The organism is Citrobacter freundii complex sp. 2024EL-00216 (assembly GCF_043945515.1).
In the GTDB taxonomy this organism is placed as follows: Bacteria; Pseudomonadota; Gammaproteobacteria; order Enterobacterales; family Enterobacteriaceae; genus Citrobacter; species Citrobacter portucalensis.
Genome location: NZ_JBIMRA010000008.1, coordinates 113,245 through 169,455, shown reverse-complemented (window position 1 = coordinate 169,455; position 56,211 = coordinate 113,245). Strand labels below are relative to the sequence as shown.

56 protein-coding genes and 1 other annotated feature (1 of these 57 only partly in view) are annotated in these 56,211 nt (G+C 53.0%); of the genes, 36 read left to right on the top strand and 20 right to left on the bottom strand.

The annotated features are described in order from the left end of the window. Positions 1–532 precede the first annotated feature (532 nt). The 8 genes from dnaA (at position 533) to ACHHZ7_RS13105 (ending at position 11,152) form a co-directional block, all read left to right on the top strand. Positions 533–1,936: a chromosomal replication initiator protein DnaA gene (gene dnaA / locus ACHHZ7_RS13140; protein ID WP_003827078.1), complete on the top strand. Its 1,404-nt coding sequence runs from the start codon at positions 533–535 to the stop codon at positions 1,934–1,936. A 4-nt stretch (positions 1,937–1,940) separates the two neighbouring features. Beyond that, positions 1,941–3,041, top strand: coding sequence for a DNA polymerase III subunit beta (gene dnaN, locus ACHHZ7_RS13135; RefSeq protein WP_003023863.1), 1,101 nt, complete (start codon positions 1,941–1,943; stop codon positions 3,039–3,041). Positions 3,042–3,179: 138 nt separating this feature from the next. After that, entirely contained in the window at positions 3,180–4,253 is a 1,074-nt protein-coding gene (recF, locus tag ACHHZ7_RS13130; RefSeq protein WP_008786543.1) for a DNA replication/repair protein RecF, read from the top strand. Positions 4,254–4,281: 28 nt separating this feature from the next. Beyond that, positions 4,282–6,696 (top strand): DNA topoisomerase (ATP-hydrolyzing) subunit B, encoded by a 2,415-nt coding sequence (gyrB, locus tag ACHHZ7_RS13125; protein ID WP_008786542.1) that lies wholly within the window; start codon positions 4,282–4,284, stop codon positions 6,694–6,696. A 210-nt stretch (positions 6,697–6,906) separates the two neighbouring features. Next, positions 6,907–7,719, top strand: coding sequence for a sugar-phosphatase (yidA, locus tag ACHHZ7_RS13120; RefSeq protein ID WP_008786541.1), 813 nt, complete (start codon positions 6,907–6,909; stop codon positions 7,717–7,719). A 171-nt stretch (positions 7,720–7,890) separates the two neighbouring features. Continuing rightward, a complete protein-coding gene (locus ACHHZ7_RS13115) occupies positions 7,891–8,901 on the top strand; it encodes a hypothetical protein (RefSeq protein WP_060682998.1) in 1,011 nt (336 codons plus the stop codon). Next, a complete protein-coding gene (locus ACHHZ7_RS13110) occupies positions 8,898–10,028 on the top strand; it encodes a BamA/TamA family outer membrane protein (RefSeq protein ID WP_008786539.1) in 1,131 nt (376 codons plus the stop codon). Before ACHHZ7_RS13115 ends, ACHHZ7_RS13110 begins: the two co-directional genes overlap by 4 nt. Further along, on the top strand, positions 10,025–11,152 hold the full coding sequence (locus ACHHZ7_RS13105) for a DUF4056 domain-containing protein (protein ID WP_192464106.1): 1,128 nt from the start codon (positions 10,025–10,027) through the stop codon (positions 11,150–11,152). The genes ACHHZ7_RS13110 and ACHHZ7_RS13105 overlap by 4 nt, the downstream gene beginning before the upstream one ends. Here the strand turns inward: ACHHZ7_RS13105 and cbrA are convergent. Continuing rightward, the gene (gene cbrA, locus ACHHZ7_RS13100; protein WP_060682997.1) at positions 11,141–12,286 is read right to left on the bottom strand and encodes a colicin M resistance lipid reductase CbrA; all 1,146 of its coding nucleotides are present in this window, start codon (positions 12,284–12,286) and stop codon (positions 11,141–11,143) included. The two genes, ACHHZ7_RS13105 and cbrA, sit on opposite strands and share 12 nt — an antisense overlap. 99 nt (positions 12,287–12,385) lie before the next feature. Here cbrA and ACHHZ7_RS13095 point away from each other — a divergent pair, with 99 nt between their 5' ends. Next, positions 12,386–13,612: a DUF3748 domain-containing protein gene (locus tag ACHHZ7_RS13095; protein WP_060682996.1), complete on the top strand. Its 1,227-nt coding sequence runs from the start codon at positions 12,386–12,388 to the stop codon at positions 13,610–13,612. Position 13,613: 1 nt separating this feature from the next. Here ACHHZ7_RS13095 and ACHHZ7_RS13090 read toward each other — a convergent pair whose 3' ends face one another. Continuing rightward, positions 13,614–13,946: a YceK/YidQ family lipoprotein gene (locus ACHHZ7_RS13090; RefSeq protein WP_003023879.1), complete on the bottom strand. Its 333-nt coding sequence runs from the start codon at positions 13,944–13,946 to the stop codon at positions 13,614–13,616. Positions 13,947–14,184: 238 nt separating this feature from the next. Continuing rightward, positions 14,185–14,257, top strand: a sequence feature (ROSE (Repression Of Heat Shock gene Expression) occurs in the 5'-region of heat shock genes and acts as an RNA thermometer to modulate expression.). Here ACHHZ7_RS13090 and ibpA point away from each other — a divergent pair. From ibpA to ACHHZ7_RS13060, 6 genes are all read left to right on the top strand, one after another. Then, positions 14,251–14,664: a small heat shock chaperone IbpA gene (ibpA, locus tag ACHHZ7_RS13085; protein WP_003023882.1), complete on the top strand. Its 414-nt coding sequence runs from the start codon at positions 14,251–14,253 to the stop codon at positions 14,662–14,664. It overlaps the preceding feature by 7 nt. Before the next feature lie 92 nt (positions 14,665–14,756). Beyond that, positions 14,757–15,185 (top strand): small heat shock chaperone IbpB, encoded by a 429-nt coding sequence (gene ibpB / locus ACHHZ7_RS13080; RefSeq protein WP_060682995.1) that lies wholly within the window; start codon positions 14,757–14,759, stop codon positions 15,183–15,185. 123 nt (positions 15,186–15,308) lie between these two features. After that, a complete protein-coding gene (locus ACHHZ7_RS13075; protein WP_060682994.1) occupies positions 15,309–16,970 on the top strand; it encodes a putative transporter in 1,662 nt (553 codons plus the stop codon). 185 nt (positions 16,971–17,155) lie between these two features. Next, a complete protein-coding gene (locus tag ACHHZ7_RS13070) occupies positions 17,156–17,503 on the top strand; it encodes a YidH family protein (RefSeq protein WP_003023888.1) in 348 nt (115 codons plus the stop codon). Beyond that, entirely contained in the window at positions 17,493–17,855 is a 363-nt protein-coding gene (locus ACHHZ7_RS13065) for a DUF202 domain-containing protein (RefSeq protein ID WP_032945444.1), read from the top strand. The genes ACHHZ7_RS13070 and ACHHZ7_RS13065 overlap by 11 nt, the downstream gene beginning before the upstream one ends. Before the next feature lie 14 nt (positions 17,856–17,869). Next, the gene (locus ACHHZ7_RS13060; RefSeq protein ID WP_003827104.1) at positions 17,870–18,382 is read left to right on the top strand and encodes a radical SAM protein; all 513 of its coding nucleotides are present in this window, start codon (positions 17,870–17,872) and stop codon (positions 18,380–18,382) included. 12 nt (positions 18,383–18,394) lie between these two features. Here ACHHZ7_RS13060 and dsdA read toward each other — a convergent pair whose 3' ends face one another. Then, positions 18,395–19,717 (bottom strand): D-serine ammonia-lyase, encoded by a 1,323-nt coding sequence (gene dsdA, locus ACHHZ7_RS13055; RefSeq protein WP_003827105.1) that lies wholly within the window; start codon positions 19,715–19,717, stop codon positions 18,395–18,397. A 17-nt stretch (positions 19,718–19,734) separates the two neighbouring features. Further along, positions 19,735–21,072, bottom strand: coding sequence for a D-serine transporter DsdX (dsdX, locus tag ACHHZ7_RS13050; RefSeq protein ID WP_003827107.1), 1,338 nt, complete (start codon positions 21,070–21,072; stop codon positions 19,735–19,737). A 229-nt stretch (positions 21,073–21,301) separates the two neighbouring features. Here dsdX and dsdC point away from each other — a divergent pair, with 229 nt between their 5' ends. Then, positions 21,302–22,228: a DNA-binding transcriptional regulator DsdC gene (gene dsdC, locus ACHHZ7_RS13045; RefSeq protein ID WP_003827110.1), complete on the top strand. Its 927-nt coding sequence runs from the start codon at positions 21,302–21,304 to the stop codon at positions 22,226–22,228. Between the two features lie 78 nt (positions 22,229–22,306). Continuing rightward, complete coding sequence (locus tag ACHHZ7_RS13040) at positions 22,307–23,389, top strand: cellulase family glycosylhydrolase (RefSeq protein ID WP_060682993.1); 1,083 nt, start codon at positions 22,307–22,309, stop codon at positions 23,387–23,389. Here the strand turns inward: ACHHZ7_RS13040 and emrD are convergent. The 3 genes from emrD to tisB form a co-directional block, all read right to left on the bottom strand. Then, a complete protein-coding gene (emrD, locus tag ACHHZ7_RS13035) occupies positions 23,316–24,500 on the bottom strand; it encodes a multidrug efflux MFS transporter EmrD (RefSeq protein ID WP_032934162.1) in 1,185 nt (394 codons plus the stop codon). The two genes, ACHHZ7_RS13040 and emrD, sit on opposite strands and share 74 nt — an antisense overlap. Positions 24,501–24,691: 191 nt before the next feature. After that, positions 24,692–25,525 carry a DMT family transporter gene (locus tag ACHHZ7_RS13030; protein ID WP_020996046.1) on the bottom strand — a complete coding sequence of 278 codons (834 nt, stop codon included), beginning with the start codon at positions 25,523–25,525 and terminating at the stop codon, positions 24,692–24,694. 123 nt (positions 25,526–25,648) lie between these two features. Beyond that, complete coding sequence (tisB, locus tag ACHHZ7_RS13025; RefSeq protein WP_003023909.1) at positions 25,649–25,738, bottom strand: type I toxin-antitoxin system toxin TisB; 90 nt, start codon at positions 25,736–25,738, stop codon at positions 25,649–25,651. A 522-nt stretch (positions 25,739–26,260) separates the two neighbouring features. Here tisB and ivbL point away from each other — a divergent pair. The 3 genes from ivbL (at position 26,261) to ilvN (ending at position 28,449) form a co-directional block, all read left to right on the top strand. Further along, the gene (ivbL, locus tag ACHHZ7_RS13020; protein ID WP_003827118.1) at positions 26,261–26,359 is read left to right on the top strand and encodes an ilvB operon leader peptide IvbL; all 99 of its coding nucleotides are present in this window, start codon (positions 26,261–26,263) and stop codon (positions 26,357–26,359) included. A 107-nt stretch (positions 26,360–26,466) separates the two neighbouring features. Then, the gene (ilvB, locus tag ACHHZ7_RS13015) at positions 26,467–28,155 is read left to right on the top strand and encodes an acetolactate synthase large subunit (protein ID WP_060682992.1); all 1,689 of its coding nucleotides are present in this window, start codon (positions 26,467–26,469) and stop codon (positions 28,153–28,155) included. 3 nt (positions 28,156–28,158) lie between these two features. Continuing rightward, positions 28,159–28,449: an acetolactate synthase small subunit gene (gene ilvN, locus ACHHZ7_RS13010; protein WP_003023914.1), complete on the top strand. Its 291-nt coding sequence runs from the start codon at positions 28,159–28,161 to the stop codon at positions 28,447–28,449. Position 28,450: 1 nt separating this feature from the next. Here the strand turns inward: ilvN and ACHHZ7_RS13005 are convergent, their stop codons facing one another. Then, positions 28,451–29,236 (bottom strand): DeoR family transcriptional regulator, encoded by a 786-nt coding sequence (locus ACHHZ7_RS13005; RefSeq protein ID WP_060682991.1) that lies wholly within the window; start codon positions 29,234–29,236, stop codon positions 28,451–28,453. Between the two features lie 324 nt (positions 29,237–29,560). On the opposite strand from ACHHZ7_RS13005, the gene rbsK reads away from it, so the two are divergent. The 7 genes from rbsK to uhpT all read left to right on the top strand — a co-directional run bounded on the left by rbsK (position 29,561) and on the right by uhpT (position 37,968). Continuing rightward, on the top strand, positions 29,561–30,481 hold the full coding sequence (gene rbsK, locus ACHHZ7_RS13000) for a ribokinase (RefSeq protein ID WP_003827124.1): 921 nt from the start codon (positions 29,561–29,563) through the stop codon (positions 30,479–30,481). Between the two features lie 27 nt (positions 30,482–30,508). Next, on the top strand, positions 30,509–31,825 hold the full coding sequence (fucP, locus tag ACHHZ7_RS12995; protein ID WP_003827126.1) for an L-fucose:H+ symporter permease: 1,317 nt from the start codon (positions 30,509–30,511) through the stop codon (positions 31,823–31,825). Between the two features lie 11 nt (positions 31,826–31,836). Then, complete coding sequence (locus ACHHZ7_RS12990; RefSeq protein WP_060682990.1) at positions 31,837–32,850, top strand: aldose 1-epimerase family protein; 1,014 nt, start codon at positions 31,837–31,839, stop codon at positions 32,848–32,850. Between the two features lie 153 nt (positions 32,851–33,003). After that, positions 33,004–33,597 (top strand): transcriptional regulator UhpA, encoded by a 594-nt coding sequence (gene uhpA, locus ACHHZ7_RS12985; protein ID WP_003023923.1) that lies wholly within the window; start codon positions 33,004–33,006, stop codon positions 33,595–33,597. Next, complete coding sequence (gene uhpB / locus ACHHZ7_RS12980; protein ID WP_057066455.1) at positions 33,594–35,096, top strand: signal transduction histidine-protein kinase/phosphatase UhpB; 1,503 nt, start codon at positions 33,594–33,596, stop codon at positions 35,094–35,096. Before uhpA ends, uhpB begins: the two co-directional genes overlap by 4 nt. A 9-nt stretch (positions 35,097–35,105) precedes the next feature. After that, positions 35,106–36,434, top strand: coding sequence for an MFS transporter (locus tag ACHHZ7_RS12975; protein ID WP_008786521.1), 1,329 nt, complete (start codon positions 35,106–35,108; stop codon positions 36,432–36,434). Positions 36,435–36,576: 142 nt separating this feature from the next. After that, entirely contained in the window at positions 36,577–37,968 is a 1,392-nt protein-coding gene (uhpT, locus tag ACHHZ7_RS12970; protein ID WP_008786520.1) for a hexose-6-phosphate:phosphate antiporter, read from the top strand. Between the two features lie 47 nt (positions 37,969–38,015). Here uhpT and ACHHZ7_RS12965 read toward each other — a convergent pair whose 3' ends face one another. Next, complete coding sequence (locus tag ACHHZ7_RS12965) at positions 38,016–38,921, bottom strand: LysR family transcriptional regulator (RefSeq protein ID WP_060682989.1); 906 nt, start codon at positions 38,919–38,921, stop codon at positions 38,016–38,018. Between the two features lie 105 nt (positions 38,922–39,026). On the opposite strand from ACHHZ7_RS12965, the gene ACHHZ7_RS12960 reads away from it, so the two are divergent. The 3 genes from ACHHZ7_RS12960 to nepI all read left to right on the top strand — a co-directional run bounded on the left by ACHHZ7_RS12960 (position 39,027) and on the right by nepI (position 41,438). Further along, positions 39,027–39,479, top strand: a complete 453-nt coding sequence (locus tag ACHHZ7_RS12960) for a DUF1198 family protein (protein WP_003827141.1) — start codon at positions 39,027–39,029, stop codon at positions 39,477–39,479. Positions 39,480–39,578: 99 nt separating this feature from the next. Continuing rightward, positions 39,579–40,103 carry an SRPBCC domain-containing protein gene (locus tag ACHHZ7_RS12955; protein WP_003827143.1) on the top strand — a complete coding sequence of 175 codons (525 nt, stop codon included), beginning with the start codon at positions 39,579–39,581 and terminating at the stop codon, positions 40,101–40,103. Positions 40,104–40,244: 141 nt separating this feature from the next. Further along, positions 40,245–41,438 carry a purine ribonucleoside efflux pump NepI gene (gene nepI / locus ACHHZ7_RS12950; protein ID WP_008786516.1) on the top strand — a complete coding sequence of 398 codons (1,194 nt, stop codon included), beginning with the start codon at positions 40,245–40,247 and terminating at the stop codon, positions 41,436–41,438. A gap of 61 nt (positions 41,439–41,499) precedes the next feature. Here the strand turns inward: nepI and ACHHZ7_RS12945 are convergent, their stop codons facing one another. The 5 genes from ACHHZ7_RS12945 to ACHHZ7_RS12925 all read right to left on the bottom strand — a co-directional run bounded on the left by ACHHZ7_RS12945 (position 41,500) and on the right by ACHHZ7_RS12925 (position 46,461). Continuing rightward, positions 41,500–42,879 (bottom strand): carbohydrate porin, encoded by a 1,380-nt coding sequence (locus ACHHZ7_RS12945; RefSeq protein WP_008786515.1) that lies wholly within the window; start codon positions 42,877–42,879, stop codon positions 41,500–41,502. Positions 42,880–43,084: 205 nt separating this feature from the next. Continuing rightward, a complete protein-coding gene (locus ACHHZ7_RS12940) occupies positions 43,085–43,387 on the bottom strand; it encodes a PTS lactose/cellobiose transporter subunit IIA (protein ID WP_008786514.1) in 303 nt (100 codons plus the stop codon). A 12-nt stretch (positions 43,388–43,399) separates the two neighbouring features. Further along, entirely contained in the window at positions 43,400–44,782 is a 1,383-nt protein-coding gene (locus tag ACHHZ7_RS12935; RefSeq protein ID WP_060682988.1) for a glycoside hydrolase family 1 protein, read from the bottom strand. Between the two features lie 20 nt (positions 44,783–44,802). Further along, the gene (locus ACHHZ7_RS12930; protein WP_008786512.1) at positions 44,803–46,134 is read right to left on the bottom strand and encodes a PTS cellobiose transporter subunit IIC; all 1,332 of its coding nucleotides are present in this window, start codon (positions 46,132–46,134) and stop codon (positions 44,803–44,805) included. Between the two features lie 12 nt (positions 46,135–46,146). Continuing rightward, entirely contained in the window at positions 46,147–46,461 is a 315-nt protein-coding gene (locus tag ACHHZ7_RS12925) for a PTS sugar transporter subunit IIB (RefSeq protein ID WP_008786511.1), read from the bottom strand. 292 nt (positions 46,462–46,753) lie between these two features. Here ACHHZ7_RS12925 and ACHHZ7_RS12920 point away from each other — a divergent pair, with 292 nt between their 5' ends. Next, positions 46,754–47,701: a LacI family DNA-binding transcriptional regulator gene (locus ACHHZ7_RS12920; RefSeq protein WP_032941556.1), complete on the top strand. Its 948-nt coding sequence runs from the start codon at positions 46,754–46,756 to the stop codon at positions 47,699–47,701. 37 nt (positions 47,702–47,738) lie between these two features. Here the strand turns inward: ACHHZ7_RS12920 and ACHHZ7_RS12915 are convergent, their stop codons facing one another. Then, the gene (locus ACHHZ7_RS12915) at positions 47,739–48,032 is read right to left on the bottom strand and encodes a YicS family protein (RefSeq protein ID WP_008786509.1); all 294 of its coding nucleotides are present in this window, start codon (positions 48,030–48,032) and stop codon (positions 47,739–47,741) included. A 129-nt stretch (positions 48,033–48,161) separates the two neighbouring features. Here ACHHZ7_RS12915 and ACHHZ7_RS12910 point away from each other — a divergent pair, with 129 nt between their 5' ends. From ACHHZ7_RS12910 to nlpA, 3 genes are all read left to right on the top strand, one after another. Continuing rightward, positions 48,162–48,578 (top strand): GNAT family N-acetyltransferase, encoded by a 417-nt coding sequence (locus tag ACHHZ7_RS12910; RefSeq protein WP_003827152.1) that lies wholly within the window; start codon positions 48,162–48,164, stop codon positions 48,576–48,578. A gap of 225 nt (positions 48,579–48,803) precedes the next feature. Continuing rightward, on the top strand, positions 48,804–49,730 hold the full coding sequence (locus ACHHZ7_RS12905) for an Rpn family recombination-promoting nuclease/putative transposase (protein WP_060682987.1): 927 nt from the start codon (positions 48,804–48,806) through the stop codon (positions 49,728–49,730). Positions 49,731–49,853: 123 nt separating this feature from the next. Beyond that, the gene (nlpA, locus tag ACHHZ7_RS12900) at positions 49,854–50,672 is read left to right on the top strand and encodes a lipoprotein NlpA (RefSeq protein ID WP_008786507.1); all 819 of its coding nucleotides are present in this window, start codon (positions 49,854–49,856) and stop codon (positions 50,670–50,672) included. Positions 50,673–50,700: 28 nt separating this feature from the next. Here nlpA and ACHHZ7_RS12895 read toward each other — a convergent pair whose 3' ends face one another. After that, positions 50,701–51,603, bottom strand: a complete 903-nt coding sequence (locus ACHHZ7_RS12895; protein WP_003827166.1) for a carboxylate/amino acid/amine transporter — start codon at positions 51,601–51,603, stop codon at positions 50,701–50,703. A gap of 25 nt (positions 51,604–51,628) precedes the next feature. Next, complete coding sequence (locus ACHHZ7_RS12890; protein WP_060683765.1) at positions 51,629–52,573, bottom strand: LysR substrate-binding domain-containing protein; 945 nt, start codon at positions 52,571–52,573, stop codon at positions 51,629–51,631. A 146-nt stretch (positions 52,574–52,719) separates the two neighbouring features. Here ACHHZ7_RS12890 and ACHHZ7_RS12885 point away from each other — a divergent pair, with 146 nt between their 5' ends. Beyond that, the gene (locus ACHHZ7_RS12885) at positions 52,720–53,496 is read left to right on the top strand and encodes an SDR family NAD(P)-dependent oxidoreductase (RefSeq protein WP_060682986.1); all 777 of its coding nucleotides are present in this window, start codon (positions 52,720–52,722) and stop codon (positions 53,494–53,496) included. 39 nt (positions 53,497–53,535) lie between these two features. On the opposite strand, the gene ACHHZ7_RS12880 is transcribed toward ACHHZ7_RS12885, so the two are convergent. Together ACHHZ7_RS12880 and ACHHZ7_RS12875 are read right to left on the bottom strand one after the other, a co-directional pair. Next, positions 53,536–53,826: a putative quinol monooxygenase gene (locus ACHHZ7_RS12880; RefSeq protein ID WP_162623446.1), complete on the bottom strand. Its 291-nt coding sequence runs from the start codon at positions 53,824–53,826 to the stop codon at positions 53,536–53,538. Between the two features lie 16 nt (positions 53,827–53,842). Beyond that, the gene (locus ACHHZ7_RS12875; RefSeq protein WP_060682985.1) at positions 53,843–54,850 is read right to left on the bottom strand and encodes a zinc-binding alcohol dehydrogenase family protein; all 1,008 of its coding nucleotides are present in this window, start codon (positions 54,848–54,850) and stop codon (positions 53,843–53,845) included. Between the two features lie 104 nt (positions 54,851–54,954). On the opposite strand from ACHHZ7_RS12875, the gene ACHHZ7_RS12870 reads away from it, so the two are divergent. Then, on the top strand, positions 54,955–55,857 hold the full coding sequence (locus ACHHZ7_RS12870) for a LysR family transcriptional regulator (protein WP_395149118.1): 903 nt from the start codon (positions 54,955–54,957) through the stop codon (positions 55,855–55,857). A 36-nt stretch (positions 55,858–55,893) separates the two neighbouring features. On the opposite strand, the gene ACHHZ7_RS12865 is transcribed toward ACHHZ7_RS12870, so the two are convergent. Further along, positions 55,894–56,211, bottom strand: the 3' portion of a protein-coding gene (locus ACHHZ7_RS12865; RefSeq protein WP_060682984.1) for a C69 family dipeptidase. It continues 1,179 nt past the right edge of the window; the window shows 318 of its 1,497 coding nt (coding positions 1,180–1,497); its start codon lies beyond the right edge, outside the window; its stop codon occupies positions 55,894–55,896.

Here is a 56,211-nt window from a genome sequence, read left to right as displayed (position 1 = left end):
CACAGTGTGGGTGATTAAAGAGGCCGGATTGTAATAATTGTACACTCCGGAGTCAATTCTCTTTCCTTATTTCCCGCTTTTTTCCGCATGGTTTCGCGTAAAAAACAGGCAGCGTTGACGCCGTAAGGCGACCGTTACTCGCTGGGGGTAAGAATTATACGGGCTGGTGGATAAAGCGCAAGGATCGCACGGGATCTTTATTAGATCGTTTAAGCAGTAAAGCATCTTTACTCATTAATTTTTTCAATATGCGCGCTAAAACCTGCAGCACTTCTCCAGGATCGTTTACACTTAGCCGATTCTGGATCATCCTGTGGATAAATCGGGAAGAATCTGTGAGAAACAGAAGATCTCTTTCTCAGTTTACGCTATGATCCGCGGTCCTGATCGTTTCAATGGATCCTGATCGGGTAAAAATTGCAGATAGCAATTCGCACGTCACCCTTTGCATAGGGTCTTGTCGATGTGCGTCAACAATCATGAATGTTTCAGCCTTTGTCATTTATCGACTTTTGTTCGAGTGGAGTCCGCCGTGTCACTTTCGCTTTGGCAGCAGTGTCTTGCCCGATTGCAGGATGAGTTACCAGCCACAGAGTTCAGTATGTGGATACGCCCGTTGCAGGCGGAACTGAGCGATAACACGCTGGCTTTGTATGCGCCAAACCGTTTCGTGCTCGATTGGGTAAGGGATAAATACCTTAATAATATTAATGGATTACTCAATAATTTCTGTGGAGCGGATGCCCCACAGCTGCGCTTTGAAGTCGGTACTAAACCCGTCACGCAAACGCTGAAAACGCCGGTCAACAATGTTGTTGCGCCCGCCCACGTGGCTCAGCAAGTGCAACCACAACGTGCTGCTCCGGCGGCGCGTCCAGGCTGGGATAACGTCCCGGCTCCGGCAGAACCTACCTATCGTTCTAACGTCAACGTCAAACACACGTTTGATAACTTCGTTGAAGGTAAATCTAACCAACTGGCGCGCGCGGCGGCACGTCAGGTGGCGGACAATCCTGGCGGCGCCTACAATCCGTTATTCCTTTATGGCGGTACGGGTCTGGGTAAAACCCACCTGTTGCACGCTGTCGGTAACGGCATTATGGCGCGTAAGCCAAACGCCAAAGTGGTGTATATGCACTCCGAGCGTTTTGTGCAGGACATGGTCAAAGCCCTGCAAAACAACGCGATCGAAGAGTTTAAACGCTACTACCGTTCCGTTGACGCGCTGCTGATTGACGATATCCAATTCTTCGCGAATAAAGAGCGATCGCAGGAAGAGTTTTTCCACACCTTTAACGCCCTGCTGGAAGGCAATCAGCAGATCATTCTGACCTCGGATCGCTATCCGAAGGAGATCAACGGCGTTGAAGATCGTCTGAAATCCCGCTTTGGCTGGGGACTGACTGTCGCGATCGAACCGCCTGAACTGGAAACGCGTGTTGCGATCCTGATGAAAAAAGCCGACGAAAACGACATTCGTCTGCCGGGTGAAGTAGCGTTCTTTATTGCCAAGCGTCTACGCTCTAACGTACGTGAGCTGGAAGGCGCACTGAATCGCGTGATCGCCAACGCCAATTTTACCGGCCGGGCGATTACTATCGATTTCGTGCGCGAAGCGCTGCGCGATCTGCTGGCTTTGCAGGAAAAGCTGGTCACCATCGACAATATCCAGAAGACGGTGGCGGAGTATTACAAAATCAAAATTGCGGATCTGCTTTCTAAGCGTCGATCTCGCTCGGTAGCTCGCCCGCGCCAGATGGCGATGGCGCTGGCAAAAGAGCTCACTAACCACAGTCTGCCGGAAATTGGCGACGCGTTTGGTGGGCGTGACCATACTACCGTGCTTCATGCCTGCCGCAAGATTGAGCAGTTGCGTGAAGAAAGCCATGATATTAAAGAAGATTTCTCCAATTTAATCAGAACATTATCTTCGTGACGCTATGAAATTTACCGTTGAACGTGAACATTTATTAAAACCGCTTCAGCAGGTCAGCGGCCCGCTGGGTGGACGTCCTACACTGCCTATTCTCGGAAACCTGCTGCTGCAGGTTGCTGACGGCACGCTTTCGCTGACCGGTACCGATCTCGAAATGGAGATGGTGGCGCGCGTGGCGCTGATCCAGCCTCATGAACCTGGCGCGACCACCGTTCCGGCGCGTAAATTCTTCGATATTTGCCGTGGATTGCCGGAAGGCGCGGAAATTGCCGTTCAACTGGAAGGCGACCGTATGCTGGTGCGTTCTGGCCGCAGCCGTTTCTCGCTGTCTACGCTGCCTGCCGCCGACTTCCCGAATCTGGACGACTGGCAGAGCGAAGTCGAATTCACCCTGCCGCAGGCGACGATGAAGCGCCTGATTGAAGCCACGCAGTTTTCGATGGCGCATCAGGACGTACGTTACTACTTAAACGGCATGCTGTTTGAAACCGAAGGGGAAGAGCTGCGTACCGTGGCGACCGACGGTCACCGCCTGGCGGTTTGTTCAATGCCTGTTGGTCAGCCGTTGCCAAGCCATTCGGTGATCGTACCGCGTAAAGGTGTGATTGAACTGATGCGTATGCTCGACGGCGGCGATAACCCGCTGCGCGTGCAGATTGGCAGCAACAACATTCGTGCGCACGTTGGTGACTTCATCTTCACCTCTAAGCTGGTTGATGGCCGTTTCCCGGATTATCGCCGCGTATTGCCGAAGAATCCGGACAAACATCTGGAAGCCGGTTGCGATATCCTCAAACAGGCGTTTGCGCGTGCGGCGATCCTCTCGAACGAGAAATTCCGCGGCGTGCGTCTGTATGTCAGCGAAAACCAGCTCAAAATCACCGCCAACAACCCGGAGCAGGAAGAAGCAGAAGAAATTCTGGATGTCTCCTATCCTGGTACAGAACTGGAAATCGGCTTTAACGTGAGCTACGTACTGGACGTTCTGAACGCGCTGAAGTGCGAGAACGTGCGTATTCTGCTGACCGATTCCGTATCGAGCGTACAGATTGAAGATGCAGCGTCACAATCTGCAGCCTATGTCGTCATGCCTATGCGCTTGTAAAGAATATCGGGCTATCTTACTTGTTATTCTGGCTCCGGGCAGTGCTCGCAATCCTCACGTACTTCAGTACGCTCCGGTTGCTGTGCGCTGGCCGTAACCAGACTAACTGCGACGATAACGCCCTGGTTATGAGTTGATATGTCGCTATCCCGACTCCTGATTAAAGATTTCCGCAATATTGAAAATGCGGATCTCGCTTTATCCCCTGGCTTTAACTTCCTGGTTGGCGCGAACGGCAGCGGCAAAACCAGTGTGCTGGAAGCCATCTATACGCTCGGCCATGGCCGGGCGTTTCGCAGTTTGCAGATTGGCCGCGTGATTCGCCACGAGCAGGAGTCGTTTGTTTTACACGGGCGTTTGCAGGGTGAAGAACGTGAGACGTCGATTGGCCTGACGAAAGACAAACTGGGCGACAGTAAAGTGCGCATTGACGGCACTGACGGGCACAAGGTCGCAGAACTGGCGCACCTGATGCCTATGCAACTGATCACGCCTGAGGGGTTTACTTTACTCAACGGCGGCCCCAAATACAGAAGAGCATTCCTTGACTGGGGATGTTTTCACAATGAAGTCGGATTTTTCACCGCCTGGAGCAACCTGAAGCGACTGCTCAAGCAGCGCAATGCAGCACTGCGCCAGGTGAGCCGTTATGAGCAACTGCGCCCGTGGGATAAAGAACTGATCCCACTGGCGGAACAAATCAGCACCTGGCGCGCGGAGTACAGCGCCGGTATCGCGCAGGATATGGCGGATACCTGCCAGCAGTTTCTTCCCGAGTTTTCGCTCTCCTTCTCATTCCAGCGCGGCTGGGAGAAAGAGACTGATTATGCCGAAGTGCTGGAACGCAGTTTTGAACGCGATCGCATGTTGACCTACACTGCGCACGGCCCGCATAAGGCGGATTTCCGCATTCGCGCCGACGGTGCGCCGGTGGAAGATACGTTGTCGCGTGGGCAGCTAAAGCTGCTGATGTGCGCCTTACGTCTGGCGCAAGGGGAGTTCCTGACCCGTGAAAGCGGGCGGCGCTGCCTGTACCTGATAGATGATTTTGCCTCTGAACTGGATGACGCGCGTCGCGGACTGCTGGCCAGCCGCTTAAAAGCCACGCAATCTCAGGTCTTTGTCAGCGCAATAAGCGCTGAACACGTTATAGACATGTCCGATGAAAATTCGAAGATGTTTACCGTGGAAAAGGGTAAAATAACGGATTAACCCAAGATAAAATGAGCGAGAAACGTTGATGTCGAATTCTTATGACTCCTCCAGTATCAAAGTCCTGAAAGGACTGGATGCGGTGCGTAAGCGCCCGGGTATGTATATCGGCGACACGGATGACGGCACCGGTCTGCACCACATGGTATTCGAGGTGGTAGATAACGCTATCGACGAAGCGCTCGCGGGTCACTGTAAAGATATCGTGGTAACGATTCACGCTGACAACTCCGTGTCCGTTACCGATGATGGCCGTGGTATCCCAACTGGTATTCACCCGGAAGAGGGCGTTTCGGCAGCGGAAGTTATCATGACCGTTTTGCACGCAGGCGGTAAATTCGATGATAACTCCTATAAAGTTTCCGGCGGTCTGCACGGCGTGGGTGTTTCCGTCGTTAACGCCCTGTCACAGAAGCTGGAACTGGTGATTCGTCGTGAAGGCAAAGTGCATCAGCAAACTTACGTGCACGGTGTGCCGCAGGCGCCGCTGGCAGTAACCGGCGAAACAGAATTGACCGGGACTCAGGTCCGTTTCTGGCCAAGCCACGAAACCTTTACCAATGTTGTTGAATTTGAATACGACATTCTGGCGAAACGTCTGCGTGAGCTGTCATTCCTGAACTCCGGCGTCTCTATTCGTCTGCGCGACAAGCGTGACGGCAAAGAAGACCATTTCCACTACGAAGGTGGCATCAAGGCGTTTGTTGAATACCTCAACAAAAACAAAACGCCGATCCACCCGAATATCTTCTACTTCTCCACCGAAAAAGACGGTATCGGCGTTGAAGTTGCGCTGCAGTGGAACGATGGTTTCCAGGAAAACATCTACTGCTTCACCAACAACATTCCACAGCGTGACGGCGGTACTCACCTTGCAGGCTTCCGTGCGGCGATGACCCGTACCCTGAACGCCTACATGGACAAAGAAGGCTACAGCAAAAAAGCGAAAGTCAGCGCTACTGGTGACGATGCCCGTGAAGGCCTGATTGCCGTTGTTTCCGTGAAAGTACCGGATCCGAAGTTCTCCTCACAGACCAAAGACAAGCTGGTCTCCTCTGAGGTGAAATCGGCGGTAGAACAGCAGATGAACGAACTGCTGAGCGAATATCTGCTGGAAAACCCGTCTGACGCGAAAATCGTTGTTGGCAAAATTATTGATGCTGCACGTGCTCGTGAAGCTGCACGTCGTGCGCGTGAAATGACCCGTCGTAAAGGCGCGCTCGACTTAGCCGGTCTGCCGGGCAAGCTGGCGGATTGTCAGGAACGTGACCCGGCGCTGTCCGAACTGTACCTTGTGGAAGGGGACTCCGCGGGCGGTTCTGCGAAGCAGGGCCGTAACCGTAAAAACCAGGCGATTCTGCCGCTGAAGGGTAAAATCCTCAACGTCGAGAAAGCGCGCTTTGACAAGATGCTATCCTCTCAGGAAGTCGCGACGCTGATCACTGCGCTCGGCTGTGGCATCGGTCGAGACGAGTACAACCCGGACAAACTGCGTTATCACAGCATCATCATCATGACCGATGCGGACGTCGACGGCTCGCACATTCGTACGCTGCTGTTGACCTTCTTCTATCGTCAGATGCCGGAAATCGTTGAACGCGGCCACGTTTACATTGCACAGCCACCGCTGTACAAAGTGAAAAAAGGCAAGCAGGAACAGTACATTAAAGATGACGAAGCGATGGATCAGTATCAGATCTCTATCGCTCTGGATGGCGCAACGCTGCACACCAACGCCAGCGCACCAGCCCTTTCAGGTGAGTCGTTAGAGAAACTGGTTTCAGAATACAACGCGACGCAGAAAATGATTGGCCGTATGGAACGTCGTTTCCCGAAAGCGCTGCTGAAAGAGCTGGTTTATCAACCGACGCTGCCAGAAGCTGATTTGGCTGATGAAGCGAAAGTTACGGCCTGGGTTTCCCAGTTGGTTAACGTGCTTAATGAAAACGAAATGCACGGCAGCACCTGGAATAGCTTCGTGCGTAAAGACGCTGAACTGAACCTGTTCGAACCGGTGATCCGGGTGCGTACCCACGGTGTCGATACTGACTATCCATTGGAACATGAATTTGTGACCGGTGGCGAGTACCATCGTATTTGTACGCTTGGCGAGAAGCTACGTGGGCTGATCGAAGACGATGCGTTTATCGAACGTGGCGAGCGTCGCCAGCCGGTTGCCAGCTTTGAGCAGGCGCTGGAATGGCTGCAGAAAGAGTCTCGTCGTGGCCTTGCTATCCAGCGTTATAAAGGTCTGGGCGAGATGAACCCGGAACAGCTGTGGGAAACCACCATGGATCCGGAAAGCCGTCGTATGCTTCGCGTTACCGTGAAGGATGCGATTGCTGCCGACCAGCTGTTCACCACGCTGATGGGCGATGCCGTTGAACCGCGCCGCGCATTTATCGAAGAAAACGCCCTGAAAGCGGCGAACATCGATATTTAAGCCAATCTGTAGGCCGGATAAGGCGGTTTACGCCGCCATCCGGCAAGACGTTATATTGTGCCTGTTGGCGCGTTGCTTATCAGGCCTACAAACGACAACCAATCTACAAAAAGGGGAATCTCGATTCCCCTTTCTATCCCCCTTTTCGTAGCTGTTTTTTGAGCGGAATCGCGTTAGCATGAGGACGGACTCATTTAATCCGGGGAACTCATGGCTATCAAACTTATTGCTATCGACATGGATGGCACACTTCTGCTACCCGATCACACCATTTCACCAGCGGTCAAAACGGCGATTGCCGCGGCACGCGCGCGTGGCGTGAATGTGGTGCTGACCACGGGACGCCCGTATGCCGGCGTTCACAGCTATTTGAAAGAACTACATATGGAACAACCCGGTGACTACTGCATTACCTACAACGGTGCGCTGGTGCAGAAAGCAGGGGATGGCAGTACCGTGGCGCAAACCGCGCTGAGCTATGATGATTATCGTTACCTGGAGCAGCTCTCCCGGGAAGTCGGCTCGCATTTCCACGCCCTCGATCGCAATACGCTGTATACCGCGAACCGTGATATCAGCTACTACACGGTGCACGAATCGTTTGTCGCGACCATCCCGCTAGTGTTCTGTGAAGCCGAGAAAATGGATCCCGCAACCCAGTTCCTGAAAGTGATGATGATTGACGAGCCGGAGATCCTCGATAAAGCTATCTCTCGTCTACCTGCGGAAGTAAAAGAGAAGTACACCGTGCTGAAAAGTGCGCCGTACTTCCTCGAAATCCTCGATAAACGCGTCAATAAAGGGACGGGCGTTAAATCGCTGGCCGATGCGTTAGGCATTAAAGCCGAAGAGGTGATGGCGATTGGCGATCAGGAAAACGACATCGCGATGATTGAATACGCAGGGGTGGGCGTTGCCATGGATAACGCTATTCCGTCAGTCAAAGAAATCGCCAACTTCGTGACGAAATCTAACCTTGAAGATGGCGTCGCCTGGGCGATAGAGAAATACGTCCTTTCCTGATGCGTGTTATGCCTGGCCTCGGCTGGGCATTAACATTAAGATGTTATAAAACATATATTTATATTATCAGATGTGAAACCGCACATTAATACCTCCACATAGTACGTAACTTCTATACTCTCCCTTCTTCTTTTATATCTGGGCAATTCCTGCCTGCTACTAAACTTTCTTATGACAAACACAAGCATCCGCGTGGTGTTGATAACGTCTTCCTGTCTGGTTTTTCATGCCAGTGCCGCGACGGATTCCAGCTCAACTATTACACCTCTCTTTGGCTATCAGGATGACGGTCTGTCTGCGCCTGTACCGGAAAAAACGACGGTTAAACCTGCTGAAAACCACACTATTTTGCCCTTTTTAGGCGATGAAGCGCGTAAGCGCGGATATGAACTACCGGCACCGTTTGGCGTGAATATTAACTACATGAATATCCGACAAAATATTAATGTGGATAGTATTAACTTCAACGGTCTTTCCCTCGGTGGCCGCTCACTGGATAACGCGTTTAAAATTAGCGTCGGCAATACGCGTGAACGCAGTAAAACCGAAACGCTGAAGCTGGATGCCTGGCTGCTGCCGTTTATGAATGTCTATGGCTTGATTGGCTATACCGATGGCCACTCCGTTTCGCAAATAGGCGTCGGGATAAAAGGCCCCCTTAAAGACCGCACACCAAGCAGTTTGCAGAATCTGGCGTTTCAGCTCGATTTTAAAGGCACCACCTACGGCGTAGGGACGACGTTGGTCGGCGGTGTAGGCAACTGGTTTACTGCTTTTGATGCCAACTACACCCAGACGCGGTTCGATATTCTGGATGGGAGTATTGACGCCTTAACTCTTTCTCCGCACATCGGATATCGCTTTACCACCCCCAGTGTGGATGCGCTGCACCTGCCATCCGGAAAGTTGAATCTATGGGTTGGCAGTATGTACCAGGACGTGCAGCAAGAATTTAGCGGTAGCCTTAACGACCTCACCATGCCGTCTGAAACGCTGCAAAGACTCGTTGATATTGCCAACAAAGACGGTAATGGTCGCTTTGACGTTAAACAGCATCTGCAATCCCCCTGGAACGTGCTGGTGGGCGCACAGTATGAAATTACCCGGAACTTCAACGTCACGACCGAAATCGGCTTTGCTGAACGTAACAGTTTCTTCATGGCGGGAGAGTATCGCTTTTGAGCCGTCTTACCCTCTTCCTGCTGTTCAACATGCTCTCCTGTACAGTGCGGGCAGCGTTGCCAAGCCGAGGCGAAGTTGACGGTTGGCTAAATAAGTTGGGTGCCAGTGATAGCTTTGACGCCAGCAAAGGCATTGACTGGGGAGTAATGCCGGGACCGTTTTATACCCCGGAGCTGGGGTTAGGGATCGGTACAGCGGTGGTGGGGATGTATCGCCCTGACCCGAATGATACGGTAAGCCAAAACTCGACGCTGACGCTCAGCGGCTATTTTAGCTCAACTGGCGCATTCGGTATCACGATGCAAAATTACGCATTTTTTGCCGACGATCGGTGGCGATTTTTTCTCAATGGCGCATTAACGGATACTCCAACCTACTACTGGGGGCAAGGTTTTAGCGCTGGGGATAAAGATAACCAAAAACAGCAATACACCGCTCAGGTTCTGGAGTTGCGTCCAACGTTGTATCGCCAGTTGGCACCCAATGTTTATCTGGGGCTTGGCTGGTCGCTGAACGCCCAGCACGCTACCCAAATGGACGATAACGATCCGCCCAACATTGAGCATACCGGGCAGGGGGCGTCGGTTCTCAGCTCCGGAAGTAGTGTCGAACTCAGCTGGGACGATCGTGATTTCGTTCCCAACCCGCGTAAAGGACAGTATGCCGATGTGCGCTATACCCGATTCACACCAGAGGTGGGAAGCGATACGCGATTTGATGAATATCAACTGCACTACAGCCGCTATCACTCGCTGGACGAGAACAATGTGCTTGCCTGGGAGATGGACGGCGCGTTTACCCAGGGCGATGTGCCGTGGAGCATGATGCCGCTGCTTGGCAGCAATCAGCGTATGCGCGGTTATTACGAAGGGCGCTACCGGGATAAAAACGCCGTCAGCGGGCAACTGGAGTATCGGCGGAAACTTGACTGGCGGCATGGTGTGGTTGGTTGGCTCGGTGCGGGCACGATGGGACCCTCTTTTCATGCGCTGGACGATGGACGCTGGTTACCGTCCGCCGGTGTGGGCTACCGCTTTGAATTTAAGCCCCGGGTGAATGTGCGTCTTGATTATGGGATTGGCAAAGGGAGCAGCGGTTTTTATTTTCAGGTTGGAGAGGCATTTTGATCAATAAGGTGGTGTTAATAGCGCTCTTATGGCTGGCAACGGCGATAGCCCGTGCGGCAATACCTGTAACTTTGCAGCTCGTTTCTACAGAGGATAAGGCCCAGGGTACTGCCTGGCCGGTAGTTTCGCCCCTCCCTGCACCTCAGGGATTACGTCCGTGCTGCGCGTTTGGCTACGACCTGCACGCACAGGTACTGCATATGCCGGTGCCATTTTATGAACTTGATAATGTTGTCACGATCGATAGCATCGGCGAGCACCGCTATAACGATAGCCTACTGTTAGGGCTAGCGAATCTGGCAGGGATCGGGCATGAGAATAACGGCATAGTGTATACCGCTCGCGGTGGCTTCATTGATACCGCACATGTCCGTGATACCGCAGACATGACGGCCTGGCTCTTTAGCCATCTTCTTCCACGGCTTGGTCAATCATTTACGCTGCGTCTGGATGATGAGCTTGCGCAACGGCATGTCGTATTTAACGCTTTCACCCCCCCCACAGAGCCTGCTGATCGTTACGCGCTGGCGGCATGGATGGCCGCGCATCTGGCGTTTCAGCTCGCTGCCTGGCATGAAATTGCGCAATGGTATGGTTTTGAGTCCGTCCCTGGATTTTCGGAGGAGGTTTCTGCATTTTCCCCGGAAGATCTCTACTCAAATTTGTTGGGTGCCAGAATTGCGGTATCGCTGATCCTCAATGGGCAACTGGCAACAACGGAAATGTACGATGCGGCGATGAACAACGCGCTGCGCCAGGCGTTGAAGCAATTGGGGGCTAAACCGGAAAAAATCACCCGCTTTCAGTTTGATATGCTGGATGGTAAATGGTGGAACAGCCAGCGTCGGGTACCAGAGAAATATTTGGTTCTGCACAGAAACTATGATGTGAGTGACTCGCGTTTACCGACGCCGGTACCGGGTGAACAAGCCTCGCCATTGAGACTGATGTTGCCACATCACTGGCGACAATATTCCCTTGATGCGTTGGCACAACTCGAACTTTGGCCTGGCCATACAATGGAGCGGCTGCCTACGCCAGGTTCCTGGTACACCGTCGCCAACTTTCCCGCGCTGGCTACGGTGGCACAAGGCCGTGACAGTGAGGTGAACTCAGTCCCTTAAAAAAACGCGCCATAATGTCATAGCCATACTACGCGATTTCTCACGCTTTGCTTTCGCTGGCGGGTGACTTTCAGATTTTGCCAAGGGAATATGCGCAACGCCGCTGCGCATAATCCATTTACGGGAAAATGCCGACGTCAGGGCCCGGCTTTTCAGGATTTTGCCATACAGTTTGAGACGTAACTTGTGGGTGGCTTTACGGTAAGCGTGATTCATATCTGGCGTATCCCGCAGCAGTACCGATTTGAGGATCTCCGCGCTGTCCAGCGCATAGCTAATCCCTTCCAGCGAGCTGGCGCTGATAAAACCGGCCGCTTCACCAATCAAAAATGCGTTGTCCTCGCCGCAGACGAAGTCTTTCCAGCGTGAGGGGAATAGCACCGTACATTTTTCACTTTTCACCGGTTTGCCGAACTGGAAATGGAACGCTTCCAGCTTCTCTTTCAGCGCGTCAAAGCGTGCCTGTCCGTCCTTCATGGGGTAGGCGCCACCAAAGATAAAATAGCCATCTTTGCTGATACTCCAGGAATAACAGTCAGTTGCATCGTTATCAAAAATACAGGAATAGAACGGTACGGGATGCTTTTCCGCAAACCATTGTTGAATAGCGACATATTTACGGATTTGGTGCTGTGGATAGAGATGACGGCGCACCAGTGAGTTCGCACCGTCTGCCCCCACCAGATAACGTGCAGTTATCTGCTGCTCCCAACCGTCGGCGCGGAAGATAACATGCCATTTATCGCCCTCGCGCCAGATTTTCCGGCACAGGCTGTCGTGATAAACCTGCACATCATCAGGGATGAGATATTTAAGCCATAAATCAAAAGCATGGCGGTTGATATTAATGTAGCTGCGCTGGTAGTTACGCGTCAAAGAAGCGGCAACATCAACCGTTTTAACGCTAAAAATCTGCGGGTTGGCGATGACATCAACGGGTAAGGTTATCCCGTCGCGGATAAACGAACGCTGGGCGTCCGGGGCCAGCAGACCGCCGCAGGGTTTAGTGAAACCTTCGTTGCCGCACTGGCGTTTTTTATCCAACGCAATCACGCGCATTTTTCCGCTCAACTGTCGCGCCAGCGCTGCGCCTGCCGGACCTAAACCGATAATCGCTACGTCAAAATGTTCCATCTTTCTGTCCGCAAAAATGAAGATGGCGATACGCTAAAGCCTGAAAGTGAAGTGCTTGTGAAGTATGATTGTTTTAATCGTCTTGTATCAGGGCATCTCATGAAGCAAATCACCTTTACGCCGCGTAATCATCAGCTTACCAATATCAACACCTGGACATCGGACAGCCAGTGGCTGGTCTTTGATGTGCGCCCTTCCGGCGCTTCCTTTACCGGTGAAACAATTGAGCGCGTCAATATCCATACTGGCGAGCTGGAGGTGATTTACCGGGCTACTCAGGGATCGCACGTTGGCGTGGTGACCGTTCATCCAAAGTTGGAAAAATATGTCTTCATTCACGGGCCTGAAAATCCTGATGAAACATGGCATTACGACTTCCATCATCGTCGTGGGGTGATTGTTACGCAGGCTGGGGTGGAGAATCTGGATGCAATGGATATTACTGCGCCCTATACGCCAGGTGCGCTGCGCGGCGGGAGTCATGTGCATGTCTTTAGCCCGAACGGTGAGTTTGTCAGTTTCACCTATAACGACCATGTACTGCATGAGCGCTCTCCGGCGCTCGATTTACGCAACGTCGGTGTGGCTGCACCGTATGGTCCGGTGAAGGTCTCCGCGCAGCATCCGCGTGAATACAGTGGCAGCCATTGGTGCGTGCTGGTGAGCCAGACGACACCAACGCCAAAACCGGGTTGCGATGAGATTAACCGCGCCTATGAAGAGGGCTGGGTTGGAGAAAACAGGCTGGCGTTTATCGGTGATACGCTATCAGCCACTGGCGAGAAAGTACCAGAGCTGTTTATTGTTGATTTGCCACAGGATGAAAGCGGCTGGAAACAGCCGGGGGACGCGCCTCTGGAGGGGACTGACATGACCATGCCTGCGCCACCATCTGGTATCCGCCAACGCCGTCTGACGTTTACCCATGAGCGCGCCTTCCCGGGGCTGGTGAATCAGCCTCGCCACTGGGTACGCAGTAATCCAAAGGCAACTGAGATTGCGTTTTTAATGCGTGATGACAACGGTATTGTGCAGCTATGGCTGATTTCCCCACAGGGTGGATCGCTGCGTCAGCTTACCCAGTGCGCTACGAATATTCAGTCAGCCTTTAACTGGCACCCATCGGGGAAATGGCTGGGATTTGTACTGGAGAACAGAATTGCCTGTTGTGATGTTCAAACGGGCGAGATTGATTTTTTAACGGAACGTCATGATAACCCGCCGTCGGCCGATGCGATCGTCTTCTCCCCTGATGGTCGACAGGTTGCGTGGATGGAAGACGTCGAGGGTTTCCGCCAGCTGTGGGTGACTGAAACCGGGCGTTAATTTATGGAGCAGACATTTCTGCCGGGGGAATAACGGCGTTCGTGGCCTGGGTTCTCTCCTCGCTCTTTTCTACGCGGGATCTCACCGAGTTATCTTTGCGAAAGAGATCCCAAGGTAGCAATACCGTATCGAGCACCGCGGTAAAAGGCATATCCAGAATCGCCAGCGACTTGGTTCCCCAGTTTGTATCACTTTCGCTAATCATTGTGGCACTGGCTCGCGTGCCAGGATACGTCCCTTCTTTACCACCTGTATGCGACATGATGCTGGAACAACCGCTTACAAACGCCATCCCACTACACATCGTCAGTGTTACCAACATTTTTTTAATCATCATTTATTCATCTGTATTTATCGTGTTTGCATGGTGAGTTAAAGCGATCCGTTGCGAAAATAACATCACCATTTCGTCGCACTGTGGCGGCCATCGCGATTTAACGAGAACAACTGCTCCCCCCAGTGTATGCAATAGACAACAAACTGCAAAAAAAGTCAGATGAATACGCTTGAAAAGTTTGTATTAAGACCCATTTTTAGAGTGTAGACAAATGAAGGGCATGCCTGATGGGTGTCCTGGCTACCTGACCTGTCCATGATGGAAGGTCAATTATTCTCGCTGATTTCAGGAGCTATTGATTATGCGTAACTTTGATTTATCCCCGCTGTACCGTTCTGCTATTGGTTTTGACCGTCTGTTTAACCTGCTGGAAAACAATCAGGGCCAGAGCAATGGCGGCTACCCTCCGTACAACGTTGAGCTGGTAGACGAAAACCATTACCGCATTGCAATTGCTGTTGCCGGTTTTGCTGAAAGCGAACTGGAAATTACTGCCCAGGACAATCTGCTGGTGGTAAAAGGCGCCCATGCGGACGATCAAAAAGAACGTACTTACCTGTATCAGGGTATTGCCGAGCGCAACTTTGAACGCAAGTTCCAGTTAGCGGAGAACATTCATGTTCGCGGCGCAAACCTGGTAAATGGTCTGCTGTATATCGATCTTGAGCGCGTGATTCCTGAAGCGAACAAACCGCGCCGCATCGAAATCAACTAATTCTGTAGGCCGCTTCAGGCGGCCTTGCTAAGTCATCGGCTTGCCGTCAGGGAGCCGAAAGGTACCTACTCGCTTCTTAGAAGGAGATTATTATGCGTAACTACGATTTATCCCCACTGCTGCGTCAATGGATCGGTTTTGACAAACTGGCCAATGCCTTGCAAAACAACGGTGAAAGCCAGAGCTTCCCGCCTTATAACATCGAAAAGAGCGATGATAACCACTACCGCATTACCCTTGCGTTAGCCGGTTTCCGCCAGGAAGATCTGGATATTCAACTGGAAGGCACGCGCCTGACCGTGAAAGGTACGCCGCAGCAGCCGGAAAAAGAGACCAAATGGTTGCATCAGGGGCTGGTCACTCAGCCGTTCAGCCTGAGCTTTACGCTGGCTGAAAATATGGAGGTCTCCGGCGCAAGCTTCACTAACGGCTTGCTGCATATTGATTTGACCCGGAATGAACCTGAAACCATTGCTCCACAACGTATCGCCATCAGCGAACGTCCTGCATTAGATAGTTAAATAGCTCCATGCCTTTGCCCCGCCAGAAATGACGGGGCTTTTTTGTGCTTTACCACCCATACATTGCGACTGTACTCTGCGAGAATCCATTTACTTAATGATGTTATTCACAGGGAACAGGATATGAGTGATATAGCATTGACGGTCAGCGTTCTGGCATTAGTGGCAGTTGTCGGGTTATGGATCGGCAACATAAAAATACGTGGCGTGGGTTTTGGCATTGGAGGTGTGCTGTTCGGCGGTATTATCGTCGGGCATTTTGTCGATCAGGCAGGGATGACCCTGAGCGGCGACATGCTGCATTTTATTCAGGAATTTGGCCTGATTCTTTTCGTCTACACCATTGGTATTCAGGTGGGGCCGGGCTTTTTTGCTTCTCTGCGCGTTTCGGGCCTGCGGCTGAATCTGTTTGCTGTGCTGATTGTCCTCATGGGTGGCCTGGTCACCGCGATCCTGCATAAGATTTTTGCCATTCCTCTCCCTGTGGTGCTGGGAATATTCTCTGGAGCGGTCACCAATACCCCGGCGTTAGGTGCGGGGCAGCAAATTCTGCGCGATTTAGGTACGCCTGGCGATGTGGTTGATCAGATGGGGATGAGCTATGCCATGGCTTATCCTTTCGGCATCTGCGGAATTTTACTGACCATGTGGCTGATGCGCCTTATTTTCCGCGTTAACGTCGATGCTGAAGCCCAGCAGCATGAATCCACGCTGACCAACGGGCACGCACTGATTCAGACGATGAACATCCGCGTGGAAAACCCAAACATCAACAATATGGCGATTCAGGATGTCCCGATTCTGAACAGCGACAAAATCATCTGCTCGCGTCTGAAACGTGACGAGACATTGATGGTGCCGTCGCCAGGGACGGTTATCCAGATGGGCGACCTGCTACACCTGGTCGGACAGCCTGCTGACCTGCATAACGCGCAGGTGGTGATTGGGCAGGAGGTAGACACATCGCTGTCTACGCGAGGTACCGATTTACGCGTCGAACGCGTGGTGGTGACTAACGAGCAGGTGCTGGGTAAACGTATCCGCGACCTGCACTTTAAAGAACGTTACGACGTGGTGATTTCCCGCCTGAACCGTGCGGGTGTTGAGCTGGTAGCCAGCAGTGACGCCAGCCTGCAATTCGGGGATATCCTCAATCTGGTGGGGCGTCCCGCGTCCATTGATGCCGTTGCCAATGTTGTGGGTAACGCGCAGCAAAAACTGCAGCAGGTGCAGATGCTGCCGGTATTTATCGGTATCGGGCTGGGTGTTCTACTGGGTTCAATCCCGCTGTTCATCCCAGGGTTCCCGGTGGCGTTGAAACTGGGGTTGGCCGGCGGGCCGCTGATTATGGCCCTGATCCTGGGGCGTATTGGTAGCATCGGTAAGCTGTACTGGTTTATGCCTCCCAGCGCTAACCTGGCGTTGCGAGAGTTGGGTATCGTGCTGTTTCTTGCGGTGGTGGGTCTGAAGTCAGGCGGTGATTTTGTCGATACCCTAACACAGGGCGATGGCCTGAGCTGGGTGGGTTACGGTATTTTCATTACCGCGATTCCGCTCATTACCGTGGGCTTGCTGGCGCGAATCTTTGCCAAAATGAACTATCTGACGCTGTGCGGCATGTTGGCTGGCTCAATGACCGATCCCCCGGCTCTGGCGTTTGCTAATAACCTGCATGCCACCAGCGGGGCAGCAGCGCTCTCCTACGCTACCGTTTATCCGCTGGTCATGTTCTTGAGGATTATCACCCCGCAACTGTTGGCGGTGCTCTTCTGGGGATTAGGTTAAAACTGACTTATCCGGCCTGCATCTCCTGTAGGCCGGATAAAACGCAACTCTCCATCCGGCATTACAAACACCCTCTCTCTTTCCCATTGTCTCATCACCCGACTCGCCCACTCGTTTGAGAATCAGGTTCATACTCCTTAACTGTTCCGGTATAACGACCAGACAACAATATTTAAGGAGCTGTCATGAAGATTTCTCGCCTTGGAGAAGCACCGGATTATCGCTTCTCGCTGGCAAATGAACGTACCTTTCTGGCGTGGATCCGCACCGCGCTCGGATTTCTGGCGGCGGGGGTTGGCCTTGATCAACTGGCCCCGGATTTTGCCACGCCGGTCATCCGTGAGGCGCTTGCCTTGTTGCTGTGTCTGTTTGCCGGCGGTCTGGCGATCTACGGCTACCTGCGCTGGCTACGTAACGAAAAGGCGATGCGACTGAAAGAGGACTTGCCCTACACCCACAGCCTGCTGATTATCAGCGTCATGCTGACTATTGTGGCGGTGATTGTCATGACGCTGGTGCTGTATGCCGGATAGCCGCAAATCGCGACGCATCGCTGACCCGGGGTTACAACCGGAGCGGACTTCACTGGCCTGGTTTCGCACGTTGTTGGGCTATGGCGCGTTAATGGCGCTGGCGATTAAGCACAACTGGCACCAGGCGGGAGCGTTGTTCTGGATATCGGTAGTTGTGCTGGCGATAGTGGCGATTATCCTCTGGCGCTACACCCGCAGCCGTAATCTGATGGATGTGAGTCATAGCGATTTTTCTGAATCTCGCGCGGTGCGTGACAAATTTATGATCTCCCTCGCGGTGTTATCCCTCGCAATGCTGTTTGCTGTAACGCATGTTCGCCAACTTATCGTATTTATCGGGAATTTTGCATGACAGGATGTGAGAACATGGATGTTAGTGATGATGTTTTAAACGTGGTGATTGACCATCAGAAGTGTTTACAACCGGTTGAAGTGTACCGTGGTTTGCAACAAGGAAATGTTCGCCTGGTACAGTTTATTCCGCTGGTTAAGCACGATGGTTCAGGTCATCTGACAGACGAATCGGTTACGTCTGAGGCGTGGGGCCGATTTTTAATTACGATATTTGATATCTGGGTACGTGAAGATATTAATCAGATATCTATACAGCTTTTCGATAAAACGCTTCGCCAGTGGTGTGGTCTGACGGCACAGATTGAACGACAGACCATGTCATCAATGAATACGCGTTGCCAGACATGCTCATTGTTTCAATATTACCACGGTGATTGTCCTGCGTACTGCGAGGAAAATGGAAAGGGCGTGCTGTGTGCAGGCTATCAGGCTTTCTTCAGCCACACCGCACCGCATATGCGCGTGATGCGTGACCTGCTTAAGCAGCATCGCTCACCGATGGAGCTGATGGCGATGCTGCGTTAAGCTCAGCTGTATTTAACGTCCTTTGGCCAGATACTGCGCCATTTCATCTTCCGGGACCATTCCACCGCCGGTCGCCCACACCAGATGAGTGGCGTTATTGAGCTGATCCGCGCTGAAGCCGTGCATGTGCTGATAGTCAGCAGAGGCGCAAACGTGTTGCGGACCGGCCATCCCTGCCAGCGCTGACGGTTCGAGGCGAATACCTTCTTCCTGCGCCAGCCAGCCCAGCATGTCGTACATCGTCTGATCGTCCAGGGTGTACAGACCGTCGAGCAGACGTTCCATTGCCCGGCCAACAAAGCCAGACGCACGGCCGACAGCCAGCCCATCAGCCGCCGTCAGGTTGTCGATGCCAATATCCTGCACGGAAATCGTATCGTGCAGCCCGGTATAAATCCCCAGCAGCATGCACGGTGAATGGGTTGGTTCTGCGAAGAAGCAGTGCACGTTATCGCCAAACGCCAGCTTCAGGCCAAACGCCACGCCGCCAGGGCCACCGCCGACGCCGCATGGCAGGTAAACAAACAGTGGATGGTCTGCATCCACCACGCGTCCCTGCTGGGCAAACTGCGCCTTTAAGCGCTGTCCGGCCACCGCATAGCCTAAAAACAGCGTGCGGGAATTTTCATCATCGATAAAGAAGCAGTTTGGATCGGACTCCGCCGCCTTACGGCCTTGTTCAACCGCCACGCCGTAATCTTCTTCATACTCCACGACCGTTACACCGTGGCTGCGCAGTTTGGCTTTTTTCCATGCGCGGGCGTCGGCCGACATATGCACCGTCACCTTAAAGCCGATACGGGCGCTCATTATACCAATCGACATGCCGAGATTACCGGTGGAGCCTACCGCGATGCTGTACTGGCTAAAGAACTGTTTGAATTCGGGCGAAAGCAGAACGCTGTAATCGTCTTGTGTGGTCAGCAGACCGGCTTCCAGCGCCAGTTTTTCCGCGTGGGTCAGTACTTCATAAATGCCACCACGGGCTTTAATCGAGCCAGAAATTGGCAGGTGACTGTCTTTCTTCAGCAGAATTTCGCCATTGATGCGCTGCCCGTACTCTTTCTCCAGCCGCTTTTGCATGGCCGGAATCGCGGCCAGCTCAGATTCAATAATGCCGCCGGTGGCCGCGGTTTCCGGGAATGCCTTTGCCAGGTACGGCGCAAAGCGCGTCAGACGGGCGTGAGCATCCTGAACATCGTGTTCAGTCAGGCCAACATACGGTAAACCTTCCGCAAGAGAGGTGGTGCCAGGGTTAAACCAGGTTGTCTCCTTGAGAGCAACCAGATCTTCCACTAAAGGATACTGGGCGATAAGTGTTTGAATGTTTTCCATAGTCAGTCTCTTTGCGCTTATATAATAAAGGAAAGCAGGAATGTGCAAGCCAATGCAATCACGGACGCGATAAATGTCGCGGTCGTATAGTATTTAAACGTTTCATTCAGGGTGGCACCGCAGTATTGCTTCACCAGCCAGAAGAGGGAATCGGTAACGATCGTGCAGCCAATAGCGCCGGAACCGATAGCAATGGCGATGATCTCCGGGCTGACGTTGGGATAGAGCGGCAGCATCGGTGCAACGATTGCCGTGGCGCCCATCATTGCCACCGTGGCGGAACCCACCGCGGCATGCAGGATTAACGCCACCAGCCACGCCAGCAGAATCGGGTGCATATGCATGTTCGAGAGGATCAGTGCAAGAGTATCCGCCAGCCCACTGCTCTTGAGGATAGCGTTGAATGCGCCGCCTGCGCCGATAATCAGCAGAATGTTAGCGATGGAGCCAAAACCGTTTTCAGTGTGAGTCAGCAACGTACCCATACCGATGTGCTGACGCAGGCCGAGAATGTAATAGGCAACGAAAACGGCAATAAACATCGCGGTGATCGGGTTACCAATAAACTCCAGCAGCGTATATACCGTGCTGCCTTTCGCCATGTTCAGCTCAGCGACGGTTTTTACCAGCATCAGGCCAATCGGTAGCAGAACGGTAAACAGGGTAGCACCCAGCGACGGTAGTGTACTTTCGTCACGCACTTTAAGGTCAGAAAACTCAGCCGGAACCGGTTTAAACGGCAGACGGTTACCCAGGAATTTCAGGTACAGAGGACCGCCTATCAGCGAGGCCATCAAGCCGACCAGTAAGCCGTAGACAATCACGGTGCCAATGTCTGCGCCCAGCTTGTTCGCCACGAACAGGGCAGCCGGATGCGGTGGTACCACGCAGTGCACCGCCATCAGCGCCGTACACAGCGGAATCGCCAGCTTCAGTAATGAAGTATTGGTTTTCTTGGCAATTGAAAAGGCCAGTGGAATCAACAGCACCACGCCGACTTCAACAAACAGCGTGATCCCGCAAATCAGCCCAACCAGAACCATAATGACGTCGGCGGATAACCAGCGGCAGCGCTGTAGCGTCAGGCCAATGCGTTCGGCTGCGCCGGACACTTCCATCATTTTGCCCAGAATGGTCCCTAGGCCGATAACCGCGGCGAGGAAGCCCAGCGTACCGCCGATGCCACTCTCAATGGCATTGACCATATCCAACGGTCCCATGCCCATCATCGTACCCACGAAGAAGCTGGCTAACAGCAGCGCCAGAAACGGGTGGAATTTGAACTTCACGATGGTCAAAACGATTAACACGATGCTTATCAGCAGCGTGCTCACAACCCAGATTTGAGAGTGCATAACTCACCTTGCCCTGTGATTAATATAGGGTTATTGGACAAAAATAAGGCATGGTCTGACAAACGATATAAATCCCCATTCACATGAGCCAGATTGCATCAAGTGCGTGATTTATGTCTAATTGCGCTTTGTTTATGCGATATGGTTCAATCTGATTCACCTTTGAGCTGATTTTTGCAGCGAACTTTTTTACACTCCAGCGCATGAATCAGAAGGAAAGGAGGTGAGAATGGATCCCCTACGCGAAGTCAGAAACCGGCTGCTCAACGGCTGGCAGTTGTCAAAGCTGTATACTTTTGAAGTGGCGGCCCGGCATCAGTCGTTTGCGCTGGCGGCAGACGAGCTGTCATTGAGCCCCAGTGCCGTCAGCCATCGCATAAATCAGCTTGAAGATGAGCTTGGTATCCAATTATTTGTTCGTTCTCATCGCAAAGTGGAACTCACTCATGAGGGTAAGCGGGTATTTTGGGCTCTGAAGTCGTCGCTGGACACGCTTAACCAGGAGATTCTTGATATTAAGAATCAGGAGCTCTCGGGGACGCTCACCGTCTACTCACGGCCTTCTATCGCCCAGTGCTGGCTGGTTCCGGCGCTCGGCGACTTTACCCGTCGCTACCCGTCAATTTCGCTAACCATGTTGACCGGGAACGACAACGTCAATCTACAGCGTGCGGGTATCGATCTCGCCATCTATTTTGACGATGCACCCTCCGCGCAACTCACGCATCACTTCCTGATGGATGAAGAGATCCTGCCGGTGTGCAGCCCGGACTACGCCCGCCGCCATGACCTTACCGGTTCGCTGGTGAATTTGCCGCACTGTACGTTGCTGCACGACAGACAGGCGTGGAGTAACGATTCCGGGACCGATGAATGGCACAGTTGGGCGCAGCATTTTGCGGCGAATTTGCCGACATCGTCGGGGATTGGTTTTGATCGTTCTGATTTAGCAGTAATTGCGGCAATGAACCATATCGGCGTGGCGATGGGACGAAAACGGCTGGTGCAAAAACGCCTCGACAGCGGAGAATTGATTGCGCCTTTTGGCGATATGGCACTGAAATGTCATCAGCATTACTACATCACCACGCTGCCCGGCAGGCAGTGGCCGAAAATCGAGGCGTTTATTGGCTGGCTGCAGGAGCAGGTTAAATAAGCGGGTCGCGAATATTTTTTACGCTTTCGCTCTACACGGAAAGGGAAAAAGCGTGCTAAATACGTGATATCACTCCTGATGATTTGCGTAAGGACGACCGTGTTAAAGCCGATTGTTTCCCTTTTACTGTTGGCCAGCGCCACCGTGTGTGCCGCGCAACCTGCGTTGACGGCGGCGCAGTATGTGCAGCAGCTTGGGGTTGGGATGGACGTAGATTGGGCGCGTACCGATCGGGGCATCCGTGAATTCGATCCGCTGGTGGTGAGGGATTATAAGGCGAAAGGGTTGACTCACGTGCGTATTCGCGTGGCGGGTGAGCCTACGGAGGCGCGGCTCATTCATCTGCGCAAGCTGGTGGAAGCCTGCGAGCAGTATGGCGTGATCCCGATAATCGCCTATCAGGCTGACGAGTATAAAAAAGACCCCAGTGCCAGTAACGAAAAAGAGGTGGTTAACTGGTGGGTGGCGGTGGCGCATTACTTTGGCCAAAGCTCGCCGTTGCTGGGTTTCGACCTGATTTATGAACCTGCCGATAAGCTCAACCATAATCAGGCGTCGCTCAATAGGGTGTATGACAAAACCATCCGTACCATCCATGCCATCGATCCACAGCGAATGATATTTATCGCGCCGAAACTGCATGCCGCTCCTGAAGATTTGCCCAACCTAAAGTTGCCGCCGCAAAGTCAGAATACCGTGCTGGCCCAATGGCATATTTTCCCGTGGGGGCCGCTGAAAAATAACGGTAAATACCCGTGGACCTCAGGGACAGCGGCAGAAAAGGCCGCCATTCGCGCCCGTATCAATACTGCCATTCACTGGCAGCAGAAAACCGGTCATGTTAGTTGGGTAGGAGGCTGGTCGCCGGGAGAAACCATCAGGAATGCGCCTTCTGCCTCGCAAATGGCGTTTGCCCGCTTTATGGCTTGCGAGCTGAAGAAAGCGAAAATTCCCTATGCTATCAATGCGGATACGCAGTTCTATGATGGTGAGGAAGGGGCATGGAGACCGGCGCTGGAGCCGTTGTTGAATACCATGATTGCCCCTGAGTGTGAAAAGCCCGGCGAGAAGCCGGGCCATCATACGCTTAAACCGCCTGTCCCTGATGCGACACGCGTGAAGCCAGCGGAAGCCAGCAAACAAAAATCAACAGCCCCATAAGGGTCATCAGCAGGCCCAGACTGGCTTGCCCGGTCTGCGGCAGCATGGCAGAGAACCACGCCAGCACGCCGGAACCAATGTTCTGTAATCCACCAACCAGCGCACCAGCAGTACCGGCCAGGAACGGGAAAGGCTCCATTGCGCCGCTGGTTGCCAGCGGAAACAGCATCCCGGCGCCGAAGAAAAACAGTGCGGCGGGAACCAGCAGCGTCCAGACGTTCATCACGTCGAACAGACCAGGGATCCACATCATCAAACCGGCGACCAGACAGCAGATAACTGACTGCCACATTAGCGTCGAGAAACGCTTATTCGGGCGACCGGCGAACCAGGCACCAAAAAACGCCGCCGGAATGGGCAGAATAAACAGGATACTGACCACCATGCTGCTTAAGCCGAGACGCGCGCCTAACAACACCCCGGAACAGGCTTCGAAGACCGCAACGCCCGCCAGGCCGCCGATCAGCATCAGCACGTAACAGGTGAAAGAGCTGTTGCCAAACAGCGTTTTGTAGCTGGCGATAAGCCGTGGACGCGGCGCACCTGCGGGGCGCGTTTCCGGCATCCAGCGCGCCATGCTAAACGTGACGCCTGCACACAGCACCAGCAGGAAGATGTAACAGGCGCGCCAGTTCCACAGGGTATCCAGCATACCGCCAATCAATGGTGCCAGCAGTGGGCTAACCAGAATCCCCATGTTTAACAGGCTGTTCGCATGGCGTAACTGCGTGCCTTCATACAAATCGCGCGGTAACGTTCTCGCCATCACGCCGCCGACGCCTGTTCCCATCCCCTGTATTGCGCTGGCGATAATCAATACCGTCAGGCTGTGGGTGGTTATGGCGACCAGCGTAGCCAGCATAAAAATGGACATCCCGGCGAGGATCACCGGGCGGCGGCCAACGCGATCGGAAAGTGGGCCGTAAATCAGTTGTGACAGGCCGTAGGTCAACAGATAGGCGGCCATCACGCTTTGCACCGCCCCTTCGCGAACGTTCAGTTCACGCGCCATATCAGCAATCGCGGGGATATAAATGGTTTGCGCCATCTGACCTACCGCCACAAGTAATACCAACATCAACAACAAATTGACGCTTCTATGCCTTTTCATTTCGCTGATTACTTTTCAAAAAGTGAAAAAATAAGAATAAGGTGCTGCACTTTCCCGTAAATGCGCGTGGAATCTACCACAACAGAAAAAGAAGGCCAGATAGTGGGCTGGAATGTTTAAATGATGAACGGCAGGAAATGTAAACAAAAAGCGGCAACAAATGTTGCCGGATTGCATCGGGTTTACAGAGGTCATGATAAGCGTAGCAAAACTGCGCCTATGGCAATGCCTCCAGCCGCAACAAGACGTATTCCGGCAACCTTCTCTTTCAGTAGCAGCCACGCGAGCAGCGCGCCAAACAGGATGGAAGTTTCACGCAGCGCAGCGACTACCGCCAACGGAGCCTGAGTCATGGCCCACAGCGCCAGACCGTAAGAACCCATTGTGCCAATCCCGCCAAGAATACCTTTCTTCCACTGCTGTACCAGATAGCGCGACGCTTCCCGGCGTCGGGCAATCATCGCCCAGCCCAGCAGGCAGGAGCCGTTCAGAAAGAAGGTCCACAGCGTATAACCCAGCGCAGTTTCTGATAAACGTACGCCGGTGCCATCAACCAGCGTATATCCGGCGATAAAGCAGGCGTTAATGAGCGCCAGCACGATCCCGCGTTGCGAGCTGCTGCGTCCGTTAAACGCCATGCCGAGGATCGCCAGACAGATCGTGGCAATCCCCACCCAGGCTAGCACAGAGAGGCTATCGCCAAGAAACAGGACGCTGATAATTGCGACCAGCAGCGGCGCTGTGCCGCGCATTAACGGATAGGTCTGGCTCATATCCGAAACCTGATAGGTTTTGGCGACCAGGACGGTATATACAATTTGCAACGCAGTTGAGACGGCTAAAAAAGGCAGGCTGGCGGCGGAAGGTTGCGGCGCAAAGGGTAAGCAAATCAATGCCATAATTGCGGCAGAACCGCTGACACCGATCGCTGAGTACAGTTTATCGTTTCCAGCTTTAACAATGGCATTCCAGCTGGCATGCAGCAGCGCGGCGAACAGCAAAATGCAGAAAACAGAAAGCGTCATGGTGGAATTCTTCCCTGAGAATGTCATAAAAACGTAACATATTGGCGCGACACAAGCACCAGGGAGAAGGTGAAAGGGGAGCGGAGTGTTACCCGCCCCCCTTAGGTGCGACTTGAATCCGAATTACTTAACGTATTTCAGAACGGCATCAAGTAGTTGCAGTGCTGCAACAATGAGTTTGAGGATAAGAATAGCGATATCCACGAGGCTCATACGCTCTCCTTTTGGTACAAGGAGCACGGTGCTGACGTACCTCGCCGCTGCCTGTTGCCAGCACCTTTGTTGACATAACACAGTGTGCTCACACGGGGGTTAAGGCGCTGACGGCACCACCCGTTTCAGCCAGGACTTTGATGCGCCGGTTTACGATGCGGCCCCCGCATAACACATTGCGTACCGAGACATTATAGATAAACACTGTATAAATTAACAGTATTTTATGGACGTTACGCTATTCATGTTCCATACTCAAAACCATCAAAATTCGTGCCGAAATTGCGTGTTCTTCGCAGAACGCGTATACTTTTTTCGTTGACATAACACAGTGTGTTCGGCGGCTACCAACCGCACAGCACTGAAAAAAACCTCGCTCCGGCGGGGTTTTTTGTTTTTCAGCAATGCACAACGAAATGTGATCGTTGACGCATTTTTATGCAGATGAAAATTTTTCCATTGTCACGCTGAAAAACCTGTGTTTGTATAAATCCAGTTAATCAACAAACAGACAGGTCCCTAATGAACCCTTCCATGCTGACTGCGACCCTACTAAAAACTGCGCCATCTCGCGCAGCGGTCGTCGTGCGTGTGGTGGTGGTCGTCGGCAATGCGCCGTAGGGTCCGAATCAACACACGATTCCAAAACCCCGCCGGCGCAAACCGGGCGGGGTTTTTCGTTTCAGAGACCTGCCCGGAGCAAAGGCCCAGAATAAAAGGACTGGAGCATGGCAAGTTCGGGCATAACATCCAAGCGTACGCGTTTTACGGGCGCAGAATTCATCGTTCATTTCCTGGAACGCCAGGGAATTCAGGTTGTTACTGGTATTCCCGGCGGATCGATTCTTCCCGTCTATGACGCCTTAAGTCAAAGCACGCAAATCCGTCATATCCTGGCGCGCCACGAGCAAGGAGCAGGGTTTATCGCGCAGGGAATGGCGAGAACCGATGGCAAACCCGCCGTCTGTATGGCCTGCAGCGGACCGGGCGCAACCAATCTGGTGACCGCCATTGCCGATGCGCGTCTGGATTCCATCCCACTGGTGTGTATCACCGGGCAGGTTCCGGCTTCAATGATCGGCACCGACGCCTTCCAGGAAGTCGACACCTACGGCATCTCTATCCCCATCACTAAGCACAACTATCTGGTCCGCCATATCAGTGAATTACCGCAGGTCATGAGCGATGCGTTCCGCATTGCGCAGTCCGGACGTCCAGGCCCGGTGTGGATAGACATTCCTAAGGATATTCAAACCGCCGTTTTTGATATTGAAGAGATGCCGGAGCCTGCGCAGAAAATGGCGGCACCAGCGTTCAGCCAGGACAGCATTCGCGATGCCGCAGCCATGATTAACGCCGCACAGCGTCCGGTGCTGTACCTCGGCGGCGGCGTGATTAACGCACCTGAGCGCGTACGTGAACTGGCGGAAAAAGCGATGCTGCCCACCACTATGACCTTAATGGCGCTCGGTATGTTGCCGAAAGCGCATCCGCTGTCGTTAGGCATGCTGGGCATGCACGGCGCGCGTAGCACTAACTTTATTCTGCAAGAAGCGGATTTATTGATTGTTCTGGGCGCACGTTTTGATGACCGGGCGATTGGTAAAACGGAGCAGTTCTGCCCGAACGCCAAAATCATTCACGTGGATATCGACCGCGCGGAGCTGGGTAAAATCAAACAACCGCACGTGGCGATTCAGGCGGATGTCAATGAGGTTCTGGCACAATTGATCCCATTAATTGACGCGCAGCCGCGAGAGTCGTGGCATCAGACGGTGGCCGATTTACAACGTGAATTCCCTTGCACTATTCCGCAGGAAAGCGACCCGCTCAGCCACTATGGATTGATCAACGCCGTGGCTGCCTGCGTAGACGATAGCGCCATTATCACCACCGACGTAGGCCAGCATCAGATGTGGGCGGCACAGGCTTATCCGCTGAACCGTCCGCGTCAGTGGCTGACCTCCGGCGGTCTGGGGACCATGGGCTTTGGCCTGCCAGCGGCGATTGGTGCAGCGCTGGCCAACCCAGACAAAAAAGTGCTGTGCTTCTCCGGCGACGGCAGCCTGATGATGAATATTCAGGAAATGGCGACAGCCAGCGAAAATCAGCTGGATATTAAAATCATCCTGATGAATAACGAAGCGTTGGGTCTTGTATATCAGCAGCAGAGTCTGTTCTATAAGCAGGGTGTTTTTGCCGCGACCTATCCGGGGATGATTAACTTTATGCAGATAGCCGCCGGGTTTGGTCTCGAAACCTGCGATCTGAATAACGAAGCGGACCCACAGGCAGCGTTGCAGGAGATTATTAATCGCCCTGGGCCTGCGCTGATCCACGTGCGCATCGATGCCGAACAAAAAGTGTACCCGATGGTGCCGCCGGGTGCGGCAAACACAGAAATGGTGGGGGAATAAGCCATGCAACAGCAGACACATGACAACGTAATCCTGGAACTCACCGTACGCAACCATCCGGGCGTAATGACTCACGTTTGCGGGCTGTTCGCCCGCCGCGCGTTCAACGTAGAAGGCATTCTCTGTCTACCGATTCAGGACAGCGATAAGAGCCGCATCTGGCTACTGGTCAACGACGATCAACGTCTTGAGCAGATGATAAGCCAGATCGACAAGCTGGAAGATGTGGTGAAAGTGGCCCGCAACCAGTCCGATCCGTCGATGTTTAACAAAATTACCGTGTTCTTTGAGTGAGTTAGTCGCCGTCTGAATCCGGGGTGATCACTTTTACAGAGCCGTTCCGGCAGTGGGTTGCGTAATCTGCCGGTAACGGACGGTCGCTTATCAGTACGTCAAAGGTGGAGAGTGGACCAATGCTGGCGGGGGCGACCTCATCGAACAGGGCGTGGCGCGTCAGCAGAATTTTGCGTAATCCACGTTCCATCGCTTTGCGTTTTGTGGCCAGATCGTCCGGATTGAACCAGCTAACGCCGAAATGCTCATGGACTCCGCTGGCGGAGATAAAGACTTTCCGTGGGTTGAGTGCATCCAGCGGGGAGGGATTGCTGGTGTCGTAAAAGGCGTCACTTTTCGCCCGGTAGGTCCCCCCGCAAAGAATCGCTGTGGCGTTGGGCTTTTCATTTAGCGCTACGAACACCCGGTGCGAGTAGCAAATCCCGGTAAAGGAAATATCGTCCGGGATCATGCTGACCACCAACGGCATTTCCGCACCATTATCAAAAAAGACCAGATCATTTTCACTCACCAGTCCCGCAGCCAGAATGGCAACCGGTAAATCGTCGCGGTGATACTGTTTTTGCGCGGGGAGTGGCGCGTTAACGATGGTGGCAGGTTTGTTCACCATCACAATGTAACCACCAAGCAGCGTGAGTGGTAACGGTTCGTCATCCTGACTGAGATCCCGACGAATAGTCATCACGGAAACTTCCAGCATTCGTGCCGCCTCTTTCAGATGGATTCGGTCGGTCTTCTTCAACAATTCCATCAGACGTCGAATACGTTCTTTTTGCTTAGTTTCCATGTGCTTCTCCACGAATCATGTTCCCATGTTCCTTCAGTAACATTTTTGTGTTTCTGAGAACATGACATTGCCGCATTACTATACGTCTGACTATCCGGAAATAAAAGCGTGTTTTTTCACGTTTTATTGATTATATCCAGTTAATTTTCAGTCAATTGTAAGCAACTTCATCATTTGTATTGTGATGTGGGTGTAACGTTTAGTGCAATAAATAAACAATAAAATGATCTTCCAATCGCGATCCTAGTCACAAATGATACGAAAGTAACATGATAATGTTATTTTAATATCATTGTTGTGTGATTGTTTCTGAGAGGTAGTAAAATGGATATCGCGGTTATTGGCTCCAACATGGTGGATCTCATCACCTACATCAACCAGATGCCCAAAGAAGGGGAAACGCTGGAAGCGCCGGCGTTCAAAATTGGCTGCGGGGGCAAAGGCGCAAATCAGGCCGTTGCGGCCGCTAAGCTCAATTCCAAAGTGCTGATGCTGACAAAAGTCGGTGATGATATTTTTGCGGATAACACTATTCGCAATCTCGAATCCTGGGGAATTAATACTACCTATGTCGAAAAGGTACCCTGCACCAGCAGCGGTGTCGCACCGATCTTTGTTAATGCGAACTCCAGCAACAGTATTCTGATTATTAAAGGAGCGAACAAATTTCTCTCCCCGGAAGATATCGATCGTGCGGCGGAAGATCTGAAAAAATGTCAGCTTATTGTCCTGCAACTGGAGGTGCAGCTGGAAACCGTTTATCACGCGATTGAATTTGGCAAAAAACACGGTATTGAAGTGTTACTAAATCCCGCCCCTGCATTACGGGAATTAGATATGTCTTATGCCTGTAAATGTGATTTTTTTGTGCCGAATGAAACCGAGCTGGAAATATTAACCGGTATGCCAGTAGATACTTATGACCATATTCGCGCAGCGGCACGTTCTCTGGTTGATAAAGGTCTGAACAATATTATCGTCACCATGGGTGAGAAAGGTGCGCTGTGGATGACGCGTGACCAGGAAGTCCATGTTCCAGCGTTTAAAGTGAACGCTGTCGATACCAGTGGCGCAGGCGACGCTTTCATCGGTTGTTTTGCTCACTATTACGTTCAAAGCGGTGATGTGGAAGCCGCCATGAAAAAAGCCGCTCTCTTCGCTGCTTTCAGCGTTACCGGGAAAGGCACTCAATCATCTTATCCAAGCATCGAACAATTTAATGAGTTTCTTACCTTAAACGAATAATACTCCTGCACTGTAAAAGGTAGCACTATGAACGATAAAAACATCATTCAGATGCCTGACGGCTATTTGAATAAGACCCCTCTGTTCCAGTTTATTTTGTTATCCTGTTTATTCCCGTTATGGGGATGCGCAGCCGCATTAAATGATATTCTGATTACGCAATTTAAAAGCGTATTTTCACTCAGCAACTTTGCCTCGGCATTAGTTCAGAGTGCCTTTTATGGCGGTTATTTTTTAATTGCGATTCCAGCATCTCTGGTGATTAAAAAGACCAGTTATAAAGTCGCCATCTTAATGGGGCTGACCCTTTATATCGTTGGGTGTACGCTCTTTTTCCCGGCATCGCACATGGCCACCTACACCATGTTCCTTGCGGCGATTTTCGCGATTGCGATTGGTCTGAGCTTCCTGGAAACAGCAGCCAACACCTACAGCTCAATGATCGGCCCAAAAGCGTATGCCACTTTACGCCTGAACATCAGTCAGACTTTTTATCCTATTGGTGCGGCTGCTGGCATTCTGCTAGGTAAATATCTGGTCTTCTCTGAAGGTGAAAGCCTGGAAAAACAGATGGCCGGGATGAACGCTGAGCAGATCCATAACTTTAAAGTGTTGATGCTGGAAAATACCCTTGAGCCATACAAGTACATGATTATGGTACTGGTTGTGGTGATGGTGTTATTCCTCCTGACTCGCTTCCCGACCTGTAAAGTCGCGCAAACCACGAGTCATAAACGCCCGTCAGCGATGGATACACTGCGTTATCTGGCCAGCAATGCCCGTTTCCGTCGTGGAATTGTGGCGCAATTTCTTTATGTGGGGATGCAGGTCGCGGTGTGGTCATTCACCATCCGTCTGGCACTGGAATTAGGTGATATCAACGAGCGCGACGCCTCAACCTTCATGGTCTATAGCTTCGCCTGCTTCTTTATCGGCAAGTTTATCGCCAACATTTTGATGACGCGCTTCAATCCGGAAAAAGTGCTGATTCTCTATTCCATTATTGGTGCGCTGTTCCTCGTCTATGTTGCACTGGCGCCAAGCTTCAGCGCTGTGTATGTCGCAGTGCTGGTGAGTGTCCTGTTTGGACCCTGCTGGGCGACAATCTATGCGGGTACGCTTGATACCGTGGATAACGAGCATACCGAAATGGCGGGTGCCGTCATTGTCATGGCGATTGTCGGCGCGGCGGTGGTTCCGGCGATTCAGGGCTATGTGGCCGATATGTTCCATTCATTGCAACTTTCGTTCCTGGTTTCCATGCTCTGTTTCGTGTACGTCGGTATCTACTTCTGGCGTGAAAGCAAAGTGCGCAACAACCTGGCTGAAGCGACAGTTTCCTGAGGAGAGCGATCATGACAACACGTATAACGCTGTGGCGAGAACTCTTTGCAGAGCATCCGCGAATCTTACTGAAGAATAACGACTTCACGGTTACCGCATTTCGTTACGCCAGCGGAGTGGAAGGGCTGAAGGTAGAAAACAGTCGTGGACATCTGGTTATTCTGCCCTGGATGGGGCAGATGATCTGGGATGCTCAGTTTGATGGCCATGACCTGACCATGCGTAACATGTTCAGTCAGCCGAAACCGGCGGCGGAAGTGGTGGCGACCTACGGCTGTTTTGCCTTCCACTCAGGTCTGTTGGCAAATGGCTGCCCATCACCAGAGGATTCACATCCTTTGCACGGTGAAATGGCTTGTGCCGCGATGGATGAAGCCTGGCTGGAGCTGGAGGGTGAGAATTTGCGCGTGGGTGGACGCTATGAGTATGTGATGGGGTTCGGTCATCATTATCAGGCGCATCCTGCGGTGGTAATGCACAAAGCGAGCGCGCTGTTTGATATTCAGATGGCGGTTACCAACCTCGCCTCAGTAGCAATGCCGTTGCAGTACATGTGCCATATGAACTATGCCTACGTACCGGAAGCCACCTTCAGCCAGAATATTCCGGATGAGGCCATGAAGCTGCGTGAGTCGATACCCGCGCATGTTAAGCCGACTGAGCAGTGGCTGGCGTTTAATCAGCGGATTGTACAGGGCGAGGCTTCTCTGGCGCGGCTCAATGAACCCCATTTTTACGATCCGGAAATTGTCTTCTTTGCTGACCAACTGGACAGGTACACTGATAAGCCAGAATTTAGCATGATCGCGCCTGATGGCACCACGTTCGTTACGCGTTTCTCCAGCACGGAGCTGAATTATGTGACGCGTTGGATCCTCTACAACGGCGATCAGCAGGTTGCGGCATTCGCCTTGCCTGCAACCTGTCGACCTGAAGGATTCCTGGCAGCACAACGCAATGGCACCTTGATTGGAATAGAACCGCAGCACACCCGGACATTTACAGTCACAACTGGCATAGCCTGATCGCTCAAGGCTTGAACACCAAAGCACTTATCGTTAAGGTAAGCGCTTTTGCTGGGTGGCGGCATTAATGCCTTATCCGGCCTACAACGGCACCCGCCCGTAGGCCTGATAAGCGTAGCGCCATCAGGCATGCCTTAGCGCCAGGATGAACCCATGATTACCGTTGCCCTTATTGACGACCACCTCATCGTCCGCTCCGGCTTTGCCCAACTGCTGGGGCTGGAACCTGATTTGCAGGTGGTCGCTGAGTTTGGCTCAGGCAGTGAGGCGCTGGCGGGATTACCGGGACGCGGCGTGCAGGTGTGTATCTGCGACATCTCGATGCCTGATATCTCCGGTCTTGAACTGTTAAGCCAGTTGCCAAAAGGAATGGCGATTATCATGCTCTCTGTCCACGACAGCCCGGCGCTGGTGGAGCAGGCGCTCAACGCGGGCGCGCGTGGTTTCCTTTCTAAACGTTGTAGCCCGGATGAGCTGATCGCGGCGGTGCATACCGTGGCGACTGGCGGCTGTTACCTGACGCCGGACATCGCCGTCAAACTGGCGGCCGGTCGTCAGGATCCTCTCACCAAACGTGAACGTCAGGTGGCGGAAAAACTGGCGCAAGGTATGGCGGTCAAAGAGATTGCCGCTGAACTGGGTCTGTCTCCGAAAACGGTGCACGTGCATCGCGCCAACCTGATGGAAAAGCTGGGGGTCAGCAACGACGTCGAACTGGCCCGCCGGATGTTTGACGGCTGGCAATGAACACGCTCTGTTCCCGGTTAATCACCGTTGTTGCCTGCTTCTTTATCTTCTCTGCCGCGTGGTTTTGCCTGTGGAGCATCAGCCTGCATCTGGTTGAGCGCCCGGAGCTGGCGGTACTGCTGTTTCCGTTTGGTCTGCGTCTGGGGTTGATGCTGCAATGTCCGCGCGGCTACTGGCCGGTGCTGCTGGGCGCGGAATGGCTGCTTCTTTTCTGGCTGGCGCAGGAAGTGGCGCTGGCCCATTTGCCACTTTTGATGATCGGTAGCTTCCTCACGTTACTCCCGGTGATGTTGATTTCGCGATACCGCCATCAGCGCGACTGGCGCACGCTGTTGTTGCAGGGCGCGGCGCTCACGGCGGCGGCATTGCTGCAATCGCTGCCCTGGCTTGGGCAAGGTGAAGAGGCGTGGAACGCGCTGCTGCTGACGCTCACCGGCGGATTAACGCTGGCGCCGATCTGCCTGGTGTTCTGGCACTATCTGACCAGCACGACCTGGCTGCCGCTGGGCCCGGCGGTGGTGTCGCAGCCGGTGAACTGGCGCGGGCGGCATCTGGTCTGGTACCTGCTGCTGTTTAGCGTCAGCCTGTGGTTACAGCTCGGTTTACCCGCCGAGCTTTCGCGCTTCACGCCGTTTTGCCTCGCGTTGCCGATCATTGCGCTGGCCTGGCACTACGGCTGGCAGGGGGCGCTGATTGCGACGCTGATGAACGCCATCGCGCTGATTGCCAGCCAGACCTGGCACGATCATCCCGTCGATCTGTTGCTCTCGCTGCTGGTGCAAAGCCTGACCGGGCTGCTGCTCGGTGCGGGTATTCAGCGTCTGCGCGAACTTAACCAGTCGCTGCAAAATGAATTAGCACGCAACCATCGTCTGGCGGAACGCCTGCTGGAGACCGAGGAGAGCGTGCGCCGGGATGTGGCGCGCGAACTGCACGATGATATCGGCCAGACCATCACCGCCATTCGCACCCAGGCGGGCATTGTCCAGCGGCTGGCGCCGGAAAACGCAGGGGTGAAGCGCAGCGGAGCGCACATCGAACAACTTTCTCTCGGCGTGTACGATTCGGTGCGTCGCCTGTTAGGCCGTCTGCGACCACGTCAACTGGACGATCTCACGCTGGAGCAGGCCATCCGCTCACTGATGCGCGAAATGGAGCTGGAAAGTCGCGGTATCGTCAGCCATCTCGACTGGCGAATTGATGAATCTGCACTTAGCGAAAGCCAGCGGGTGACGCTGTTTCGCGTCTGTCAGGAAGGGCTGAACAACATCGTTAAGCACGCCAACGCCAGCGCGGTGACGCTTCAGGGCTGGCAACAGGATGAACGGCTAATGCTGGTAATTGAGGATGACGGCAGCGGCCTGCCGCCAGGGTCGAATCAACAGGGATTTGGCCTCACTGGGATGCGTGAACGGATTAGCGCCCTCGGCGGATCGCTCTCGATTTCCTGTACGCACGGCACGCGGGTCAGCGTGTCGTTACCCCAGCGATATGTGTAAGGCGCGGTCATGTTTTCGTTTTTAAAAGCTCCGGCCAGTGCGCCGCTCATTACTGATAAGCGTGAAGTGGATGCCCTCTACCGCTACTGGCGGCGGCATATCCTGACCACCATCTGGCTCGGCTACGCGCTGTTCTATTTCACACGCAAAAGCTTCAATGCCGCCGTACCGGATATCCTCACCAGCGGCGTGCTGACTCGCAGCGACATTGGGCTGCTGGCGACGCTGTTTTACATCACCTACGGCCTGTCGAAGTTTGTTTCCGGTATCGTCAGCGACCGATCCAACGCTCGCTATTTTATGGGCATCGGACTGATTGCCACCGGCGTGGTAAACATTCTGTTTGGATTCTCCACCTCGCTATGGGCCTTTGCGGTGCTGTGGGCGCTGAACGCCTTTTTCCAGGGCTGGGGATCGCCGGTCTGCGCGCGTTTATTGACCGCGTGGTATTCGCGTACTGAACGCGGCGGCTGGTGGGCGCTGTGGAACACCGCGCACAACGTCGGCGGGGCGCTGATCCCTATCGTGATGGCGGCGACAGCGCTGCACTACGGCTGGCGCGCCGGGATGATGATCGCCGGGCTGCTGGCGATTGTGGTGGGGATTTTTCTCTGCTGGCGGCTGCGCGACAGGCCGCAGGCGATTGGTTTGCCGCCAATTGGCGACTGGCGGCATGATGAACTGGAAATTGCCCAACAGCAGGAAGGTGCTGGGCTGAGCCGCAAAGAGATCCTCACCCGTTATGTGCTACTGAATCCTTATATCTGGCTGCTGTCACTGTGTTATGTGCTGGTGTACGTGGTCCGTGCTGCGATTAACGACTGGGGCAATCTGTACATGTCGGAGACGCTCGGCGTGGATCTGGTGACCGCCAATACCGCCGTGACCATGTTCGAACTGGGCGGTTTCATCGGCGCGTTAGTCGCGGGCTGGGGCTCGGACAAGCTGTTTAACGGCAACCGCGGTCCAATGAACCTGATTTTCGCCGCCGGAATTTTGCTCTCCGTTGGCTCGCTGTGGCTAATGCCGTTCGCCAGCTATGTGATGCAGGCCGCGTGCTTCTTCACCACCGGATTCTTCGTCTTCGGCCCGCAGATGCTGATCGGCATGGCGGCGGCGGAGTGTTCGCACAAAGAGGCGGCGGGCGCGGCAACCGGATTTGTCGGGCTGTTTGCTTATCTGGGGGCATCGCTCTCCGGCTGGCCGCTGGCGAAGGTGATGGAGGTCTGGCACTGGACCGGATTCTTTGTGGTGATCGCTATTGCGGCGGGAATTTCCGCGCTGCTGCTGCTGCCGTTTTTAAACGCCCAGGCTCCGCGCGAACTCAACGAAGCGTGATGTACCTCACCTTTTTGCCCCGAGTGGAGCAAAACTAAGAAATTTTCCCGGTTTCACCTGGACGCTGTCTCAGGCGCGTCTTCCGGCTGATTTTTACAATGCCTGCTATTCGCAGGTATAAAAATTAGCTCGGGAGTGTCAAATGCTGGCCTTTCTAAACCAGGTGCGCAAGCCGACCCTGGATCTGCCGCTCGATGTGCGGCGCAAAATGTGGTTCAAACCATTCATGCAGTCCTATCTGGTGGTCTTTATCGGCTACCTGACCATGTACCTGATCCGCAAAAACTTCAACATCGCGCAGAACGACATGATCTCCACCTACGGGCTGAGCATGACGCAGCTGGGGATGATTGGCCTGGGCTTCTCCATCACCTACGGCGTGGGTAAAACGCTGGTTTCCTACTACGCGGATGGCAAAAACACCAAGCAGTTTCTGCCGTTTATGCTGATCCTCTCCGCCATCTGTATGCTCGGCTTCAGCGCCAGCATGGGCGCGGGTTCAACCAGCCTGTTTTTGATGATCGCTTTCTACGCGCTGAGCGGTTTCTTCCAGAGTACTGGCGGCTCATGTAGCTATTCCACCATTACTAAATGGACGCCGCGTCGCAAGCGGGGTTCTTACCTCGGTATGTGGAATATCTCCCACAACCTCGGCGGTGCGGGTGCAGCGGGCGTGGCGCTGTTTGGCGCTAACTATCTGTTCGACGGTCACGTCATCGGTATGTTTATCTTCCCGTCGATTATTGCTCTGATTGTTGGCTTTATCGGCCTGCGCTACGGCAGCGACTCCCCGGAATCTTATGGCCTCGGTAAAGCCGAAGAGCTGTTCGGTGAGGAGATCAGCGAAGAAGACAAAGAAACCGAAGAAAACGAGATGACCAAATGGCAGATCTTTGTTGAGTACGTGCTGAAAAACAAAGTGATCTGGCTGTTATGTTTCTCGAACATCTTCCTGTACGTAGTGCGTATCGGTATCGACCAGTGGTCCACCGTCTACGCTTTCCAGGAGCTGAAGCTCTCCAAAGAAGTGGCGATTCAGGGCTTTACCCTGTTTGAAGTGGGCGCGCTGGTTGGCACGCTGATGTGGGGTTGGCTCTCCGACCTGGCTAACGGTCGTCGTGCGCTGGTGGCCTGTGTAGCGCTGGCGTTGATTATCGCCACCCTGGGCGTTTATCAGCACGCCAGCAACCAGTACGTTTATCTGACTTCGCTGTTTGCGCTGGGCTTCCTGGTGTTTGGTCCACAGCTGTTAATTGGCGTTGCGGCAGTCGGATTTGTGCCGAAAAAAGCGATCGGCGCAGCCGATGGGATTAAAGGCACTTTCGCTTATCTGATTGGTGACAGCTTCGCCAAGCTCGGTTTGGGGATGATTGCCGACGGCACGCCGATTTTCGGGCTGACCGGCTGGGCGGGCACTTTCGCCGCGCTGGATGCTGCCGCTATCGGTTGTATCTGTCTGATGGCCATCGTGGCTGTGTTTGAAGAACGTAAAATTCGCCGCGAGAAAAAAATTCAACAATTGAAAGTAGCTTAAGTTAAGTGTGCATTGGTAACTTTTGCCCGCCTTAATGGCGGGCTTTTTTATGCTCTCAACTGGCTGGTTTCATGTACCAGATTGCGCAGCCACTGATGAGCGGCATCGCGATGCGTGCGTTCATGCCAGGCCATGCTTTTTGTAAAACCGGTTATGGGCAGCGGGGGCGGTAAAACGTGCATACGGGTGTCGTCATACGCCAGACGGGCTGGAACAACGGCAATCATATCACTGATGGCGAGGATGTCCGGCAATACCAGGAAGCTGCTAACCGACAAACCAATCTGCCGTTGGCGTCCGACGCTTGCCAGTGCCTCATCGGTGACGCCCCAGAAACTTTCACCCTCATAAGAAACCAGCACATGCTCCAGCGCGCAGAAGCGATCGAGCGTCAGCGGTTGCCCCGCATCAGGATGCGCATGACGCATGAGACAAACGTACTCTTCATCATATAACGCCCGGCTATGCAGGTTGTCGGGCGTGGAATCCGGCGTCAGCAATGCCAGGTCGATTTTCCCCTGCTCAAACTGTGTGGTGAGCAGCATTGGCTCAACCGGGATCACTCGTACACGAATGCCCGGTGCGCGCACGCGAAGCGCGGCAATAAATGGCACGATAACCGCTTTGAGCGCGTAATCCGTAGCGGCGACGGTAAAGGTGAGCGCTGCGGTGAGCGGGTCAAATTGTGTCGGTTTAAGCAGGATATCGATATCACTGAGGATCTGTTTGACCGGGGCGGCCAACTGTTGGGCACGCAGCGTCGGAACAATGCCATGCGGTGTGCGACTAAACAGCGGATCGTCAAAATAGTCGCGCAGGCGGTTGAGCATACCGCTTACCGCAGGCTGGGTGAGCGATAGCCGCTGCGCCGCCCGGGTTACGCTGCGTTCATCCAGCAGGGCATCCAGCGTTTTTAACAGATTGAGATCGAGCGTTCTGATATCAGATTTCATGATGTCTGCCTGCGAGTTCGATAAGTCACATTATGACACGTTCAGTCGTCGACAGAGGTGAATTTGCCGCTATGATGGGCGTCCTGTCTGGTAATGGATGTGCGCATGATTTGGATAATGCTGGCCACGCTGGTGGTTGTTTTTGTGGTGGGATTTCGGGTGCTAACGTCCGGGTCGCGGCGGGCAATTCGCCGTCTGAGCGAGCGGCTGAACATTGATGTCGTGCCGGTAGAATCGATGATCGATCAGATGGGAAAAGTACAGGGTGAGGCTTTTTTACAGTACCTCCACCGTCCTGATGAATCGCATCTACAAAATGCTGCCCAGGTGCTGTTGATCTGGCAAATCGTTATTGTCGACGGCAGTGAGCAGAACTTGTTGCAATGGCACCGCTGGCTGCAAAAAGCCCGGCTGGCTGCACCGATTACCGACGCGCAGGTGCGTCTGGCGCTCGGTTTTCTGCGCGAGATGGAGCCGGATATGCAGGAGCTTAATGCGTTCCAGATGCGCTATAACGCCTTTTTCCAGCCCGAGGATGGCGTGCACTGGCTGCACTGATATCAAAATTTATGATGACGACTATTTTGAATCGTCATTATCTTTATATCTTACGCGAAAGCATGATGTACCTCGTTAACTCACACGACGAGGTACATCATGAATCAAGCGACTCAACAACGTGCAATTATCTGGCCTGCAGCGTATCTGCCGGGGACGACTGATAACTTTGCTTCAAATGAAATTATCGTTGCCGGACTGAGCGCCCGTGCCGTCTGGGCACAGCTTAATGACACAACGCGCTGGCCGACGTATTACAGCAACGTAGCGGATATCCGTTTTCACGACGGTTCCGGTCCATTGTTAAGCATGGATGCCCGCTTTCGTTTTACGACTTTTGGTTTCCCCATCGAAGCGCAAATCACTGAGTATGTGCCGCCGGTTGACGGCCAGGCCGCGCGTGTTGCCTGGCATGGCTGGGCGGAAGGCGACGCCACTACACGTCTGGATGTGATCCACGCCTGGCTCTTTGAGGATTTACCCGGCGGGCGCGTACGTATTCTGACCCAGGAATCACAAATTGGCGTTCCGGCACAAGAACTGGCACGTACGCTGCCCAATCCGATGATAAACGGTCATCAGGAGTGGATAACCGGCCTGGCCCGGGCTGCGCGTGACGCTTAATTGAGCCAGAAAGGGCTCTCTGTCCTGGGCTGGATAAGGCGCAGCCGATCTCTGGTGAATAGTTGTCAAAACGTTAAATACGTCACAAATTTAATGTTACACTGCGTAACTTTTCTACAATAACCCCACGCAGGTAACAAAATGAGTGAAGCTGTTGAACAAAAATCCCGCGCTGAGGCAAATTCCCGACCTAACTGGTCGGCGGTATTTGCCGTGGCGTTCTGCGTTGCCTGCCTGATAACCGTTGAATTTCTCCCCGTTAGCCTGTTAACGCCGATGGCGCAGGATTTGGGGATTTCTGAAGGCGTGGCCGGGCAATCGGTGACCGTGACGGCATTTGTCGCCATGTTCGCCAGCCTGTTTGTGACGCAAATTATTCAGGCGACCGATCGTCGCTATGTGGTGATCCTGTTTTCGGTGCTACTGACGCTTTCCTGTCTGCTGGTTTCCTTTGCCAATTCTTTTTCGCTGCTGCTCGTTGGCCGCGCCTGCCTCGGTCTGGCGCTTGGCGGCTTCTGGGCGATGTCGGCGTCGCTGACCATGCGTCTGGTTCCTGCACGTACGGTGCCGAAAGCGCTGTCGGTTATTTTTGGCGCGGTCTCCATCGCGCTGGTAATTGCCGCGCCGCTGGGGAGCTTTTTGGGCGGCATTATCGGCTGGCGTAACGTGTTTAATGCGGCGGCGGTAATGGGCGTGCTGTGCACGATTTGGGTGGTGAGAGCGTTGCCTTCGCTGCCTGGTGAACCTTCGCATCAGAAACAAAACATGTTCAGCTTGTTGCAGCGTCCAGGGGTGATGGCCGGGATGATTGCCATCTTCATGTCCTTTGCTGGTCAGTTCGCCTTCTTTACCTATATTCGCCCGATCTATATGAATCTGGCGGGCTTTGACGTTGATGGCCTGACGCTGGTGCTGCTGAGCTTCGGTATTGCCAGTTTCGTTGGTACGTCGTTCTCGTCGATGATTTTGAAGCGTTCGGTCAAACTGGCGTTAGCCGGTGCGCCACTGGTGCTGGCGCTCAGTGCGCTGGTCCTGATCCTGTGGGGCAGCGACAAAGTGGTCGCGGCGGGTATTGCGATTATTTGGGGGCTGTTGTTTGCGCTGGTACCGGTCGGCTGGTCGACGTGGATCACCCGTTCGCTTGCCGATCAGGCAGAAAAAGCTGGATCCGTCCAGGTCGCCGTGATCCAGCTTGCCAATACCTGCGGGGCAGCGGTGGGAGGCTATGCGCTCGATACCCTCGGACTGCTGTCGCCCCTGATGCTTTCCGGCAGCCTGATGCTGCTGACGGCGCTTTTGGTGGCAGCGAAAGTTCGCATAAAAGGTATGCAATAATCTCGGTGTTGTTCGCCGGATAAGGCGTTCTCGCCGTATCCGGCACTTCACGACTCACTAATCAGAACCATGCTTCCCACATGGCACCAAGGTTAAAGTCGTCCAGCGTTTCATCCTGCGTGCCGTTGACCCGCGCGGTGCGATCGTTATCCACCTTGCCGCCGGTGACGTAGAAGCGCAGCATCGGGCGGAACTCCGGTCCCATGGCGATCGACATGTTCTGCGACAGCGTCAGTTTCCAGCCGTGGTTATCCCCGCCGTTGTCGTAATCTACGCGCTGATAGCCCGCTTCCAGCCAGGTGGAGTGAACGTCGTTCCAGAAGTACATTGGACGCACAATCGCGCCGTAGTTCTTACGGTTATCGCTCTTATCGGTGCTGTTATCGTAATCATGGAACGCTAACAGGTATTCCACCTGCGCCTGGCGGGTAAACTTATGACTTCCCTCGAAGCTGGCGTAAACCGTAGTCAGGTCGTCGGTTTTGTTATAGACGCTGTTGTCGGAGTTATCAGAATAACGGGCAATCACTTTATTCACGCCGCTGTCGTTGGTGTGGCTCAGCACGAATGCGCCCTGCCAGGCTTTCAGGCGGTCATCGCTCTCGACGGCTTTGGAGTCAAAACCGTAGTTGGCGTAGATCTCCAGATCCAGCGGGCCCACTTTCATATTGTGAATTTTTGACGTCACAGCGTAGTTGCCTTTATCGCCGGTACCGGAACCGCCGGTACAGGTAATACGCGATGGGTTGGCTTCGTCTTCCATCACTTCCGGGCTGCACGATTCAACTGCGGCAACGGTGGCGACATCAAACTGTACGCCGCCGATGTCGAAGTTCTTCACCCCGGCGCCCTGGCCGTCGTGGTTCATCCAGAAGTAGTCGTTGATACCCTGTTGCGGACGCTGGTGGAAGTCGCGGCCTGCCCAGATATAGGCGTTGGGATTGGATTCCAGTACGTTGGTGACGCCCGCGTAGGCTTTTTTCAGGTTAACTTCGTCGCCCCAGTGGTCGATCATCACGTTGATGTCCCAGATGGCGCCGTTATCGCTTTTGAACGCTTTTGAGAGCTGGAACTCGCCGCCGTTGCCTTCGTTACCCAGGCGACCGATAGCGGAAGCACCGTTGTAGGAGCCATCAACGCCAACGTATTTCTGATCGCCGCTCTGGAAATGCGCGCCGTAACGCGCATAGCCGCTGAATTTCACACCGAACGGAATAGCCATATCCGGCGATTGCGCCGCACTTTGCGGCTCGTTAATGACATCGGTTTTTTTCGCCACGGCGGCGTCCATTTTTGCCTGACGCTCAGCCAGCGCTTTATCGACGGCTTTGGCAACGATGGCATCGATTTGTTCTTGTGTGAATTCCTGTGCGAGGACAGAAATTGGGCACAGCGCGGCGACGACCGCCAGCGTGACTGGAAGTTTTTTTATCATGTTCATGGTTATCTCATCGACACTTTACCCTTCAGTTTGCGTAGAGCATTCTGAATAAGCGTGTGCATTAATTTATTTTAAGATAATAACCATCCCGTCTCGGTTTAATTTGCTATCACCAAAACAAGTTGATTTGTCTATTTAATAACGGGTACAGGGCTGCTTTATTTAATCGTAATGCTTTCTCCGTTGTTGAATGTTTAATTAACGATTAACGCTGATACAGATGAATAATTTCTTCTGACAGTTCGCGGGCTAATAACGACGTCATTAAGTGATCCTGCGCATGCACCATAATTAATGTCATTGGTTGCCGGGCTTCCCCGGCGTCCTGTTCGATCAATTTGGTTTGCATGTGATGAGCCTGACGGGCGTAACCGTCAGCCTCACGAAGCAGGCTTTTTGCCTCGTCAATATTGCCGGCGCGCGCGGCATGCAGCGCTTCAAAGCACAGACTGCGGGACTGCCCGGCATTGACGATGATTTCCATTACTGCTTCTTCTAATGCAATCATGTTGTTCTCTTCCTAATCGAATCCGTTATTTTCGGCGGTCTGGGCAAACCATTCGCCGCTTTTTTTCACCGTACGTTTTTGCGTTGCTAAATCTAACTGAACAAAACCGTAGCGGTTTTTATAACCGTTAAGCCATGACCAGTTATCAATAAAGGTCCACATATGGTAGCCAAGACAATTACAGCCTTCGCTAATTCCTTTATGTAGCCATTTAAGATGATCAGAGACAAATTCAATACGGTAGCTGTCGTTGATTTGCTCTTGCTGAATAAAACGCTGCTCATTCTCGACACCCATACCGTTTTCAGAAATAAAACAGCGCGGGTTGCCATAATTATCACGCAGATTGGTAATAATATCGTAAATACCAGGCTCATAAATTTCCCAGCCACGGTAGGGGTTCATTTTCCGCCCCGGCATTTCGTAATAATCAAACAGCCACTCCGGCATAAACGGTGCATCCGGGTTGACGGCGCTATCACGACATTTCACGCGACGCGGCTGATAGTAGTTGATGCCGAGCAGGTCGATTTTGCCCTCGGCGATTAACTGGCTGTCGCCTGGCTGGCATGTTGGTAACTGATCGTACTCCTTCAGCAGCTCAACCAGATCCGCCGGATATTCACCCTTCAGCACCGGGTCGAGGAAGCTGCGGTTAAACAGCAGATCCGCATAGTGTGCGGCTTTCACATCCGCCGGATTTTGTGAACGCGGGTAGGAAGGCGTTAAATTCAGCACCACGCCGATTTCACCATCATGATTTGCGGCACGATATGCCCGAACCGCCGTCGAATGCGCCAGTACGGTGTGATACGCCACGGTGGCTGCACGTTTGAAATCCACCACATTAGGGTAATGGAAGTCATACAGATAGCCGCCTTCAACCGGGACAATTGGCTCGTTAAAGGTAAACCAGTGCTTAACCCGGTTGCCGAACAATGTAAAACACGTTTGTGCATAGCGGCCAAACGCCTCGACCACTTCACGGTTTTCCCAGCCACCTTTCTCCTGCATCACCATCGGCATGTCGAAATGGAACAGGGTGATAAATGGCGTAATGCCTTGTGCCAACAGCTCGTCGATGACGTTGTTATAGAACTCGACGGCTTCAGGATTAACCTCGCCGGTACCGTCCGGAATCAGGCGCGACCAGCTCAGAGACGTACGGAAGCTGTTGTGCTTCAGCCGTTTGAGCAGTGCGATGTCCTGTTTCCAGTGCTGATAAAAGGTCGAGGTAGTTGCCGGGCCAACTCCCTGATGGAAACGACCTGGCTGACGGTCGAACCACACGTCCCACGTGGTCTGGCTTTTGCCGCCGTTCAGGCTATCCCCTTCGGTTTGCAGCGCTGAGCAGGCACTGCCCCACCAGAAGTTTTCAGGAAAACGGTATCTCATTGTTCTGACTCCTTGATTCATTATGAGTTGCTACGGGCAGCGTTCGCCACGGAGACGGCATCCTGTGCTTTTTGCTCTTCGGTTTTCAGCAAAGAACGTTCGTAAGCACGCAGGAATGGAAGGTACATCAGCGCTGACATCGCCATACAGATAAAGCACATCACCACCGGACTTAATGCCCAGTTTGCGGCCCAGGAAGCACCGATTGGCGCAGGCGTAGTCCACGGCGTCAGTGAAACAACCTGTGCCAGCCAGCCAAGTTTAGTGGCGCTATAGGCCAGCACGGCGTTAACCAGCGGGACGCAGACAAACGGGATGAACAACATCGGGTTCATGATGATTGGCGCACCAAACAGAATAGGCTCATTGATATTAAAGAAACTAGGCACAATTCCCATTTTGCCGATAGTACGCAGATGGGCGACGCGACTGCGCAGCAGCAGGAATGCCAGCGGTAAAGTTGAACCGACGCCGCCAATCAGCAGGTAGTGATCCCAGAAACCTTGCAGATAGACATGGGGCAGCGCAGCGCCCGCTGCCAGAGCGGCCTGGTTAGCGGACAGGTTCGCCATCCAGAATGGGTTCATGATGCCGGTTACGATCAATGAGCCGTGAATGCCGGCAAACCAGAAAATCTGGCACAACAGCACAGAAAGCAGAATAGCGGGCAGTGAGTCAGAAGCGGAAACCAGCGGCTCCAGCAGGTGCATAATCGCCTGCGGGATGATCATCCCGGTTTGTGCTTCGATAAACAGGTTCAGCGGATGCAGGGTCGCAATCACCACCAGTACCGGAATGAGGATCTCGAATGAACGCGCGACGCCGGTCGGGACTTCCTTCGGCAGGCGGATTGTCACGTTATTCTGCTTCAGCCATGCATATATACGGGTGGAGTAAATGGCGGTGATGAGGGCGGTAAAGATACCCTGACCGGAAAGATACTGCGTCGAGATTTTACCGTCGGCATAGGGCGCAGCAACCAGTAAAAACGCCATAAAGGCCAGCAGGCCAGACATCACCGGATCGAGGTTAAACTGACGGCCCAGGCTGGCACCAATGCCCACGGAGATAAAGAACGTCATAACACCCATGCTGAGGTTAAACGGCAGCATCAGCTGTTCACGATAAGTTGCCGAGAAATCGAGCCAGCCCCGGGCAAAGCTGTTGGTAGTATCGGCAGAGAACGGCGGAAAAATAAACACCAGCATGAAGGAGCCGATGATCATAAACGGCAGCGCCGCCGTAAAACCGTCACGAATTGCAATCACATACTTCTGCTGCCCTAACTTGCCAGCGAGCGGGGTGATGGATTGTTCAATGACGGCAACCATTGACTGATATAACGAACTCATAATGACACCTTTCTAGTGTGTCGCTTCAATCAGCGACAGAGCATAATCCAGCACTTTGTCACCGCGTTGCATACCGTAATCCATCATATCTATGGCTTTTACGGGTATACCCTGGGTGGCAGCCTTTTCGGAGAGCGTATTAAGCATGTACTTTACCTGGGGGCCGAGTAGCACCACCTGGTAATTTGGAAACTGAATGTCAAATTCGGAAACACCGTAGGCCTCAATCTTCACAGGCAATCCGCGAGACTCTGCCTCTTCAACCATTTTGCGAACCAGCAAGCTGGTGGACATCCCTGCCGAACAACACAACATAATCCTGAACATAGTGAACCATCCTTTAAATGTAAAAACTTATTGCGAGTCTGATTTGATATCATACGGAAACCGGTTTCCATTCATGGAAAACAGAACTGTGACGGCCATCAAGATCTTATTCTTATAAGGCTAATTATTTGGATTTAGCTCACGAAATTAGCTGTGAAGATCTCTTTTTGAGTCCAAATGGAAAATCGGTTTCCATGAAAAACGGAAACAGCTATACTGCGGATGGTGATTATTTGAGCCAATGTTACATTCAGGATGGAAAGGGCCAGGCGGGTCCTGTCAGGGGAGAATGATGTCTACTATCAACGATGTATCGCGTTTGGCTGGCGTGTCAAAAGCCACTGTGTCACGCGTGTTGAGCGGATCGCGTGGCGTAAAAGAGGCCAGCCGCCTCGCCGTGTTGAAAGCGGTGGATGAACTCAATTATCGTCCGAACGTGATTGCGCAGTCGCTACTCAGCCAGTCTACGGGCTGTATCGGCGTGATATGCGCGCAGGACAACATTAATCAGACCACGGGTTATCTCTATGCGCTGGAAAAGCATCTTAGCCAGCATCAAAAGCACCTGCTGCTGCGTTTTGCCAATACCAAAGCGGAAGTCATGAGCGCTCTTGATGAATTAAGCTGCGGCTTGTGCGATGACGTCCTGATTATTGGCGCGCGTTTTCCGCTGAACATCAATCAGGAGAATGTCATTCTGGTGGATTGTCTGGATTCCGGCGATGACGTCAACAGCATCCAGTTCGATCATGAGTTCGCTACCGAAACCGCCTGTAACTACCTGATAAGTCAGAACCGACGCCAGATTGCTTTAATTCATCCGGACGGGATGGGTTTCTCCGATCAGGTGCTGTTGGGCTATAAACACGCGCTGGAAAAAAACTTCCTGCCGTTTAACCGTAACCTGGTATTTATGGCTGCAACGTCATCGTCAGTGGCCTTGCAGGAGCTGCTGAACAACGCGTCGACGCTGAATTTTAACGCGCTGCTGGTGGCGGATGAACAGCAGGCACAGCGGGTGATCCCGCAGTTGCAGGCGTTTAATAAATCAGTACCGCAAGACATTATGGTCTTTAGCCTGGCCGGTTCGCTGCATCTGCCGGGAATCCCTACGATCCCGGCGATTGAATATTCCATGGACGCCATGGCGGCGCGGATCGTCAGTTGGCTCAACGAGAAAACCCAGAGCGTGCTGGGGTCGTACGTGCTGCGCGGCGACTTAATTATTCCTCAGCGTTAACGCTTTCCCTCTGGCGTGGGGCTATTTCGCTTCACGCCTATAAATCCGGGCATTCAACTTTGCCAAGCGCTTCCCAGTAGTTGTTTTGATTGTTTCTTTGAATTGCCAGAATGGCTTCGCGGATGTGCTGCTGATTACGCGTATCAGCCATAATCGTTTTTTCCCACACCTCATCAGATGGCGACCCTTGCGGGGTGCAAATCTTACGTAAATCCTTCATAACGGTATTCTTTTCGTGTACAGCCTGCAGACTGCCATAAGCCGAGTCGGCATGTGCCAGACCGGGTAGCGTGAAAAGGACGGCAATAATCGGAAAAATGACTCGTTTCATGATAATAATCCTTGTTGTCTATGCGCATCATCTCAAGAGTAAGTGTAGACGGCATACGACTCACTCATCACCCTGTGTTAATGTCAAAAATAAATCAGCCAGAAGTTGTAGTTATTTCAGGAGGATAGGATGCAAATACAGATTACAGATACGATTACCGAAGACGATCAAAATGCCCTGCTTGCCGGATTGCGCGCTTACAACCGGCAGTTTCTGAGAACCACCAATTTTGGCGACCTGGCGGTGTACTGGCGCGATGAGCGCAATGACATTCTGGGTGGGCTGATCGGCAAAATCAAAGGCGAATGGCTGTGCATTGATTTTCTGTGGATGCATGACTCGCTGCGTAAAGGTGGTTACGGCACAAAATTGATGCAGGCCGCAGAACAGACGGCGCGTGAGAGAGGATGCCTGCATGCGCTGGTGGATACCATGAGTTTCCAGGCGCTGCCGTTTTATCAGAAAAACGGTTATCAGCTGCAAATGACCCTCGATAACTTCCCGGAAACCGGTTCCGCGCGCCATTATTTGTCGAAAACGTTTTGATGACCGGAAGGTCTGGATGCTGCCGCCAAAGAGGATTTAGGTACTTGCCCGGAGGTGATCACGCTTACCGGGCATTTTTGCGAGCGTTATTCCCTGAAAATGAATACATTGCAAAAGCATGTATTTATCCGCCAAGCCGCCTCGCAACTAGAAAAGTTCACAGATGTTGTGTGTGCGACTGGCGAGTATGGTTCCGTCATCTTGTTCTTCTGGTGACGGACCGCCATGAAAAAACCAACAACTTCTACGCCGCATGATGCGGTATTTAAAAAGTTCTTAAGCCATCCAGAAACGGCACGGGATTTTCTTGATAGCTATCTTCCCGCACCATTACGTGAACTTTGCGATCTGAACACACTGAAGCTGGAGCCAGGGAGTTTTATTGAGGAAGACCTGCGTGCCAGTTATTCCGATGTTCTGTGGTCGCTAAAGACGAGAACTGGTAAAGGCTATATCTACGCGTTGATTGAACACCAGAGTTCACCGGATGCTCATATGGCATTCCGAATGATGCGTTACGCCATTGCCGCGATGCAGAATCACCTTGATGCTGGCCACAAAACGCTGCCGCTGGTGGTTCCGATACTTTTTTACCATGGCGTTGCCAGCCCGTACCCTTTTTCGCTGTGCTGGCTGGATGAGTTTGACGATCCAGAGACTGCGCGGCAGCTTTATAGCGCGACCTTCCCGCTGGTCGATATCACGGTGGTGTCTGATGATGAGATTATGCAGCACCGGCGAGTGGCACTACTGGAACTTGTCCAGAAGCATATACGCGAGCGCGATTTGATGGTGCTGGTCGATAAACTGGTTGCCCTGTTGATTAAGGGACACGCTAATGACAGTCAGGTAGAAACGCTATTTAATTACCTGGTGCAGTCTGGCAGCGCACCGCGTTTTGAGGCGTTTATTCGAGAGGTTGCCCTGCGCGTTCCCCAGCATAAGGAGAGATTAATGACGATTGCAGAATGCTTACGTGAGTCGGGGCGAAGGACAGGGTTGCTAGAGGGCAAACTCGAAGGCAAACGCGAGGGCAAAAAAGACGAAGCGTTGCGGATAGCCCATGCCATGCTTGAGAAGGGGATCGATCGTGAACTGGTGCTAATTATTACCGGGCTTGCAATTGATGAACTAACGGTATCTTCCGACTAATTTATCTTAGCCCCATTATGCTTTTTTCTTCTTGCTGATGCTTTTTCGTTTTTTAAACCGCAGCGGCCTTCCCGCTATAGTCATTTCATTACTCATCAGGCGGTTATTGCAAAAGGATAAAACGTGAAGCTGAAGATACCTTATTTCGGGGCCGGGGCGGCGGTATTACTGGCGGGATTATTGCTGGCAGGATGCGATCAACAGAGCAGCGATGCAAAGCATATAAAAGTGGGTGTAATTAACGGTGCTGAGCAGGATGTAGCGGAGGTCGCGAAGAAAGTCGCTAAAGAAAAATATGGTCTGGAGGTGGAACTGGTGGGTTTTAGCGGTTCTCTGTTGCCCAACGATGCCACCAATCATGGTGAGCTGGATGCCAACGTCTTCCAGCATCGTCCGTTCCTTGAACAAGATAATAAAGCACACGACTATAAGCTGGTTGCGGTGGGCAATACCTTTGTGTTCCCGATGGCTGGTTATTCGAAGAAAATCAAAACTGTCGCTGAACTAAAAGACGGTGCAACGATTGCAATACCTAACGATCCAACCAACCTGGGCCGGGCACTGTTGCTACTGCAAAAAGAGAAGTTAATTACGCTGAAAGCGGATACCGGCCTGCTGCCAACAGCGTTGGATATTACTGATAATCCTCGGCATCTGAAAATTATGGAACTGGAAGGTGCGCAGTTGCCGCGTGTGCTGGACGATCAGAAAGTGGATGTGGCGATTATCAGTACCACCTACATCCAGCAAACCGGGCTTTCCCCGGTACATGACAGCGTATTTATTGAAGACAAAAACTCACCGTATGTGAACATTCTGGTGGCGCGAGAAGACAATAAAGATGCCGAGAATGTGAAAGAATTCCTGCAATCTTATCAGTCACCTGAAGTGGCAAAGGCGGCAGAAACTATCTTTAACGGTGGCGCGGTTCCGGGCTGGTAATCATGACCTTTTGCCGCGCCGGTTGGTGTTAAACCGCTCTGGCGCGGCGACGTGAGTCCATTGAGATAAGTATTACCGAAGAGAGGATCAAAAGCGTGCCCAGCCAGTCTGGCAGGGTAAAGGTAATACCTAACAGCAGCAGGGACAGCAATGCGCTGCTCAACGGTTCCGCGCAGCTTAAAATGCTCGCTTTCGGTCCACCAATCATCTGCGCGCCTTTCAGGTACAGGCTAAACGTCAGCGACGTGCCGATGACCACCAGATAGAAAAACGCCAGAATCAAACTGCCATTCACCACGAAATTAGTGCCCTGTCCGGCATAAAACGGCAGCAGGATCATCCCGCCGATTAACATACTCCAGCCGACAACTGGCAGCGTGCCGTAGCGCGCGATAAGCGTTGAGGGGTAGGTGGTGTAGAACGCGGCGGCAAACGCCGAGGCAATTCCCCAGAACAGCGCGGCAGGTGAGATAGACAGCGACGTCGGGTTACCGTGGGTGACCAGCAAGAAGGTGCCGATAAGCGATGTGAAGATCGCAGTCAGCACTAAAATCCCCGGTCGTGCTTTGCGCACCACGGAAAACCACGCCACGATTATGGTCGGTGACAAAAATTGCAGCACCGTCGCGGTGGCGGCGTTGGATTTTTCAATAGTCAGCAGAAAGGTTAGCTGTACGGTGAGCGCCCCAACCACGGAAAAAATCAGCAGGCTGATGGCGTCTTTGCGGTTTTTGATAATGGAGAACACTTTGTCGCCGTGAACGAAAGAGAGCATCAGCAGAATGAGCCCGGCGAAAATCAGGCGCGTCATGGTCAGAAACTGCGACGACATCTGGCTTTGCTCCATGATGTATTGCGCGCAAACGCCTGAACTTCCCCACAATACGGCGGCAATCAGGACGTTCATCATCCCTCTTCTGGTGGAACTCATCTTTCCCTCGGCATGTTGTTTTGTTTTATTTGTGTGCAGGCATCATAGCAGAGATGGTTGCGATTTCTGCCAGCACATCCGCAATCAGCCAGTCATTAAAGACTTTTACCTCCGGACGCATTACCGCGTGCTGTGGCGTAACAATGTAGTAAGACCACGCCAGAGGCCAGCGGGTGTTGGGATGAAGCTGAACCAGTTGTCCGTCTGTCAGTAACTGCTGCACCAATGCCCTACGCACAATGGCGACACCTTGACCGCTGAGCGCCGCCAGAATCACTGCAGAGGTAGAGTTGATGTGCAATCCACTGTCGCGAACGGCAGGTGCCTGGGTGGCGGTCAGGACATCATTCCAGCCCGGGAAATTGGCACCGGGGTGGGGAGTGTCATCATGGATAAGCTTCTGTGCGGCCAACCATTCTCCACAGGATATTTTATCTACTGGCACAATACGTGGGCTACAAACCAGAACCGCTTCTTCATCCATCAGCCAGGTTTTATTTACCCCAGGCCAGTCGCCTTTACCGCAACGTACGCCCAGATCCGCTTCGCCATAAGCAACATCCATCAGCTTTTCCGTCACGTTCAAGCGTAATTCTATGTTTTCATGCGCTTGTGAGAAACGATTGAGGCGGCTCATCAGCCAGTTCATCACCAGTACCTGAGAGGCCGTGATAATCACCACCGAGCGCGCTCGCCGACCACGTAACTTGTTCAGCCCAGATTCCAGACTATCCAGTCCCTGGGTTATCTCGCGCAACGCGTCCTGTGCTTCGCTGACCAGCGTGAGACGCTCTTTACCTGAACGGGTTCGATGCAGCAGCGGGTGGCCAACCCAGTCTTCCAGCGCACGAACCAGTTGCCCAACGGCAGCCGGAGTTACCCCCAGTTCCTGCGCCGCACCAGTAAAACTGCCGTGGCGGGCTGTGGCCTCAAAAGCGTGTAACCATTTAAGCCGATTAAGCGAGCGCATCAGGTCATTTCCCGTTTTGTGAATATCTTCAGTATATGCCATCGAGATAGATTTTCTTTCTCGTTTCGCTATTTCTTCTCATTCGTCAGCGCCTCAGGGGAGTGGCATTGTTAGCGCATTAACGAATACTTGAAACGAGGCTAGCGATGAACACATTATTTGTCGGCAAAAAACTGTTAGTGGTGGGCGGTACCAGTGGTATCGGATTTGAAACCGCAAAACTGATCCTCCAGGGTGGTGGTCGAGTGGTGCTGGTTGGCAATCGTGCCGAGAAAGCGGAACGGGCCCGTCAGGCGTTGGCGAAACTGGGTGACGTCTCTGTCATTGTGGCGGATCTGATGTCAGAAGCGGGCGTTAAGCAGGTGATGGCAACGGTGAATGCTGAGCACAAAGACATCAACCTGTTAGTAAATGCAGCTGGGGTTTTCTTCCCAAAACCTTTCACTGATCATGAAGTTGAAGATTATGAACTGTACATGAGTCTCAACCGCGCGACGTTTTTTATCACCCGCGATGTCGTGCGTAATATGGTGGCGGCTAACATCCAGGGTGCCATTGTGAATATTGGTTCGATGTGGGCGCAACAAGCAATTGGCGCAACACCTTCTTCAGCGTACTCAATGGCAAAAGCGGGCCTGCATGCATTAACTAAAAATCTGGCCATCGAGCTGGGGGCGAATGGGATCCGCGTCAATGCCGTTTCGCCAGCAGTCGTGCATACACCTATCTATGAAGGATTTATCCCGAAAGAAGACGTACAAGGTGTGATGAGTAGCTTTGACAGCTTCCATCCGATTGGTCGGGTTGGTACGCCGCGTGATGTGGCTGAATCCGTCGCGTTCCTGTTGTCAGACAAAACGCAATGGGTAACTGGCGCCATCTGGGATGTGGATGGCGGTGTTATGGCCGGACGCAATGGCTGATGTAAATCCCCCGCATAGCTGCGGGGGCGCGTCGAGACATTAAGGCTCAATCGGCGTCAGATAATCCAGCCGTAGCGGTTCGGCTAGCAGATCGTTCATTTGTAGAATGAACGCCTGGAAATGTGGCAGAGCGATATGCTCATCCAGACCGGCCTGACCGCGCCAGGATTCGCGCACGTAGAACACATCCGGCGTGTCGCGTAACTGGAACAGGGCATATTCAATATTGCCCGGCTCCCGACGCGTGGGCAGCAGCAGAGCTTGTAGCGCCTGTTTCAGTGCGTCGATTTTCCCCGGTTTGGCTTTCAGTACCGCAATAATTGAAATCACGTCAGAATCAGACATGTTAAAACCCCTCCAGCACAATCTTGCCGACCGAGCGACCGGTTTCAATTTGCGTGTGGGCTTTTTGCAGATTTGCCGCGGTAATCGCGCCAAAATGTTCGCCCAGCGTGGTACGGAGGGTGCTGTCGTCGATCAGCTGCGCCACGCGGGTCAGTAACTGATGCTGCGCAATGATGTCGTGGGTGGTAAACATCGAACGGGTAAACATAAACTCCCAGTGCAGCGAAATGCTTTTGGCCTTCAGCGGGCGCGCATCGAGAGATTGAGGATCGTCAATCAGCGCCAGTTTGCCCTGCGGCGCCAGTGCGGCAATAATTTGCGAATAGTGCTGCTCGGTATTGTTCAGGCTGGCAACGTGCGTCACCTCTTTAATGCCTATCCGTGCCAGCTCTTCCGTCAACGGCTTGCTGTGGTCAATCACATGATGAGCGCCCGCTTCACGTACCCATTTCTGGCTCTGCGGACGTGATGCGGTACCGATGACGGTCATTTTGGTCAGCTTACTGGCCAGTTGTGTCAGAATAGAACCGACGCCGCCAGCCGCGCCAACAATCAATAACACATCATCTTCATTGCCATTTTCCTCAACGCCCAGACGGTCGAACAGCATTTCCCAGGCGGTGATAGCTGTCAGTGGCAGCGCCGCAGCAGAAGCATTATCCAGTGTTTTTGGCTTCAGCGCGGTAATACGTTCATCAACCAGCTGAAATTCACTGTTACTGCCAGCGCGGCCGAGCGCTCCGGCGTACCAGACTTCATCGCCGGGTGCGAACAGGGTGACGGCTTCGCCCACGGACTTCACCACGCCAACGGCGTCCCAGCCCAGCACACGCGGCACATCAGCGTTAAAACCTTCGCGGACCTTGGTATCAACGGGGTTGACGGAAATGGCTTTCACTTCAACCAGCAGATCGTGCCCGGTAGCAACTGGCATGGGCAGGTCAATCTCTTGTAAAAATTCAATGTTATTGCCGTCGGTCGCGGCGCGGGTAATGGCGATGGCTTTCATGGTCTCTCCGGTCACAGGAATCAGTTGAATAATTTGATGGTAAACCGGTAACAGAACGGGAAAAATAGCCCTACGGCGACAGGACTTATACTCGGGGAGTGAAAATGTTCCGGCTTGAAGATCTCACGTTGTTTGTCCGCGCCGCGGCGCTGAATAGTTTTAGCGATGCCGCGCGCGAAGTCGGCGTTCAGCCTGCTCAGGTCAGTTCTGCTATCAAGCGTCTGGAGTCTACGTTGGCTATCCGCTTGTTCGCCCGCTCTACGCGCAGCCTGCGCCTGACGCCGGAGGGCGAGGTCTGGCTACCCTATGCTCGCCAGATGCTGGACGTAATGCATGCCGGGCTGCAAAAAATTCAGACCCCGGAAGATGAAGTGTCAGGCACGCTGCAAATCGCCGTGCCTTCCGATCTCGGTCGTAACCTGCTGCTACCGGTCTTTCAGTCGTTTCGACGCCGCTATCCCGCGCTGCGCCTGCGGATTTTTTTCTCCGACCAGGTAACGGATGTCTTTAAAGACCCCGTCGATGTTGCGTTTCGCTATGGCAACACCGAAGACGCGTCCTACATTGCGCTGCCGGTTGCACCGGGTAACCGACGCGTGCTGGTGGCATCACCGGAATGGGTTGAGCAAAACGGCGCGCCGCAAAAACTGGATGATTTAACACAGCTCAACGCCATGACTTTCGTATTACGCGGCCGCCTGCACGATCGCTGGACGTTTACGCGCAACGGCGAGGTCAGCAGTGTGCAGGTTAACGGCACCATTATGAGTGACGATGCGGAAGTGATCCGGCGCCTGGCGATTGCCGGAGAAGGTGTGGCGTACAAGTCGTGGCTGGATATCAGCGAGGATGTGCGTGACGGTCGATTACAACTGCTGATGCCGGATTATCAGGGAGAGAAAGTCCCGCTGAATATGATTTGCCCGCATCGGAAGCAGCTTTCAACCGCGGTACGCCTTCTGCACGAGGCGGTGAAGGCGCGGTGTGAAATGCTGGCGCAAAGCTAATAAGCGCTTTACGCCAGAATACTATCGCGTCGTTACTCAGTCTTTTTTCGTTGCATTCGCAAAGAAAATATCAGACTGAATGTCTTTAGTGCGGATGGTAAAGAGCTGATTAGTCAGATCTTCCGTCAGCTTCTCGGCGTCGGCCATGATGCGCAGGTTGAAGTCATTCAGCATCTTATCCGCGGCGGGTTTATCGGTTTTCGCCATCTTCAGATACTCTGCTTCGACCTCTTTTTGCTCCTTCGCCACTTTGTCTTCCCACGCTTTGTAGGCTTTTTTGACGATTGGCGCGAGCTTCGGATAATCGGTCATCGTCAGCGTTTGTAATTTACGATATTTCCAGTAGATAGACTG

Coding starts and splice junctions, on each gene's coding strand:
- ACHHZ7_RS12875 (WP_060682985.1), bottom strand. CDS start 54,850: ATGAAAGCCATCGCCATTACCCGCGCCGCGACCGACGGCAATAACATT.
- ACHHZ7_RS12975 (WP_008786521.1), top strand. CDS start 35,106: ATGTTTTCGTTTTTAAAAGCTCCGGCCAGTGCGCCGCTCATTACTGAT.
- ACHHZ7_RS12935 (WP_060682988.1), bottom strand. CDS start 44,782: ATGAGATACCGTTTTCCTGAAAACTTCTGGTGGGGCAGTGCCTGCTCA.
- ACHHZ7_RS12940 (WP_008786514.1), bottom strand. CDS start 43,387: ATGATTGCATTAGAAGAAGCAGTAATGGAAATCATCGTCAATGCCGGG.
- emrD (WP_032934162.1), bottom strand. CDS start 24,500: ATGAAAAGGCATAGAAGCGTCAATTTGTTGTTGATGTTGGTATTACTT.
- ACHHZ7_RS12965 (WP_060682989.1), bottom strand. CDS start 38,921: ATGAAATCTGATATCAGAACGCTCGATCTCAATCTGTTAAAAACGCTG.
- yidA (WP_008786541.1), top strand. CDS start 6,907: ATGGCTATCAAACTTATTGCTATCGACATGGATGGCACACTTCTGCTA.
- uhpB (WP_057066455.1), top strand. CDS start 33,594: ATGAACACGCTCTGTTCCCGGTTAATCACCGTTGTTGCCTGCTTCTTT.
- tisB (WP_003023909.1), bottom strand. CDS start 25,738: ATGAGCCTCGTGGATATCGCTATTCTTATCCTCAAACTCATTGTTGCA.
- ACHHZ7_RS12910 (WP_003827152.1), top strand. CDS start 48,162: ATGCAAATACAGATTACAGATACGATTACCGAAGACGATCAAAATGCC.
- ACHHZ7_RS12915 (WP_008786509.1), bottom strand. CDS start 48,032: ATGAAACGAGTCATTTTTCCGATTATTGCCGTCCTTTTCACGCTACCC.
- nepI (WP_008786516.1), top strand. CDS start 40,245: ATGAGTGAAGCTGTTGAACAAAAATCCCGCGCTGAGGCAAATTCCCGA.
- recF (WP_008786543.1), top strand. CDS start 3,180: ATGTCGCTATCCCGACTCCTGATTAAAGATTTCCGCAATATTGAAAAT.
- uhpT (WP_008786520.1), top strand. CDS start 36,577: ATGCTGGCCTTTCTAAACCAGGTGCGCAAGCCGACCCTGGATCTGCCG.
- gyrB (WP_008786542.1), top strand. CDS start 4,282: ATGTCGAATTCTTATGACTCCTCCAGTATCAAAGTCCTGAAAGGACTG.
- ACHHZ7_RS12920 (WP_032941556.1), top strand. CDS start 46,754: ATGTCTACTATCAACGATGTATCGCGTTTGGCTGGCGTGTCAAAAGCC.
- ACHHZ7_RS13065 (WP_032945444.1), top strand. CDS start 17,493: ATGCCGGATAGCCGCAAATCGCGACGCATCGCTGACCCGGGGTTACAA.
- fucP (WP_003827126.1), top strand. CDS start 30,509: ATGAACGATAAAAACATCATTCAGATGCCTGACGGCTATTTGAATAAG.
- dsdC (WP_003827110.1), top strand. CDS start 21,302: ATGGATCCCCTACGCGAAGTCAGAAACCGGCTGCTCAACGGCTGGCAG.
- dsdX (WP_003827107.1), bottom strand. CDS start 21,072: ATGCACTCTCAAATCTGGGTTGTGAGCACGCTGCTGATAAGCATCGTG.
- rbsK (WP_003827124.1), top strand. CDS start 29,561: ATGGATATCGCGGTTATTGGCTCCAACATGGTGGATCTCATCACCTAC.
- ACHHZ7_RS12955 (WP_003827143.1), top strand. CDS start 39,579: ATGAATCAAGCGACTCAACAACGTGCAATTATCTGGCCTGCAGCGTAT.
- ACHHZ7_RS12990 (WP_060682990.1), top strand. CDS start 31,837: ATGACAACACGTATAACGCTGTGGCGAGAACTCTTTGCAGAGCATCCG.
- ACHHZ7_RS12930 (WP_008786512.1), bottom strand. CDS start 46,134: ATGAGTTCGTTATATCAGTCAATGGTTGCCGTCATTGAACAATCCATC.
- ACHHZ7_RS12895 (WP_003827166.1), bottom strand. CDS start 51,603: ATGAGTTCCACCAGAAGAGGGATGATGAACGTCCTGATTGCCGCCGTA.
- ACHHZ7_RS13030 (WP_020996046.1), bottom strand. CDS start 25,525: ATGACGCTTTCTGTTTTCTGCATTTTGCTGTTCGCCGCGCTGCTGCAT.
- ACHHZ7_RS13090 (WP_003023879.1), bottom strand. CDS start 13,946: ATGATTAAAAAAATGTTGGTAACACTGACGATGTGTAGTGGGATGGCG.
- ACHHZ7_RS13060 (WP_003827104.1), top strand. CDS start 17,870: ATGGATGTTAGTGATGATGTTTTAAACGTGGTGATTGACCATCAGAAG.
- uhpA (WP_003023923.1), top strand. CDS start 33,004: ATGATTACCGTTGCCCTTATTGACGACCACCTCATCGTCCGCTCCGGC.
- ibpB (WP_060682995.1), top strand. CDS start 14,757: ATGCGTAACTACGATTTATCCCCACTGCTGCGTCAATGGATCGGTTTT.
- ACHHZ7_RS12960 (WP_003827141.1), top strand. CDS start 39,027: ATGATTTGGATAATGCTGGCCACGCTGGTGGTTGTTTTTGTGGTGGGA.
- ACHHZ7_RS13075 (WP_060682994.1), top strand. CDS start 15,309: ATGAGTGATATAGCATTGACGGTCAGCGTTCTGGCATTAGTGGCAGTT.
- ACHHZ7_RS13070 (WP_003023888.1), top strand. CDS start 17,156: ATGAAGATTTCTCGCCTTGGAGAAGCACCGGATTATCGCTTCTCGCTG.
- ibpA (WP_003023882.1), top strand. CDS start 14,251: ATGCGTAACTTTGATTTATCCCCGCTGTACCGTTCTGCTATTGGTTTT.
- ACHHZ7_RS13040 (WP_060682993.1), top strand. CDS start 22,307: ATGATTTGCGTAAGGACGACCGTGTTAAAGCCGATTGTTTCCCTTTTA.
- dsdA (WP_003827105.1), bottom strand. CDS start 19,717: ATGGAAAACATTCAAACACTTATCGCCCAGTATCCTTTAGTGGAAGAT.
- ACHHZ7_RS13095 (WP_060682996.1), top strand. CDS start 12,386: ATGAAGCAAATCACCTTTACGCCGCGTAATCATCAGCTTACCAATATC.
- ACHHZ7_RS13115 (WP_060682998.1), top strand. CDS start 7,891: ATGACAAACACAAGCATCCGCGTGGTGTTGATAACGTCTTCCTGTCTG.
- ACHHZ7_RS12885 (WP_060682986.1), top strand. CDS start 52,720: ATGAACACATTATTTGTCGGCAAAAAACTGTTAGTGGTGGGCGGTACC.
- ACHHZ7_RS12870 (WP_395149118.1), top strand. CDS start 54,955: ATGTTCCGGCTTGAAGATCTCACGTTGTTTGTCCGCGCCGCGGCGCTG.
- dnaN (WP_003023863.1), top strand. CDS start 1,941: ATGAAATTTACCGTTGAACGTGAACATTTATTAAAACCGCTTCAGCAG.
- cbrA (WP_060682997.1), bottom strand. CDS start 12,286: ATGGAACATTTTGACGTAGCGATTATCGGTTTAGGTCCGGCAGGCGCA.
- ACHHZ7_RS12890 (WP_060683765.1), bottom strand. CDS start 52,573: ATGCGCTCGCTTAATCGGCTTAAATGGTTACACGCTTTTGAGGCCACA.
- ACHHZ7_RS12925 (WP_008786511.1), bottom strand. CDS start 46,461: ATGTTCAGGATTATGTTGTGTTGTTCGGCAGGGATGTCCACCAGCTTG.
- ACHHZ7_RS13005 (WP_060682991.1), bottom strand. CDS start 29,236: ATGGAAACTAAGCAAAAAGAACGTATTCGACGTCTGATGGAATTGTTG.
- ACHHZ7_RS12945 (WP_008786515.1), bottom strand. CDS start 42,879: ATGAACATGATAAAAAAACTTCCAGTCACGCTGGCGGTCGTCGCCGCG.
- ivbL (WP_003827118.1), top strand. CDS start 26,261: ATGAACCCTTCCATGCTGACTGCGACCCTACTAAAAACTGCGCCATCT.
- ilvN (WP_003023914.1), top strand. CDS start 28,159: ATGCAACAGCAGACACATGACAACGTAATCCTGGAACTCACCGTACGC.
- ACHHZ7_RS12905 (WP_060682987.1), top strand. CDS start 48,804: ATGAAAAAACCAACAACTTCTACGCCGCATGATGCGGTATTTAAAAAG.
- ilvB (WP_060682992.1), top strand. CDS start 26,467: ATGGCAAGTTCGGGCATAACATCCAAGCGTACGCGTTTTACGGGCGCA.